The 56,714-nt window shown below is 63.6% G+C and carries 52 protein-coding genes (1 of these 52 running past the window's edge); 20 read left to right on the plus strand and 32 right to left on the minus strand.

The features are described from left to right. Window positions 1-21: 21 nt before the first annotated feature. The 5 genes from Q4G24_RS12640 to Q4G24_RS12660 all read right to left on the minus strand — a co-directional run bounded on the left by Q4G24_RS12640 (window position 22) and on the right by Q4G24_RS12660 (window position 4,371). Window positions 22-1,200: a hypothetical protein gene (locus Q4G24_RS12640; RefSeq protein ID WP_303366900.1), complete on the minus strand. Its 1,179-nt coding sequence runs from the start codon at window positions 1,198-1,200 to the stop codon at window positions 22-24. Window positions 1,201-1,211: 11 nt separating this feature from the next. Next, window positions 1,212-1,385: a hypothetical protein gene (locus Q4G24_RS12645; RefSeq protein ID WP_303366901.1), complete on the minus strand. Its 174-nt coding sequence runs from the start codon at window positions 1,383-1,385 to the stop codon at window positions 1,212-1,214. Next, window positions 1,333-1,953: a hypothetical protein gene (locus Q4G24_RS12650; RefSeq protein ID WP_303366902.1), complete on the minus strand. Its 621-nt coding sequence runs from the start codon at window positions 1,951-1,953 to the stop codon at window positions 1,333-1,335. Before Q4G24_RS12650 ends, Q4G24_RS12645 begins: the two co-directional genes overlap by 53 nt. 241 nt (window positions 1,954-2,194) lie before the next feature. Beyond that, window positions 2,195-2,827, minus strand: coding sequence for a phage virion morphogenesis protein (locus tag Q4G24_RS12655; protein ID WP_303366903.1), 633 nt, complete (start codon window positions 2,825-2,827; stop codon window positions 2,195-2,197). A gap of 110 nt (window positions 2,828-2,937) precedes the next feature. Next, window positions 2,938-4,371, minus strand: coding sequence for a PBECR2 nuclease fold domain-containing protein (locus Q4G24_RS12660; protein WP_303366904.1), 1,434 nt, complete (start codon window positions 4,369-4,371; stop codon window positions 2,938-2,940). A 581-nt stretch (window positions 4,372-4,952) separates the two neighbouring features. Between Q4G24_RS12660 and Q4G24_RS12665 the strand changes: the two genes are divergently transcribed. After that, window positions 4,953-5,783, plus strand: a complete 831-nt coding sequence (locus Q4G24_RS12665; protein WP_303366905.1) for an SDR family oxidoreductase — start codon at window positions 4,953-4,955, stop codon at window positions 5,781-5,783. A gap of 26 nt (window positions 5,784-5,809) precedes the next feature. On the opposite strand, the gene Q4G24_RS12670 is transcribed toward Q4G24_RS12665, so the two are convergent. Further along, the gene (locus Q4G24_RS12670; RefSeq protein WP_303366906.1) at window positions 5,810-7,765 is read right to left on the minus strand and encodes a hypothetical protein; all 1,956 of its coding nucleotides are present in this window, start codon (window positions 7,763-7,765) and stop codon (window positions 5,810-5,812) included. 96 nt (window positions 7,766-7,861) lie between these two features. On the opposite strand from Q4G24_RS12670, the gene tkt reads away from it, so the two are divergent. From tkt to Q4G24_RS12685, 3 genes are all read left to right on the plus strand, one after another. Next, entirely contained in the window at window positions 7,862-9,877 is a 2,016-nt protein-coding gene (gene tkt, locus Q4G24_RS12675) for a transketolase (protein WP_303366907.1), read from the plus strand. Between the two features lie 133 nt (window positions 9,878-10,010). Further along, window positions 10,011-10,931, plus strand: a complete 921-nt coding sequence (locus tag Q4G24_RS12680) for a DMT family transporter (RefSeq protein WP_303366908.1) — start codon at window positions 10,011-10,013, stop codon at window positions 10,929-10,931. Beyond that, window positions 10,928-11,812 carry a lysophospholipid acyltransferase family protein gene (locus tag Q4G24_RS12685; protein WP_303366909.1) on the plus strand — a complete coding sequence of 295 codons (885 nt, stop codon included), beginning with the start codon at window positions 10,928-10,930 and terminating at the stop codon, window positions 11,810-11,812. The genes Q4G24_RS12680 and Q4G24_RS12685 overlap by 4 nt, the downstream gene beginning before the upstream one ends. On the opposite strand, the gene Q4G24_RS12690 is transcribed toward Q4G24_RS12685, so the two are convergent. Together Q4G24_RS12690 and rnd are read right to left on the minus strand one after the other, a co-directional pair. Beyond that, window positions 11,809-12,330 (minus strand): MgtC/SapB family protein, encoded by a 522-nt coding sequence (locus Q4G24_RS12690; protein ID WP_303366910.1) that lies wholly within the window; start codon window positions 12,328-12,330, stop codon window positions 11,809-11,811. The genes Q4G24_RS12685 and Q4G24_RS12690 overlap by 4 nt on opposite strands. Window positions 12,331-12,366: 36 nt before the next feature. Further along, window positions 12,367-13,542: a ribonuclease D gene (gene rnd / locus Q4G24_RS12695; RefSeq protein ID WP_303366911.1), complete on the minus strand. Its 1,176-nt coding sequence runs from the start codon at window positions 13,540-13,542 to the stop codon at window positions 12,367-12,369. A gap of 183 nt (window positions 13,543-13,725) precedes the next feature. Between rnd and Q4G24_RS12700 the strand changes: the two genes are divergently transcribed. Further along, the gene (locus Q4G24_RS12700) at window positions 13,726-15,477 is read left to right on the plus strand and encodes an OmpA family protein (RefSeq protein ID WP_303366912.1); all 1,752 of its coding nucleotides are present in this window, start codon (window positions 13,726-13,728) and stop codon (window positions 15,475-15,477) included. Window positions 15,478-16,095: 618 nt separating this feature from the next. Here the strand turns inward: Q4G24_RS12700 and purU are convergent. The 7 genes from purU to rpiA all read right to left on the minus strand — a co-directional run bounded on the left by purU (window position 16,096) and on the right by rpiA (window position 23,602). Continuing rightward, window positions 16,096-16,980, minus strand: a complete 885-nt coding sequence (gene purU, locus Q4G24_RS12705) for a formyltetrahydrofolate deformylase (RefSeq protein ID WP_303366913.1) — start codon at window positions 16,978-16,980, stop codon at window positions 16,096-16,098. Window position 16,981: 1 nt separating this feature from the next. Next, window positions 16,982-17,305 carry a 2Fe-2S iron-sulfur cluster-binding protein gene (locus Q4G24_RS12710; protein ID WP_303366914.1) on the minus strand — a complete coding sequence of 108 codons (324 nt, stop codon included), beginning with the start codon at window positions 17,303-17,305 and terminating at the stop codon, window positions 16,982-16,984. A 99-nt stretch (window positions 17,306-17,404) separates the two neighbouring features. Next, window positions 17,405-18,778: a DegQ family serine endoprotease gene (locus Q4G24_RS12715; RefSeq protein WP_303366959.1), complete on the minus strand. Its 1,374-nt coding sequence runs from the start codon at window positions 18,776-18,778 to the stop codon at window positions 17,405-17,407. 452 nt (window positions 18,779-19,230) lie between these two features. Further along, window positions 19,231-20,223, minus strand: coding sequence for an SPFH domain-containing protein (locus Q4G24_RS12720; RefSeq protein WP_303366915.1), 993 nt, complete (start codon window positions 20,221-20,223; stop codon window positions 19,231-19,233). Window position 20,224: 1 nt separating this feature from the next. Continuing rightward, window positions 20,225-21,412, minus strand: a complete 1,188-nt coding sequence (gene hflK / locus Q4G24_RS12725; RefSeq protein WP_303366916.1) for an FtsH protease activity modulator HflK — start codon at window positions 21,410-21,412, stop codon at window positions 20,225-20,227. A 97-nt stretch (window positions 21,413-21,509) separates the two neighbouring features. Beyond that, window positions 21,510-22,880, minus strand: coding sequence for a glutathione-disulfide reductase (gorA, locus tag Q4G24_RS12730; RefSeq protein WP_303366917.1), 1,371 nt, complete (start codon window positions 22,878-22,880; stop codon window positions 21,510-21,512). Further along, window positions 22,877-23,602: a ribose-5-phosphate isomerase RpiA gene (rpiA, locus tag Q4G24_RS12735; protein WP_303366918.1), complete on the minus strand. Its 726-nt coding sequence runs from the start codon at window positions 23,600-23,602 to the stop codon at window positions 22,877-22,879. The genes gorA and rpiA overlap by 4 nt, the downstream gene beginning before the upstream one ends. A gap of 174 nt (window positions 23,603-23,776) precedes the next feature. Here rpiA and Q4G24_RS12740 point away from each other — a divergent pair, with 174 nt between their 5' ends. Genes Q4G24_RS12740 through Q4G24_RS12750 form a run of 3 tightly spaced genes read left to right on the plus strand, consistent with a single transcriptional unit; the run spans window position 23,777 to window position 25,876 of the window. After that, complete coding sequence (locus Q4G24_RS12740) at window positions 23,777-24,928, plus strand: bifunctional 2-C-methyl-D-erythritol 4-phosphate cytidylyltransferase/2-C-methyl-D-erythritol 2,4-cyclodiphosphate synthase (RefSeq protein WP_303366919.1); 1,152 nt, start codon at window positions 23,777-23,779, stop codon at window positions 24,926-24,928. Continuing rightward, entirely contained in the window at window positions 24,921-25,412 is a 492-nt protein-coding gene (locus Q4G24_RS12745; RefSeq protein ID WP_303366920.1) for a phosphatidylglycerophosphatase A, read from the plus strand. The genes Q4G24_RS12740 and Q4G24_RS12745 overlap by 8 nt, the downstream gene beginning before the upstream one ends. Then, window positions 25,409-25,876: a CinA family protein gene (locus Q4G24_RS12750; protein ID WP_303366921.1), complete on the plus strand. Its 468-nt coding sequence runs from the start codon at window positions 25,409-25,411 to the stop codon at window positions 25,874-25,876. Before Q4G24_RS12745 ends, Q4G24_RS12750 begins: the two co-directional genes overlap by 4 nt. Here Q4G24_RS12750 and Q4G24_RS12755 read toward each other — a convergent pair. From Q4G24_RS12755 to Q4G24_RS12780, 6 genes are all read right to left on the minus strand, one after another. Further along, window positions 25,868-26,887 (minus strand): low specificity L-threonine aldolase, encoded by a 1,020-nt coding sequence (locus Q4G24_RS12755; protein ID WP_303366922.1) that lies wholly within the window; start codon window positions 26,885-26,887, stop codon window positions 25,868-25,870. The genes Q4G24_RS12750 and Q4G24_RS12755 overlap by 9 nt on opposite strands. Then, on the minus strand, window positions 26,884-27,324 hold the full coding sequence (locus Q4G24_RS12760; protein ID WP_303366923.1) for a YcgN family cysteine cluster protein: 441 nt from the start codon (window positions 27,322-27,324) through the stop codon (window positions 26,884-26,886). The genes Q4G24_RS12755 and Q4G24_RS12760 overlap by 4 nt, the downstream gene beginning before the upstream one ends. After that, complete coding sequence (locus Q4G24_RS12765; RefSeq protein ID WP_303366924.1) at window positions 27,317-28,261, minus strand: bifunctional riboflavin kinase/FAD synthetase; 945 nt, start codon at window positions 28,259-28,261, stop codon at window positions 27,317-27,319. Before Q4G24_RS12765 ends, Q4G24_RS12760 begins: the two co-directional genes overlap by 8 nt. A 35-nt stretch (window positions 28,262-28,296) precedes the next feature. Further along, window positions 28,297-28,740, minus strand: a complete 444-nt coding sequence (locus Q4G24_RS12770; protein ID WP_303366925.1) for a MaoC family dehydratase — start codon at window positions 28,738-28,740, stop codon at window positions 28,297-28,299. Window positions 28,741-28,839: 99 nt separating this feature from the next. Continuing rightward, the gene (locus tag Q4G24_RS12775) at window positions 28,840-29,709 is read right to left on the minus strand and encodes a TIGR01459 family HAD-type hydrolase (protein WP_303366926.1); all 870 of its coding nucleotides are present in this window, start codon (window positions 29,707-29,709) and stop codon (window positions 28,840-28,842) included. A 9-nt stretch (window positions 29,710-29,718) separates the two neighbouring features. Then, complete coding sequence (locus Q4G24_RS12780; RefSeq protein ID WP_303366927.1) at window positions 29,719-30,636, minus strand: manganese-dependent inorganic pyrophosphatase; 918 nt, start codon at window positions 30,634-30,636, stop codon at window positions 29,719-29,721. 181 nt (window positions 30,637-30,817) lie between these two features. On the opposite strand from Q4G24_RS12780, the gene Q4G24_RS12785 reads away from it, so the two are divergent. Next, window positions 30,818-32,140, plus strand: coding sequence for a calcium-binding protein (locus tag Q4G24_RS12785; RefSeq protein WP_303366928.1), 1,323 nt, complete (start codon window positions 30,818-30,820; stop codon window positions 32,138-32,140). A 32-nt stretch (window positions 32,141-32,172) separates the two neighbouring features. Here Q4G24_RS12785 and Q4G24_RS12790 read toward each other — a convergent pair whose 3' ends face one another. Together Q4G24_RS12790 and Q4G24_RS12795 are read right to left on the minus strand one after the other, a co-directional pair. Beyond that, entirely contained in the window at window positions 32,173-32,835 is a 663-nt protein-coding gene (locus Q4G24_RS12790; RefSeq protein WP_303366929.1) for a DUF1345 domain-containing protein, read from the minus strand. Beyond that, window positions 32,825-33,844, minus strand: a complete 1,020-nt coding sequence (locus tag Q4G24_RS12795) for a TraB/GumN family protein (protein ID WP_303366930.1) — start codon at window positions 33,842-33,844, stop codon at window positions 32,825-32,827. Before Q4G24_RS12795 ends, Q4G24_RS12790 begins: the two co-directional genes overlap by 11 nt. Before the next feature lie 180 nt (window positions 33,845-34,024). Here Q4G24_RS12795 and groES point away from each other — a divergent pair, with 180 nt between their 5' ends. The 3 genes from groES (at window position 34,025) to Q4G24_RS12810 (ending at window position 37,545) form a co-directional block, all read left to right on the plus strand. Next, entirely contained in the window at window positions 34,025-34,312 is a 288-nt protein-coding gene (groES, locus tag Q4G24_RS12800; RefSeq protein WP_303366931.1) for a co-chaperone GroES, read from the plus strand. Window positions 34,313-34,344: 32 nt separating this feature from the next. Then, window positions 34,345-35,991 carry a chaperonin GroEL gene (gene groL, locus Q4G24_RS12805; protein WP_303366932.1) on the plus strand — a complete coding sequence of 549 codons (1,647 nt, stop codon included), beginning with the start codon at window positions 34,345-34,347 and terminating at the stop codon, window positions 35,989-35,991. Between the two features lie 117 nt (window positions 35,992-36,108). Further along, window positions 36,109-37,545: a glucose/sorbosone family PQQ-dependent dehydrogenase gene (locus Q4G24_RS12810; RefSeq protein ID WP_303366933.1), complete on the plus strand. Its 1,437-nt coding sequence runs from the start codon at window positions 36,109-36,111 to the stop codon at window positions 37,543-37,545. 300 nt (window positions 37,546-37,845) lie between these two features. Here Q4G24_RS12810 and Q4G24_RS12815 read toward each other — a convergent pair whose 3' ends face one another. The 4 genes from Q4G24_RS12815 to Q4G24_RS12830 form a co-directional block, all read right to left on the minus strand. Continuing rightward, window positions 37,846-39,381 (minus strand): Ppx/GppA family phosphatase, encoded by a 1,536-nt coding sequence (locus Q4G24_RS12815; protein WP_303366934.1) that lies wholly within the window; start codon window positions 39,379-39,381, stop codon window positions 37,846-37,848. Between the two features lie 78 nt (window positions 39,382-39,459). Continuing rightward, window positions 39,460-41,625: an RNA degradosome polyphosphate kinase gene (locus Q4G24_RS12820; protein WP_303366935.1), complete on the minus strand. Its 2,166-nt coding sequence runs from the start codon at window positions 41,623-41,625 to the stop codon at window positions 39,460-39,462. A 30-nt stretch (window positions 41,626-41,655) separates the two neighbouring features. Beyond that, window positions 41,656-42,345 (minus strand): DnaA/Hda family protein, encoded by a 690-nt coding sequence (locus Q4G24_RS12825; protein WP_303366936.1) that lies wholly within the window; start codon window positions 42,343-42,345, stop codon window positions 41,656-41,658. A gap of 9 nt (window positions 42,346-42,354) precedes the next feature. Beyond that, the gene (locus Q4G24_RS12830; protein WP_303366937.1) at window positions 42,355-43,482 is read right to left on the minus strand and encodes an AI-2E family transporter; all 1,128 of its coding nucleotides are present in this window, start codon (window positions 43,480-43,482) and stop codon (window positions 42,355-42,357) included. Between the two features lie 118 nt (window positions 43,483-43,600). Between Q4G24_RS12830 and proS the strand changes: the two genes are divergently transcribed. The 3 genes from proS to Q4G24_RS12845 all read left to right on the plus strand — a co-directional run bounded on the left by proS (window position 43,601) and on the right by Q4G24_RS12845 (window position 47,533). Then, window positions 43,601-44,956, plus strand: coding sequence for a proline--tRNA ligase (gene proS, locus Q4G24_RS12835; protein ID WP_303366960.1), 1,356 nt, complete (start codon window positions 43,601-43,603; stop codon window positions 44,954-44,956). 211 nt (window positions 44,957-45,167) lie between these two features. Continuing rightward, window positions 45,168-47,165: a TonB-dependent receptor gene (locus Q4G24_RS12840; protein ID WP_303366938.1), complete on the plus strand. Its 1,998-nt coding sequence runs from the start codon at window positions 45,168-45,170 to the stop codon at window positions 47,163-47,165. Window positions 47,166-47,176: 11 nt separating this feature from the next. Further along, on the plus strand, window positions 47,177-47,533 hold the full coding sequence (locus Q4G24_RS12845) for a hypothetical protein (protein ID WP_303366939.1): 357 nt from the start codon (window positions 47,177-47,179) through the stop codon (window positions 47,531-47,533). Window positions 47,534-48,184: 651 nt separating this feature from the next. On the opposite strand, the gene aroB is transcribed toward Q4G24_RS12845, so the two are convergent. Both aroB and Q4G24_RS12855 read right to left on the minus strand, forming a co-directional pair. Then, window positions 48,185-49,291 (minus strand): 3-dehydroquinate synthase, encoded by a 1,107-nt coding sequence (gene aroB / locus Q4G24_RS12850; RefSeq protein ID WP_303366940.1) that lies wholly within the window; start codon window positions 49,289-49,291, stop codon window positions 48,185-48,187. Further along, a complete protein-coding gene (locus Q4G24_RS12855; protein WP_303366941.1) occupies window positions 49,288-49,827 on the minus strand; it encodes a shikimate kinase in 540 nt (179 codons plus the stop codon). The genes aroB and Q4G24_RS12855 overlap by 4 nt, the downstream gene beginning before the upstream one ends. A gap of 141 nt (window positions 49,828-49,968) precedes the next feature. On the opposite strand from Q4G24_RS12855, the gene Q4G24_RS12860 reads away from it, so the two are divergent. The 4 genes from Q4G24_RS12860 (at window position 49,969) to Q4G24_RS12875 (ending at window position 54,048) form a co-directional block, all read left to right on the plus strand. After that, a complete protein-coding gene (locus tag Q4G24_RS12860) occupies window positions 49,969-50,190 on the plus strand; it encodes a hypothetical protein (protein WP_303366942.1) in 222 nt (73 codons plus the stop codon). Next, entirely contained in the window at window positions 50,171-51,691 is a 1,521-nt protein-coding gene (locus tag Q4G24_RS12865; RefSeq protein WP_303366943.1) for a hypothetical protein, read from the plus strand. Before Q4G24_RS12860 ends, Q4G24_RS12865 begins: the two co-directional genes overlap by 20 nt. After that, window positions 51,691-52,653, plus strand: a complete 963-nt coding sequence (locus Q4G24_RS12870; RefSeq protein WP_303366944.1) for a tyrosine recombinase — start codon at window positions 51,691-51,693, stop codon at window positions 52,651-52,653. Before Q4G24_RS12865 ends, Q4G24_RS12870 begins: the two co-directional genes overlap by 1 nt. 111 nt (window positions 52,654-52,764) lie before the next feature. After that, window positions 52,765-54,048, plus strand: coding sequence for an HlyC/CorC family transporter (locus tag Q4G24_RS12875; RefSeq protein WP_303366961.1), 1,284 nt, complete (start codon window positions 52,765-52,767; stop codon window positions 54,046-54,048). Between the two features lie 127 nt (window positions 54,049-54,175). Here Q4G24_RS12875 and Q4G24_RS12880 read toward each other — a convergent pair whose 3' ends face one another. The 3 genes from Q4G24_RS12880 to Q4G24_RS12890 form a co-directional block, all read right to left on the minus strand. Next, on the minus strand, window positions 54,176-54,922 hold the full coding sequence (locus Q4G24_RS12880) for an NADPH-dependent F420 reductase (RefSeq protein ID WP_303366945.1): 747 nt from the start codon (window positions 54,920-54,922) through the stop codon (window positions 54,176-54,178). Window positions 54,923-54,933: 11 nt separating this feature from the next. After that, window positions 54,934-55,905 (minus strand): alpha/beta hydrolase fold domain-containing protein, encoded by a 972-nt coding sequence (locus tag Q4G24_RS12885; protein WP_303366946.1) that lies wholly within the window; start codon window positions 55,903-55,905, stop codon window positions 54,934-54,936. Between the two features lie 124 nt (window positions 55,906-56,029). After that, window positions 56,030-56,404: a helix-turn-helix domain-containing protein gene (locus tag Q4G24_RS12890; protein ID WP_303366947.1), complete on the minus strand. Its 375-nt coding sequence runs from the start codon at window positions 56,402-56,404 to the stop codon at window positions 56,030-56,032. A gap of 168 nt (window positions 56,405-56,572) precedes the next feature. On the opposite strand from Q4G24_RS12890, the gene Q4G24_RS12895 reads away from it, so the two are divergent. Further along, window positions 56,573-56,714, plus strand: the beginning of a protein-coding gene (locus Q4G24_RS12895) for an NAD(P)-dependent alcohol dehydrogenase (RefSeq protein ID WP_303366948.1). The gene runs 872 nt beyond the window's last position; only the first 142 of its 1,014 coding nucleotides appear in the window; it begins with the start codon at window positions 56,573-56,575; its stop codon lies beyond the right edge, outside the window.

Here is a 56,714-nt window from a genome sequence, read left to right on the forward strand (position 1 = left end):
CGCGGTTGAGCAGACTCTACATTAAAGTGAGGGATCTTTCGGGGGGCAGGTCAGCTCGATGTGTCGGAGAGATAACGGCCATCTCCGAGATAGGTCCGCGAACATGCCGCCGTCCCGCTGTGCTTCCAGCGCGTGCAGGTCCGAGATCGCCTGATCGCGGGTATAATCCGGGCTGCCCGGTTGCGGGGGGCGCGCAGGCGGTGCATCAGGGCGGTTCTGGCTGCGATGCGCGCGATACTCTTTGCCGAGCTGTTCGGCAGGGGCAATGGCTGGAACAGTATTCGGTTGGGCTACGTTCGCCGCATCTTGGCCTTGGGCGCCAAGCGCAGCCTGCACCTTAGCGGTATGCTTGCGCGCAAAGATAAAGCCGCCCTCGCGCGCATCCCATTTGATCGAAACGCCCGGCACTTCTGGCACGGCGTCCTGATCCAGCCCGCGAATGACCGCTGCCTTCTGGCGGATCGGTTCAATGGTTACTGCTCGATCAGGCTGCCCGGCATCAGTTGCCACAGCCAGATTGCCGCCAGAACCGGGTGTAGTGTCGAGTCCGGTTGCAGGTTCTGCGGGCTGCGAAGCCATTTCAGCGCCGCGCCCGTCTGCTCGCGCGTCAGGATCCCCGCCTGCCTCAACTGATGCGCCGCCATCTCGCCGTGCATCATCCATCCGAAGGGCGGGTTTTCCGGCAGTTTGTGGCGTGGATTGCTCTGCAATGCCTGAACCTGCATCTTCGACCTCCCGGCTGTCAGCCTCAATTAGCGGCGCGGCAATCTCGCGCATCTGTTCACGCATTTCTGTCAGGCGGCGGTTCCAGCCGCTTACCTTCGCCTGCTGCTCGACATATGCGATCCGCTCAAGAGCCTGTTCGGGCGTGATCTGGCTGCGCTGGGTATCGGTGCGCGGCGCTTCTTGCACTCCTTGCATGGCTTTTTCGGCAAGGCCGCCCCGCTCTGGGGTATAGCTTTCGGGGGCATCGGGTGCGCGGCGCGCTTGCACCGCGCTTTGGCGGTCCAGCTTTTCCTGCGCACGGATTTGCCCAACCATATCCCGCGCCCGGTCGAAGTTTTCGGGCGAAAGCGCAACCTCTGCGCCCTCAACACGGAATACCGCCTGGCCGATCATTTCGGCATTGCGATAGCCTCGGGCGTGTTTGGACAAGATCGGGTCAACAACCCCTGCCGTCTGGGTGTTCATAACAGTCATGATTGGTCCCTTCAGCGGATCAGGATGTCGACGAATTCGCCGTCAGCGGCGGCAATCAGGGCGGTGCCGCAGATGTTTTTCGAGGTGGTCAGGGCTTTTTTCACGCCGCCGGTGGCGGCGGTCATGACGGCATCACCCTTGGCGATGACGCCCGAGGCTTTGATGCGGACCCAACCCGTCACCATCATCCAGCCATTCGATTTTCGGGGCGCTGGCCTCTTGGCCGCGGCCCAGCAGCAGATCGGCAAAGCTCGCGATCAGCGTTTGCAGGTCATGGCTCCCGGCCAGCGGCATGGAAAACTCGACCACGCCTTCCTGATCGGCGGCGAAGCTGACGTTCTTCAGGCCGGGGACAGCCGGGGCTGCACCGCCAAGAAAGCCGATATGCTTGGGATACCAGACGCCCGGCACCGGGTTGTTCGGTGCGGTCGGGCTGTGCCACGCCATCGACACCTTGCGATAGCGCCCGGACTGAACAGCCTCGGCAAACTCGGGGGCAATATCCCCCACGGTCGCGCCCATCCGTTCGGACCCGGCATCATAATCGAACTTTTCCGCCCAGCCAAAGGCCGGGGTATCCGCTGAAGGATGGCCCACCACAATCGGGGCGGGCGCGATGGCGGGATCATAGGCATCAGCGGCGGCGCGAAGCTCTGCCGCCGAAAACGTCAGGGGTTTCCCGCCCATCGGGGTAAAGGTGCCGGGGCGGAAAACCTCAATCCGGGCTTTTTTGCTGTTCTGGTTCTTGGTCATCATCAGGTCCAGTTGCGTTCTGGACCCATCAATGCCTGATGATTCGCACCCGCTGACGGGCGGCGACTTCCTATAGCGGCCTCTTTTGCGCTATGCTCTGACCATGGCCTGATTGCGCACCATCAGGCAAGCCCCCACGCACCCCCGCGCCTAACAGGCCCGTAGCGCGTTTTTAACGGTGGGTTAACGGTGGGTTCGCGCCCTCCGGCACCCCATGCCGCCAAACCACCCTAACGCCGCCCTACGGGCCGATTTTCGGGGTGTCATGCTTTGACAGCCAGTCCTTGGCGATTTCATAGATTTCCGCCTCATCTGCCGGGCCGATGCCCAGATAGGGCCGGGCCGGGATCGTGATGCTGCGGGCGGCATATGTGACTTCCTCGGCCCGCTTGTGCTTGTTCTTCTTTTTGACAAAGCGCCCGTTGGTCTTTTGCGACTTGGGGTTGAAGTGGCGATAAATCGTCCGCGTGTATTCGGGAATGTTGATTTCCGCGCCCATCTGATGAACGCGGGCATAGCTTTTGCCGTTATGCCGGGCCGTCGCGCCCCACATCACCTGATCCGGCCCGGCCTGATAGGCGACCGAGGATTTCAGGCCGATGCCCCGGTTCGTGTTCAGGATGGTCATGGGCAGCAGCTTCTGGCGCTCACGCTGGCGGATGCGCTTTTTGGACAGCGCCACCCATTTGGTGCCGTCCGGGGCCGATTCCTTGTCGAAATTGTCCAGTGTTGATTGGCGCATGTGATGACCGACGTTGTCGTAAAACCCGTCTTTCGGCGCGGAAACACGCGACAGCATCGCCCGCAGCTTGGCATCAACCGCTTCCGAATTCAGGGTCAGCGTGAAGGACACGCCGGGAACCTTGGTGGTCATTGCATATTCCCTATCCTTGGCCTATATTGACTGTGCTTGCGTCGTTCCGGTGACTGGACCCCACAGGCGCAGGTGCGGGCGGTCGGATCACCCCGACCGTCCTTTGCATTTCAGCGTGACCAGAGCAGTTTTCCGACACGCAATTCCGCCAGATAGTCAAAATCCATACTGCTATCATCGCCCCGAATTGTTGGCTGAAACGTTGTAACCGGCGTCCAGTGCCGCCGCCCAAGTTCATGCATGCCCATGAACCCCGTATCCCGCATCAGTTCCGCATCTGGCATGAACACCTTCCCGGCCCGGATATACCGTCTGGTGATAAAATGCTGGAAACTGTCGTGCAAAGCGCCATGCCGTGCCCTGACCCCCAGCCAGATTTCGTCCGGGTCCAGCATGGTTTCTGCCATTTGCAGCACATGCCGTTCACGCCCGCGCTTCAGCTTCCATCGTCCGGCCCGGTCGCGCAGCATGTCGTCTGACATGGGCATATAATTTCCAGCCTTATCCTGCCACAAGACGGCCTGCCCGGCCCGACCGTCGAACATTTTCATGAACGCATCGGCATAATATTCCGGCTCACGGCCACCGGGCAGCACCTCGGTCGTGAATGGGCGGCCCCGGCGAATAAGCTCCTCCACCGGGCGGGGACGGTCGATCTGCACGATTTGCGGCATTGCGCCGCCACCAACCGGCGCGATTGGCTCAACGGCTTCTTCTTCCAGAAGCTCGGGCGTCAGCCCCCGCGCCCATTGGTCACCCGGCTGATAGCCCCAGCCATAGCCGACGCCATCGGGATACATGATCTCGGGCTTGCCGCGCCCGGTCGAGGTCGGCACCATCTTGATCTCCGGGGCCTTGTCCGGGCCGGTCTTGCCCAGCCGCAACAGATCCCGTTCGGTCAGGGTCCGCACCCCGCAGGAACAGCGCCAGTCGTTGGGCGGGAAATAGATGTCCCACCACGGGTCGTCATGCATCAGCACCAGACCATCCCATGCCACATGCTGGGGACGCGGGTTCAGAGGCGTTCGGGTTTCACCATGGACATATTGCCAATAGGGCCGCAGCGCCACGACCTCGGGCTGACGCATCTGCTTCAGCCGCCCGGCCATATAGCTGGTGCGCACATTGGTCTGAAAAATCGTGCGGATGCGCCAACCGCGACCCCCGTTATAGGACCAGCCATATTCCTCGACCAGCCGGTCGAACTCCTTGGTGAATGCCCCGATATCCTGCCCCGGCACCGTCTTGGCCAAGGCGTTCTGGAACTCTTGCAGCATGTCCAGATTTTTGGCACCCGCAATCACGAAGGCCCGATCATGATCGCCATACATATGGTCTGTCCAGACCTTGCTTTTCGTGGGCCGCTTTTGCTTCAGAAAGGCGATCTGCTCTTCAAATATAAAGCCGAATGGGTCGGCGGCAAAGCTGGCGCGACCCTCGATTTCGGCAAAGACAGCCTCGCGCCCTTCCAGCGTGGCCAGCTCCAGCGCCAGCCCGATCTGACGGGCCAGCGCATCCGGGGTCCATTTCGCGGCCAGTTCCAACAGGTTGCGCTGTGCGGTCTCAAGGTCGGGCGCATCAATGGCGCGGCGGATTTCCTTCAGACGCCGGGCAAAATACGGCTCCGTCCGTGCGATCAGGGCATCCGTGATCCGGGCGACGGGGCCATCATCATCTGCAAAGCAGCAATGGGGCTGGTGTTTTTTTTTGAGCCGTCATCCGCGAAAGCCGGGCTGCGTTGCGGCGGGCCGGACGGGACGCCGGGGGCGTCCTCGTCTTCACCTGGCACATGCCCATAATCCACGCGGATGCTGGCCAGATGGTCAATAACCGCATCCGACAGGTGAAGGCTGGCAGGTGGTCACGGTGTCCGTCAGCCATCGGCAACGGGCAAGCGGTCGCTCGAAATATTCCAATCTTGCGCGGGGGCTGGTCGGCATCCCTGACCTGCTTGGCGCAGCATGGCTGATCGCACGATCCGGGCGACCGCTCAGGAAATAGGTCGTCAATTCATAACTGGAAAAGATAGACCATATCGCCAATTATCGTCTAATCATCAGAGCCTGTCTGCATTACCTTTCCCGCATATCCCGGCGGCCATATGGCCCCAAATCGGAGAAACAGGATGCAGGACGTTATCACCATCATCGGCGCGGGCGGCATTGGCGAGGCCATCGCGCGGCGGCAGGGCGCGGGCCGGATCGTGCTGCTGGCGGATTTCAACGAGGCCACGCTGAACCGCGCGGCACAAGGGATGCGTGACGCCAGCTATCGGGTCGAAACGCAACTGGTCGATGTCACCGACCCCGCGTCCGTCCGGGCGCTGGCGGATCGGGCAGCAGTTCTGGGCCGGGTGGCGCAGGTGGTCAACACGGCCGGGCTGTCGCCCAACATGGCCCCGCCCGCGCAGGTGATGAAGGTCGATCTTTATGGCTCCGCGGTGGTGTTCGACGCGTTTTATCAGGTGATCGCGCCGGGGGGCGCGGCGCTGCTGGTGTCCAGCATGGCGGGGCATATGATGCCGCCGCTGACCCCGGAACAGGATCACGCGCTGGCCTTTGCCCCGACCGAGGAACTGCTGGATCTGGCGGTGGTGCGCGATGTGCCGAACTCGCTGGTGGGCTATATGGTCGCCAAACGGGCAAACCACCTGCGCGTTCAGGCCGAAGCCGTCCGCTGGGGCGAAAAGGGGGCGCGGGTCAATTCGATCAGCCCCGGCGTGATTATGACGCCGCTTGCGCAGCATGAACTGAACTCAGAGATCGGTGACGGCTATCGCGCGATGGTCGCAGCCTCGCCCTCTGGGCGCATGGCCCCGCCCGAAGAAATCGCCACGGCGGCGGCTTTTCTGCTGGGACCGGATGCGGGCTTCATTACCGGGTCCGACCTGCTGATCGACGGCGGCGTGATTGCCGCGATGCGGGCGGGCAAGCTGCCGGTCCCGGCGGATATGTAAGGGCCGCCCGCAACCGGCCAGCCCTTTCACATATCAGGCGGCAAGCCCCACTGATGACGCTTGCGGGCCATCAGTGGGGCATCGGGCAACAGGGTTTCGGCCTTGCGCAGCGCCCATTTCAGCCGCACCGGCTGGTCGAACTCGACCGCCCGCGCGGCAGCCGACAGGTGCAACAGCGGATTGTCGGGGGCCAGTTCACGGGCGCTGTCCAGCCAGCGGGTGCCGGCGCGGACATTCCCAGCCCGAAAGCAGGCATCGGCCAACCGCTTATGGGTCAGCGCATCATTGGGCCGTTGATCGTCGATCTGATGCAGCACCGCAAAGGCCCGCATCAACCGCCCATGTAACCGCAGGATTGCCCCCAGAAACCCGGCCCGTATCGCCAGATCATCCCCGATCACCGGAATATCGGCCTTATCAACGCTCTGTTGCACCAGATCCCGCGCATCCTGCCCCAGATTACGGATCTTGTTCCACAGATCCGGCCAGTTGCGCAGCGCATAGCGGCGGCTGTCGCTGTCCAGCAGCTCCTCCCAATCGGTCAGCAGCATCCAGACCGGCAGCACCGGCGGCAAAGGCGCACCGCCCTCGACCTGAGGCGGGGTATAGGACTGATCCAGCACCAGCGCGGGCGGCAACATCAAGGCCCGCGCGGCCATGCCCCCCGACAGCATCAGCCTGCGTCCCATATGCGGCAAAATCGGGCTGTCCTGTGACCGCCCCTGGAAAAGCTGGTTCAGAAAATCCGCCTCTGCGGCTGAGGCATCCGCCCCGCCGGGGTCATAGGTCAGCAAGGTCATCACTTGCTCACATTCCACCCGGTCACGATGGCGGATACCATGGGCCGCAATCCCGGCGTGGGCCAGTTCGCGGGCAACCTCGGTCAGCCCACCCCCGACCGCCGCCGTCGCCAGCGCACGGTTCAGGAACGGGTGACGGTTCAGCATATCCGCGCGTTCCCCCTGAAATACCGCCAGCAGTTCCGACACCCGGCCCCGCGTCACGGCCTGAGGCGCAGCAAATTGCACCGATTGCGCCAGATCTCCCTGCACCCCGCTGTCAGGACGGTAAAAGCTGTCCGGCGCAGAAATCACCCGCTCCAGCAGCGCATCATAGGCCGCAGTCCGCACCGCCTCGGGCAGCCCCCCCGGCAGCGGCGCGACATCGGCGCCGCCAATCACCTCGGCTGCGCGGGAAAAGGCCGACAGGCTGGGCGCACCAATCAGCCGACAACCCGCCATCAATAGCAGCTCGATCAGGTCGCGTTCGGCCGTATCAAGACGCGAGAAATCCACCAGATCCCCCACCGGCAAAATCCGGGGGTCGCCCTGCGCCATATGCAAGACCGCCTCGGGCGTGTCAGAAAAGGCAATCACCGGCCCGTCGACCTCGGCCACGAAGGCGCGGAAAAACTCGTCCGGGACGTATTTCGCTGGCCATGAAGTGCGTGACCATGGGTCGCCATCCAGAATATCGCCGCGCCGCACATGAATCGCAAAAGGCCGCCCCGGCCCCCATTTCGCCGCCAGTTGCGCCCGTGCCTGTTCCAGCGGCTTGCGGATTCCGGGGGCGAGTTCCAGCCCCGCGACAAGCGCCGCGATCTGGTCATCAACCTCGGCCCGATCTTCGCCCATCATGCGGCAGATTTCCAAATTGGTATCGACGCTGAACCGCTGCCCCTGATCCAGCATCCGGGCCACGGCTTCATCTCCGGTCGATCCCGCCAGCGCCGGAAACAGCTTGCGTCCCGCCATATCCGGGTGCTGATCCATCACGATCATATGCTGACGCACAAAGCGCGGCGCGAAAAACCGCTCCGGGTCGGTCAATTCGGGATAAGGCCCGTCCGGCTGCGACAGCCAGACCATCCGCCCGGTCACGCCGAACTTTTGCGACAGGCGCTGCACATTCAGCAGATTCACCAGCCGCGCCCCGATGCGGTCCTTGCGAAAACCAAGGAAGATGGGTTGATCCGGCGTCACGACATGCCCTTTCCGCTGATCGGCGGCTTGCAACCGCGCCTGTCGCTGCCTATCACCCCAAGGCAAGAAGGTTCAATCCAGCCGACGAGGAACGCCATGGATATCGCCGCCCGCCGCAAGGCCAACCCTGAACATTGGAATCTGGCCACCGCGATCCGCGTGCTGGCGATGGATGCGGTGCAGGCCGCCAATTCCGGCCACCCCGGTATGCCGATGGGCATGGCCGATGTGGCGACGGTGCTGTTCCGCAATCACCTGAAGTTTGATGCGTCCAGCCCTAACTGGTTCGACCGCGACCGTTTCGTGCTGTCGGCGGGGCATGGCTCAATGCTGATCTATGCGCTGCTGCACCTGTCGGGTTATGATGATATGTCGCTGGACGACATCCGCAACTTCCGCCAATGGGGCGCGAAAACTGCGGGCCACCCGGAATATGGCCATGCCGAAGGGATCGAGACCACCACCGGCCCGCTGGGTCAGGGTATCGCCACCGCCGTGGGCATGGCCATGGCCGAAGAAGCCATGCGGGCGCAATTCGGCACCGACCTGTGCGACCACCGCACTTGGGTGATTGCAGGCGACGGCTGCCTGATGGAAGGCATCAGCCAGGAAGCCATCGCCCTTGCCGGGGCGCAAAAACTGGGCCGGCTGATCGTCTTGTGGGATGACAATGACATCACCATCGACGGCCGCGTGTCGCTGTCGGACAAGACCGACCAGAAGGCCCGGTTCGAGGCATCCGGCTGGCGGGTGCTGTCCTGCGACGGCCACGACGCCGCCGACATCGACCGCGCCCTGACCGCAGCCGCCAAGGATGACGGCCGCCCGGTTCTGGTCGCCTGCAAGACCATCATCGGCTTTGGCTCGCCCAATAAGGCCGACAGCTCGGGCGCGCATGGCAGCCCGCTTGGCGCGGCAGAGATCGAGGCCACCCGCGCCGCCTATGGCTGGACCCACCCGGCCTTCGTGATCCCGGCGGAGATCAAAACCGCATGGGAGCAGATCGGCAGCCGTGGCGCCAGCGCCCGCGCCGATTGGCAGGCCCGCGTGGACGCCCACACCAAACGCGACGAATTCGCCCGCCGCATCTCGGGCGATGTGTCCGACAAGCTGGCCCCGGTGATCGCGGCGTTCAAGGAGCAGGCCGTCGAAGTCAAGCCCAAGGTCGCCACCCGCAAAGCCAGCGAAATGGTGCTGGAGGTGGTCAACCCCGCCCTGCCCGAAACCTTTGGCGGCTCGGCCGACCTGACGGGTTCCAACAACACCAAAACCGGCGATCTGGGGATTTTCGACGCCGAAAACCGCAAGGGCCGCTATGTCCATTACGGTATTCGTGAACATGGCATGGCCGCCGCGATGAACGGCATCTGGCTGCATGGCGGCTTCCGCCCCTATGGCGGCACCTTCATGGCCTTTACCGATTACGCCCGCGGTTCGATGCGTCTGTCGGCGCTGATGGGGCTGCCGGTGGTCTATGTGATGACCCATGATAGCATCGGCCTTGGCGAAGACGGCCCGACGCACCAGCCGGTCGAGCATCTGGCAATCAGCCGCGCCACCCCGAACACGCTGGTGCTGCGCCCCGCCGATGTCGTGGAAACCGCCGAAGCATGGGAAATCGCGCTGTCGCAAGCCTCGACCCCTTCGGTCATGGCGCTGTCGCGGCAGAACCTGCCGGCGCTGCGTATTGAAAACAGCGCCGAGAACCTGTCGGCAAAAGGTGCCTATATCCTGCGCGAAGCCTCGGACAAGGCCGAGGTGATCCTGATGGCCACCGGCTCCGAAGTCGAAATCGCCGTGGCCGCCCGCGATGCGCTGGAAGCCGAAGGCATCCCGACCCGCGTGGTTTCGGTCCCGTCGATGGAACTGTTCCGCGACCAGCCCAAGGATTACCGCAAGAAAGTCCTGCCCAAAGGCCCGGTCCGCATCGCCATCGAGGCCGCAATCCGTATGCCCTGGGACTGGCTGCTGCTGGGTGAACGCGGCAGCGCAAAGACCTCGGATTTCGTGGGCATGTCAGGCTTTGGCGCCTCTGCCCCGGCAGAGCGGCTCTATGCCGAGTTCGGCATCACGGCGGAAGCCGTGGTCGAAAAGGCCAAGGCGCTGCTCTGATGGCTGCCGGGGACGCCTCCGGCGGGGATATTTGGGGACAAAAGATAGGCGGCGCGCAACGTCTGCGGCATCTTTTGTCTGAAAATATCCCCCGCGGAGCGTCCTGCCCCCACCACAAGCGCAGGTCGCGGTAATGCGCGCCCTGCCCCGCGCCTTTGCCCTGATGGGCCGCGAAAAAGATGGCAGCCGCCGGGTCCGTGATTCGCAGGCCACCGGGATCATGCTGCTGTTGCTGGCGATTTTTGTGTTCACCCTGATGGATGCGACGGCCAAGCACCTGTCGGCCCGCTATCCCGCGCCAATGATCGTCTGGATGCGTTTCGTGGTGAACGCGGCGCTGATCCTGCTGGTGCTGGGTCCACGTCTGCGCCACCACATCCGCAGCAGTCAGCCCTTGCTGCAAATCGGGCGCGGGATCACGCAGATTGGTTCGGTCGGGCTGTTCTTTTCCTCGCTGACCTTCATCGGGCTGGCCGAGGCGACCGCGATCATGGACATCAACCCGGTGCTGATCACTCTGGGCGCGGCGGTTTTTCTGGGCGAAAAAATCGGCCTGCGCCGGATCATCGGGATTCTGGTCGCGCTGGCCGGGGCGCTGATTATCATTCGTCCCGGCGCGGGGGTGTTTCATCCGGCCGCCATCCTGCCGCTGATCGGGGCGTTTTCCTATGCCGCCGGGGCCATTATGACCCGGATGGTGCGGGGCGATTCGACGGCGACCTCGATCCTGTGGTCCACCTCGGTTGGCACGGTTCTGTCCAGCATTGCGGTGCCGTTCTTCTGGACGCCCATTGCAGCGGGCGACTGGTGGGCCTTTATCGCCATCGGCCTGCTTGGCTCCGTTGCGCAGGCCCTGCTGATAAAGGCGTTTTCCATGGCCGAGGCGGGGGCCGTCGCACCCTTTGGTTATACCGGGCTGATTTGGGCAGGCTTGTGGGGCTGGTTGTTTTTCGGCACCATCCCCGACGGCTGGACTTTGGCCGGAGCTGCCATCATCGTTGCGGCCGGGATTTACGTCTGGGCGCGCGAAGCCAAAAGCATGAGGTCCGAATGACCCACCCGACCGAGGAAACCCCGCCATTGTCCGACCGTCTGGCCAATGCGGCCTTTCTGGGGGTGATCGGGCTGGCGCGACTGCTGCCCTATCCGCGGCGGATTGCGGCGATGGGCTGGTTGTTTGCGCATGTGCTTGGTCCGGTGGCAGGCTGGCGGCGGCGCATCCGTGACAATCTGGCGCTGGCCCGGCCCGAGCTGTCCGAAGCCGAGATCACCGCCCTGACCCGCGCCGTGCCGAATAATGCCGGACGTTCGCTGGCCGAGATCTATTCCGGGGCCGAGTTCACCGCCCGCATCGCCGCCGCCGACCCGCTGGAAGGCCCCGGCGTCGCGGTGCTGGAACGCGCCGCCGAGGAAGGCCGCCCGGTGATCCTTGCCTGTGCGCATTTCGGCAATTACGACGCCTTCCGTGCCGCCGTAGCTGCACGAGGCTGGCCGGTCGGCGCACTTTACCGACCGATGAATAACGAAGCCTTCAACCGCCACTATATCCCCGCGATCAGCGCCATTGCCGAGCCGCTGTTCCCGCGCGGTCGGGCCGGTTTCGCGGCGATGATCCGGTTTCTGCGCGGCGGCGGGTTTCTGGCGCTTGGCTTTGACCAATACGACCGCAACGGTGCCGAGTTACGCTTTTTCGACCTTCCGTCAAAAACCGTGCTGACCCCGGCCGAACTGGCCTTGCGCTATGATGCGCTGCTGGTGCCGATTGCGGGTATCCGCCAGCCGGATGGGCTGAGCTTTCGCGTCCATGTCGGCGATCCCGTCACCGGCGACGATCCGGCACAGATGATGCAGGCGTTGAACGACGATCTGGAGGCGCTGATCCGCCGTCACATGGACCAGTGGTTCTGGGTTCACCGGCGTTGGAAGAATCTTTAATCCCCGTCCTTTTGCGCAGGTTCATCCTTGGGCAAATCGTCTTGCCCGGTCGAACGGACCAGCACCCGCATCAGCCACAGAACCACCAGCGCCAGCCCGGTGGCCAGTGCCGCCAGTTGCAGGTTCCCGGTGCCACAAGCCAGACCAATGGCGCCAGCCAGCCACATGGAAGCGCCGGTCGTTACCCCGCACACCGACCCGCCAGACATGAAGATTGACCCTGCGGCCAGAAAGGCCACGCCCGAAGTCACAGCCTCGATCAGACGCAGCGGGTCCGAAATCAGCGTCACGCCGGATTCATCCCCCAGATAGGTCAGTTCCAGCGCAGTAATGGTAAACAGCACCGCCGCGAGGGCGATCAGCATATGGGTGCGCAACCCCGCAGCCCGGTGCGAGCTTTCACGCTCCCACCCGATCAGGCCGCCAAACAACAGCGCGGCACACATCCGCACCGCAACAACATCCAGCGGCAGCCCTTTAAGCGGCGCATGTATATCGGCATGAACATCCGCAAACATGCGCCTTAAAGCAGCAAGCCGCCCCCGGTTCCGCGATCAATCCAGCGCCACCACGCGGACCTGCCCGCCTTTGGCTGACAGCGCAATCTTGCCTTCGGCCAGCCGCAGGGCATCATTGCCGAACACCTCGGCCCGCCAGCCCGACAGTGCAGCGACATCGCGCCCGCCGGCTGCAATCGCATCCAGTTCCGCCGCCGAGGCAATCAGTTTGGGCGCGACATTGGCCGCATCCGCCTTGGCCTTCAGCAGCACCCGCAAGAGATCGGCCAGCGCCCCGTCACGCGGCGCACCGGGGTCACTGTCCTCGGCTTTGGGCAGATCGGTGGCCTCCTGCCCGGCCTTGACCGCGCGCAGGATACCCTCTGCAATCTCGCCCTTGCGGGCCTCGCGCAGCAGCAGGCGCGAGCGGCCCAGCTCAGTTTCATTCGTGGGCTTGCTGGAGGCCAGTTCCACCAGCGCATCATCCTTGAACACCCGCGAGCGCGGGACATCACGGCGCTGCGCGTAATCCTCGCGGAACTGTGCCAGCTCCCGCACGATGGCCAGAAAACGCGGCGCGGTGGACCGGGTGCGCACCCGCAGCCAGGCATCCTCGGGACGGGTGATATAGGTTTCAGGGCTTTCCAGCACGGCCATTTCCTCGGCCAGCCAAGCCTCGCGTCCTGATTTGTGCAACTGGTCGCGCAGGTTTTCATAGATCGCCCGCAGATGCGTCACATCGGCCAGCGCATAGGTCAGTTGCGCATCCGACAAAGGCCGGTGCGACCAGTCGGTAAAGCGCGAGGATTTATCCAGCGGTTGCCGCACGATCTTGCGCACCAGCGTTTCATAGCCGACCTGTTCGCCAAAGCCGCAGACCATCGCCGCCACCTGCGTATCGAACAACGGCTGCGGGAAAACCCCGGCGTCGTGAAAGAAAATCTCAAGATCCTGCCGTGCGGCGTGGAACACCTTGACCGTGGCCTGATGGCGAAACAGGTCATAGAGCGGTTCCAGCGACAGATCACCCGCCAGAGGATCGACCAGCACCGCCTCGCCCCCATCCTTTTTCGCGCCGGACGCAGGCGGCAGGGCCATCTGAATCAGGCACAGCTTGGAATAATAGGTGCGTTCGCGCAGAAACTCGGTGTCAATGGTGACATAGGGCTGCGCCTTGGCGCGTTCGCAAAAAGCGGCAAGATCGGCGGTGGTGGTAATCAGATTATGGCTCATTGAGTTCCTTTGGGGCGGGTCATCCGCCGATTCGGGCTTCGCCTTACGCCCCGGAGGGCATTTTTGCCAGAGCCGCGGAAACAACGCCGTGGCGACGTGGGAAATATGCCTCACGCAGATGTTGGGGAACGGGCGGGAGGCTGGCGGGTTGTTTTGCGAACACCGCCCACGAAAGGAGCCGAAATGCGCCCGATCCTGCGATCCACGACCGCCATTGCCGCCAGCATGACCCTGATGCTGCCGCAGCTTGTCAGCGCTGAAACCCTGATCGACCCCGACACCGCCGCCCGGCAGGCCGCCAACCGCGCCACCGCCTATCCCGATCTTCAGCAGTTGCTGGAGGCCGAGCTGGCCGCCGGGCTGACCCCGGATCAGTTGGTTTGCGCCGATGACAGCGCCCGCCCCTGCCCGGATGGGATGGCCTTTCTGACACCCAAGGGGCTGACGGTGAACCTGTCCCGCGACGACCGCATCTATGTGGCGCTGCGGGAAAATCAGGTAAACCAGATGGGAGATGCGGCCCCGCAAGCGGCTGAGGCTGCGCCCGAACCGGCTGCGGAAGCCCCGGCAGCGGAACCCGTTGCGGCAGAGGCCGAGACCAAACCGGCAGAAGCCCCCGCTGCGGCTGCGGAACCCGCCGCAGAACCAGCCGCAGAACCAGCCACGGTGGCCGAGGCTGCCACCGAAACCCCGGCGGAACCTGCGGAAGCCGCCGCCTCTGAGGTCCCGACGGAGGCCCCTGCCGAGACCGCTGCACCTGAAACCGCCTCGGACGCCCTTGCCACCGCGCTGGCCCGTGAGACCGCCGAGGCCACTCCGGCGCCCGAGGTCAACGAGACCCCCGAGGCCGATGCCGTGCTGACCGAGGCCGCCAAAGAGGCCGCCGAGGCCGCGCCCGATGAAACCGCCGCCGCACTGGCTGCGACGGATGCGCCCGCCACCGCCGAAGTGACCGAGGAAACTGTCACCGAGGCTCGCAGCTCTGCCGAGGATTTTACCAGCAATCTGGCCGAGGCATTGCAACAGGCGCAGAACACCGAAGCCACCGCCACACGCAGCGACCGCAACGATGATCTGAAAAAAATCGCGCTGGCCGGGCTGGGGGCGCTGGCGGTCGGCACCATGCTGAACAACCAGCGGCAAGTGGCGCTGAACACCGGCGACCGTGTGATTGTGCAACGCCCCGATGGCAGTCAGGAGGTCGTGCGCGATGATACTATGCTGCTGCGTCAACAGGGTTCGGATGTGAAAACCGAAACCTTCGCGGATGGCTCGACCCGGACCATCGTCACCCGCGCCGATGGCAGCCAGGTGGTGACAATCCGCGACGCCGATCTGCGGGTGCTGCGCCGCTCGCTGGTGGCAACGGATGGCAGCGTGACCTCGCTGATCGACGACACGCAGGCGCAACCGGTCGATCTGGCCAGCCTGCCCCCCGCCGCCCGGCCCGTTCAGGTCAGCGCCACGGATGAGGCCGCCCTGCGCGACGCCCTCCGCCGCGAGGCCGCCGTCAGCCGGACCTTTACGCTGAACCAGATCCGCAACATCCCCGAGGTGCGTGCGCTGGTCGCCCCGGTGGACATCAGTGCCATCACCTTTGAAACCGGATCAGCGGCAATCCAGCCCGATCAGGCCCGCCAGCTTGCCGCGCTGGGTCAGGTGATCGCGGACAGCATCAAGGCCAACCCGCGCGAGATGTTCCTGATCGAAGGTCATACCGACGCCGTTGGCGCGGCCAGCTATAATCTTGCGCTGTCCGATCGCCGTGCGGAATCCGTGGCGCTGGCGCTGACCGAATATTTCGCCGTGCCACCGGAAAATCTGGTGGTGCAGGGCTATGGTGAGCAATTCCTGAAGGTGCGCACCGAGGCATCCGAACGTCAGAACCGCCGCGCCGCCGTGCGCCGGATCACCGATCTTCTGGCCTGGAACTGACCGTGGAACCGGGGGTTTCACACCCCCGGACCCCCGTGGGATATTGGGGTGAAGAAGAAGGCGGCAAAGGGGCAAGCCGCAGGAATGTATGCCGGTTCCCTTTTGCAATACGGATGGGCCGCGCCGAAGAAGGCGCGGTTTATGTTTTGGGCAACTGCCCGTATGAGGTCGAGGTCGCCTGCCGCACGGATCATCTGGATGCGGGATTTTGGTGCCGGGTGGCGGGCGTGTTCGGTAAGGCTTGCCGCGGCAATGATGATCCTTTCAGGGCAGAGGGACATCGCCCTGTTCTGCGCCTGAAGTCGTGATCCAATCCGGGCAAAGGGTATTGACCCGCGCTCTGCCCCGGTCAGCCTATCGGCCTGCAACTGATTTGACCGCCCTAGCAAAGCGACTGCCACGCGCATGGCAGTTCAACCACAAACCGGGATGCAGTGCCATCAGGGTATTCCCTGACGACCTGCAACACGACCGAAGTTCGCTGCGACCCTGACTGTTGCTGAAAGGGCGCGTCGATACGCGTGCGCCTGCATCACCGGGATACGACCGCCCCTGCTGCCGCAATTGTTCTGCAAACAAGGGCATGCCGGCAAATGCGGCCCTTCCGGTGAAGTTTGCTCAGCCCATCCGCTCACTGGCATATTGGCCGGGGCTGGCGGGGAAAACCACGGTGCGGTTGCCGTTCAGGAACACCCGATGGTGGATATGCGCATGGATCGCACGGGCCAGAACCTGCGCCTCGACATCGCGGCCAAGGCTGACATAATCGGCCGGGCTTTGGGCATGGGTCACGCGGGCGGTATCCTGTTCGATGATCGGGCCTTCGTCCAGATCAGCGGTCACATAATGCGCCGTCGCCCCAATCAGCTTGACCCCGCGCTGATAAGCTTGCTTATAGGGGTTCGCCCCTTTGAAAGACGGCAGGAAAGAGTGGTGAATATTGATGATCCGCCCTGACATTTTCTGGCAAAGATCATCTGACAGCACTTGCATGTAGCGTGCCAGAACCACCAGTTCCGCGCCTGAATCGCTGACCACCTGCATCAGTTGCGCCTCTGCCTCGGGCTTGTTGTCGCGCGTCACCTTGATGTGGTGGAAGGGCAGGTCGTGGTTCACCACCAGCTTCTGATAGGTCAGATGGTTGCTGACCACGCCAACAATATCCGTTGCCAAGGCCCCGATCCGCCAACGATACAACAAATCGTTCAGACAATGGCCAAAGTTCGACACCATCAGCAGGGTTTTCATCCGCTTGGCGGCGTCATGCAGCGCCCAATCCATGCCAAAGCTGTCCCCGACCGGCGCCATCGCCGCCCGCAAGCGGTCGCCATCCGCGCCCTGCTCCGAGGTAAAGCTGACGCGCATGAAAAACCGCTGGCTTTCCATATCGTCAAATTGCGCGCTGTCGGTAATGTTGCAGCCATGCTCGGCCAGCAGGCCCGACACCGCCGCAACGATGCCACGGCGGGTTGGACAGGCAATGGTCAGGACGTATTCGGCCATATTAAATCTGCTTTTCCGGCAAGTTCACAACCAGCCCATCCAGCGCCGGCGTCACCTTGATCTGGCAGGTCAGGCGCGAGCGCACCGGGTCCGGCTGATAGGCAAAGTCCAGCATGTCCTCTTCCATAGGGTCTTTGCCGGGCAGGCGGTCAACCCATTCCGGGGCAACATAGACATGGCAGGTCGAGCAGGCGCAGGCACCACCACAATCAGCGTCGATACCGGGAACGCCGTTGTCACGCGCCCCTTCCATCACGGTCATGCCGGGTTTGACCTCGACTTCGTGCCGGGTGCCGTTGTGTTCGATATAGGTAATCTTTGCCATGGCTTGATAATCCTTGCTGTCGCCTGTCGCATCTAGGCGATCATCGCTGCAATGAAAAGACCCGCCACCAAAGCAGCGGGCCGTCGTTGTGAGGGGCGGTTACTCAGCGTCGATGGGCAGCGCCAGAAAACGTGGCTCGCCCCCACGGCGGATCATCAGCAAAACCGACTTGCGGCCCGCATCCCGTGCCGCCGCGATCACATCGCGCAGCTCACTGACCGCCGTCACCGGCTGCTGGTTGACCTCGGTGACAACATCCCCAGCGGTCAGACCGCGCTCAGCCGCGACACCGGCCGCATCCACATCCTGCACCAGAAGCCCGCTGGCATCACGCGGCAGGTTCATCTGTTCGGCCTGATCCGGGGTCAGCGGCGTCAGCATCATGCCAAGCACATCGCTGCCCTGTTCCGGCTGCCCGCCAGTCTGATCCGAAGCGGTCCCCTCGGCTTCTTCGCGGCGACCCAGCTTGATTGACAGGTCTTGCGCCTGCCCCTCACGCATGACCGTCACCGGCACGGCCTGCCCGATCGAAGCGTCGGCCACACGGCGGACCAGCTCACGCGTGTTGGCAACCGGATTGCCGTCAAAGCTGACGATCACATCGCCCGCACGCATCCCGGCATCCTTGGCGGGACCGTCCGGCACATCCGTCACCATCGCGCCAGAGGCATCCGCCAACCCCATCGCATCGGCCATATCCGGGGTCAGGTCCTGAATCTTGACGCCCAGCCAGCCGCGCCGGGTTTCCCCAAACTGCTGCAACTGATCGACAACCTTGCTGACCACATTCGAGGCCATCGAAAAACCGATCCCGATGCTGCCGCCATTGGGCGACAGAATCGCCGTATTCACGCCGATCACCTCGCCATTCAGATCGAACAGCGGCCCGCCCGAATTACCCCGGTTGATCGACGCATCGGTCTGAATAAAATCGTCATAAGTCCCGGTCAACTCACGGTTGCGGGCCGAGACGATCCCGGCGGTTGCCGAGAACCCCTGCCCCAGCGGGTTGCCAAGCGCCAGAACCCAGTCACCCACGCGGGCCTGATCGCTGTCCCCGAACTGCACGAAAGGCAGGTCGCTGGCATCAACCTTCAGCAGCGCAATGTCCGTGTTCGGGTCGGTGCCGATCACCTTGGCCGGGCGTTTGACGCCATCACGGAACTCGGCCTGAATCTCATCGGCGCCGTCGATCACATGGTTGTTGGTGACGATGTAGCCATCCGCCGAAATCACAAAACCCGAGCCAAGCGCGTTCGAGCGTTGCTGCACCATCGGTCCGCCCCGGCCTTGCGGGCCATCCTGCTGCGGCATCCCCGGAAACCCGAAATCGCGGAACAGATCGTTGAACGGGCTGTTCGGCGGCAGGCCGGGGAAGGTGCCACCCGCCGGACGGGATACAACCGAAGTCGTGGTGATATTCACCACCGCCGGGCTGACCTGTTCGACCAGATCGGCGAAACTGTCGGGCATTACCTGCGCCCGCTTTTGCGGCGTATCCGGCGCAGTCAGCGGCGCGTTATCGTTGGAAGGCGCGATTTGCGCCTGTTGCGCGGCAACCGGACCAGCGGCCAGCGCCAGCGCCAGTCCAGAGACCGTCAGCAAGTGGCGGGGGGAAAGAAACGTCATGCGGGTGTCCTTCATATATCGTCGGCATCTGCCCCAAGGCCAAAGGAAAACCCCGGTCCGGGCAAGCGCGTTCACTATGAACCGAATATAGATCAGCGTTGCAAGAAAACCACGCTCTCGGGCAATGAACTGATCGTGACTGGACGCAGTGGCGCAACGATCCCCGTTTCTGCCCTGATATTTCACAAAACTGCCCTTTCGAATCCTTTGTCCTGCCTGTCTGGCACAAAAAGGTTACGAAAACGCAAACGCCCGCCGAAAAATATCGGCGGGCGTTATGGTTTTTCAGGCTGCAATCAGGGTTGCGCGGTGCTGCCCGGCGCGGGGTCCGCAGCAGGCAGCGGCGTGGTGGAACCGGGTGCTGCTGCGCTGCCGTCGCTGGTCGCCGCAGGAACCGCCGGGCGCGGCGCATTGCCCATGCCATCGGCTTGCAGATAGTCGAAGAACTCACCATCCGGGCGCATCACCATCTGCGTGCCATCGCCCTGGAAAGCGCGCTCATAGCTGGTCATCGAGCGGGTAAAGGCAAAGAACTCGGGGTCGCGTCCAAAGGCTTCGGCATAGATCGCGTTGCGGCGGGCATCGGCCTCACCGCGCACGATCTCGGCCTGACGGCGCGCTTCCGAGGTCAGCTCGACCGCAGTCCGGTCGGCGGTCGCGCGGATACGCTGCGCGGCCTCGCCACCACGGGCGATTTCATCGGCGGCTTCGCGTTCCCGCTCGGCCTGCATCCGCTCGTAGGTGCGCTCAAGGTTCTGCTGCGGCAGGTCGGTGCGGGTCAGACGCACGTCGATCACCTCGACCCCAAGATCGGCAGCCTCGGCACGGGCGCGGTCGCGGATGCGGTTCATCAGCGGCGTGCGGTCGTCGGACAGAACGGCGGTCGATGGCACTTCACCCAGCACCGCCCGCGTCGCCGTGCCGACCCGCTGCGTCAGCAACGTGGTCGCCCGCGCGATCCCGCCCGGAGTCGTCGCCCGGCGGAACTGCACCGCATCGGTGATCCGCCAGCGAGCAAAGGCGTCCACCACGATCCGGCGGTCATCCGCAGGCGTAACCTCACCCAGATTGGCGGTCAGGCCAAGGATGCGGTCGTCGTATTTCTCGACCTGATCCAGAAACGGCAGCTTGAAATAGAGACCGGGATTTTCCTGCACGGCCACCACACGGCCCAGCCGCAGGACCAGCGCCTTTTGCCGCTCATCCACAATATAGATCGACAGCATCGCCAAAACGGCAGCGACGAACACCAGCGGCAGCAGAATATAGGTTGCGAAACGATTGCGCATCTTAGTTGCCTCCCGCAGCGTTGCCATTGGTCCCGCCCGAGCGCGAGCGCAGTTGATCCAGCGGCAGATACGGCACGACACCGCCATTATCAGCCCCTGTATCAAGGATCACCTTATCGACGCCCCCAAGGACTTTTTCCATGGTTTCCAGATACATACGCCGTCTCGTAACCTCGGGCGCCTTGACATACTCATCATAGACGCTGTTGAACCGCGCGGCCTCACCCTCGGCGCTGTTGACGGCCTGGGCGCGATACGCCTCGGCCTGTTCGACAAGCTGAGCCGCCTCCCCCCGCGCGCCGGCCAGCACACGGTTGGAATAGGCGTCAGCCTCATTGGTCAGGGTCTCGCGCTGCTGCTGCGCGGCCTGCACGGCGCGGAAGCTGTCGATCACCTCGGACGGCGGGTCGGCGCGGCCAAGGTTGACGTTCAACACCTGAATCCCCGACTGATAGGCATCCAGCGTGGCCTGCACGCTGTCCTGCAACTCATTCTGGATCGCGCCACGGTCACGGTTCAGGATCGGCGCCATCTCGGAACGGGCCACAATGTCGCGCATCGCGGATTCGGCCACGGCGCGGACGGTCTCTGCCGGATCAGCGAGGTTGAACAGATAGTTTTCAATATTCCCGATATTCCAGATGATCTGATATTCCATCTGCACGATGTTCTGGTCACGGGTCAGCATCAGCCCGGTATCCTCGGGACCGGCCCGGCCGGTGCCGATCTCGGTCACGCGCTGCTGCGTCACCTCCTCGACCTCATAGGTCACGAAAGGCCAGGGCGCGAAATGCGGGCCTTCGCCCTTGACGCCGATGGCGCGGCCGAACAGGAACTCGACGCTCTGCTGGTTGGTGGTCAACTGATAATAGCTGGTCCACCCCCAAAGCGCGATGGCACCAAGCGCCACCAGCCCCCATGTGCCGCGCGACATCTGCGGCGCACCGCCGCCGCGCTGCGGGCCACGCGGGCCGCCGCTGCCACCGCGACCGCCCATCAGCACCCGCAGGCGTTCCTGCCCCTTGCGCATCAGATCTTCGATTTCCGGCATTTGCTCGCCGCGCGGTCCTTGCGGGCGGCTGCGGTCATCACCGCCGGGCTGCTGACCCCAGGGGCGATTGCCGCCCTGCTGGTCCTTGCCCTTATCGTCATTGCCGCCGCTGCCACCCCAGGGGCCTTGATTAGCCATGTATCCGTGCCTCTTTGATAAGTCCTGTTGGAAACTGGGCAGGGACGCGCGAAAGTCAAGCCTTTCCGCCGCACTCCGCCCCGTCCTCGCCCGATTGTCAGGCCACCGGGCCAACCCGCCGCGACGGGTTCCGCATCGTCACCAGTTCCTCGGCCAGCGTCGGATGCACCGCACAAGTGGCGTCGAAATCCTCTTTCGTTGCGCCCATGCCAATGGCGATGGCGACCATCTGGATCATCTCGCCCGCCTCGGGGCCAAAGATGTGGCACCCCACAACCTTACGATCCGAGACCCGCACCAGCAGTTTCATCATCACCCGCGCTTCCGACCCGGCAAACATGGTCCGCATCGGACGGAAAACGGCCTCATACACATCGGTATCGCCAGCCTTGGCCGCCTGTTCTTCGGTCAGGCCGATGGTGCCTAACTCGAACGGGCGGGTATAGACGGCGCTGGCAATCAGGCTGTGGTCCATCTTGCGCGGGGTCGCGCCAAAGACCGTATCGGCAAAGGTATGGCCTTCGCGGATCGCCACCGGGGTCAGGTTCACGCGGTTGGTGACATCACCCACCGCATAGATCGAGGGGATATTCGTCTGTGACCATTCGTCCACCACGATTTCCCCGGCGCGACCCAGCGTCACACCGGCGTTTTCCAGCCCCAGCCCCTTGGTATAGGGGCTGCGCCCGGTGGCAAAGAACACCGCGTCATAATCTGCCGAGCCGCCATCCGCATCATGGGCACGGATGCCGTCAGCGGTCTTTTCCAGCCGGACGACGTTGTGATTGCAGCGCAGGTCAACGCCAATTTCCGCAATCTGCGCCGAGACCCGCTCGCGTCCGCCAAGGTCAAAGCCGCGCAGCAGCAAATCGCCGCGATAGGACAGCGTAACCTGACTGCCCAGCCCGTTCAGGATGGTGGCAAACTCACACGCGATGAAACCGCCGCCGACAATCAGCGTGCGGGCCGGAATTGCGTCCAGATCGAACAGATCATCCGAGATCAGCCCCAGCTCCTGCCCCTCGATTCCCGGCAGGCTGGGGCGACCACCAACGGCGATCAGGATATGTTTCGCCGTATGACGGCTGCCATCGGCCAGCGCGACCGTGTGGGCATCCACCACCGTCGCCCGCTGGTGGAACAGCTTGCCGCCCGCGGCTTCGAAATTGCGGGTATAGGCGCTTTCCAGACGGTCCAGCTCGCTATGCAACTTGGCGCGGAAGGTGGGCCAGTCGAACCGCCCGGCATCCGCTGACCAGCCATAGCCGCGGGCTTCTTCGACGGCCTCGGGGGCGCTGCCGGCAAAGATCATCAGTTTTTTCGGCACACAGCCACGAATGACGCAGGTGCCGCCCATGCGGCTTTCTTCGGCCAGCGCAACGCGGGCACCGTGCTGCGCAGCGATCCGGCCCGCACGCACCCCGCCCGAGCCGCCGCCGATCACGAAAAGGTCGAAATCAAAGCTCATGCTGCATCCTCTGCCATAAGTTCACTGACGGAACCGTCCTCATGCCCGATGATCGCCCGCTTGCACAGGCCAAGGAACAGCCCGTTCTCGACCACGCCGGGCAAGGCGTTTAACGCCTGCGCCAGCCGGGCGGGATCGTGGATTTCCTCCAGCGCCAGATCAAGGATCAGGTTGCCTTCGTCCGTCTGGAAGGGCAGGCCATCACGCTTGCGCAGGATCACCGGACGCTGCAGCATATCTTGATGTTCCAAGATGTTACGGATCAAAGTTTGCGTGGTTTCCCATCCAAACGGGATCACCTCGACCGGCAGATGGAACAGGCCCAGACGGTCCACCAGCTTGGATTGATCCGCGATCACCACCATCTGATCCGAGGCGCTGGCAACAATTTTTTCGCGCAGCAATGCACCGCCGCCGCCTTTAATCAGGTTCAGGTCCGGGTCGATCTCATCGGCCCCGTCGATGGTCAGATCCAGCCAGCCGATCTGGTCCAGCTCCTCGACCTGCATCCCAAGGTCGCGGGCCTGTTTCGCCGTCGCCTCTGACGTTGAGGCAAGACGCAGGGTCAGCCCCTCGGCCTCGACCCGCTCGGCCAGCCGCCGCACCAGCCATGCGGCGGTCGAACCGGTCCCAAGGCCAAGCCGCATCCCATCCTGCACCAGCCCCGCAGCGGCCCGCGCCGCTGCATCCTTAGCCATATCCTGAGGCGAAAGCCCGGTCATGTCGCACCCCCTGTCACATGCTCTGCCTGCATATAGACATGACGGGCCGGGAATGACAGGGGGCGCTTCGGGGTGCCTGACACCCAAGGAAGCACCCGGCTGCACCGCCGAATGGATATTTATGGACAAAAGATGGGGCTGGCCTTGGGCACGAGGCTGGCTTAGGCAAGGCGCATGAGTGATCTGGACGATTTTGGCGTGGTCATCACCGCTGCGGGCAAAGGGTTGCGTGCAGGCGGCGCGGTGGCAAAGCAATGGCAGGAACTGGGCGGCCAGCCGGTGTTGGCGCGCACGGTCGCGGCGTTCCGGGGTTTTGGGCATATCATCGTGGTGGTCGCGCCCGAGGATATGGCGCAGGCGGTGACGCTGTTTCAGGGCCGGGTAACGCTGGTCGCGGGTGGCGCAACACGATCAGCCAGCGTCGCCGCGGGCCTGCGGGCGCTGGCCGGGGCGGGTGGCGTCCGTTACGCCCTGATCCATGACGGGGCGCGGCCTTTGGTATCTGCGGCAGTCATCGGCGGTGTAGTGGATGCGCTGCGCGCTGGTGCAATGGCAGCCGCGCCGGGGTTGGCGGTTTCGGATGCGCTGTGGCGTGGAACGGCGCGGGTCGAGGGCTTTGCGGCACGGGACGGTCTGGTGCGGGCACAGACGCCGCAGGGCTTTGATCTGAGCGCGATTCTGGCCGCGCATGAGGCGTTCCCCGATGGTGCCGCCGATGATGTGGAACTGGCCCACCGTGCCGGAATGGTGGTGGAAATCACGCCGGGGTCCGAAGATAATCTGAAAATCACCTGGCCGGGCGATCTGGACCGCGCGGCCCGTATCCTGGAGGGCGCGATGGATATTCGCCTTGGCAATGGGTTCGACGTTCACGCCTTTGGGCCGGGCGATCATGTGGTGCTGTGCGGGATTCAGGTGCCGCATCGGCAGGGGCTGGCCGGTCATTCCGATGCCGATGTCGGGATGCACGCGCTGACCGATGCGATTTATGGTGCGCTGGCCGAAGGTGACATCGGCCGGCATTTCCCGCCCTCGGACATGCAATGGAAGGGTGCGGACAGCGCAGTTTTTCTGGATCATGCGGCAAAACTGGCCGCTGCACGCGGGTTCCGCATCAGCAATGCCGATGTGACGCTGATCTGCGAGCAGCCCAAGGTCGGGCCTCATGCGCTGGATATGGCGGCGCGGCTGGCGGAAATCATGGGGATTGATGCGGGCCGGGTCAGCGTCAAGGCGACGACCTCGGAACGGCTTGGCTTTACCGGGCGCGAGGAGGGCATCGCCGCTCTTGCGACCGTTACCCTGATCGGAGGCGCTCATGGATAAGCTGCTCGCAACATGGTTCGGCGTGGGCTGGCTGCGGCCCGCCTCTGGCACCTGGGGCTCTGCCGTGGCCGTCGCCATGGGTGTGGGCCTGCACATGATCGGGCATTTCTGGCTGTTGCTGGTCTCGACCGTCGCGGTGACGGTGGTGGGGTTTTGGGCGGTGCGTCGCTATACCGAAGGCATGGCCGACAAGGACCGCAGCGAGATCGTGATTGATGAGGTCGCGGGCCAGTGGATCGCGCTGTGCTTTCCGTCCTTTGGCTTTTGGCTGATGGGCCTGCCTGCCGACCGCTTCCCCTATCCCGGCTGGCTGGCGGCATTCCTCTTTTTCCGGCTGTTCGACATCTGGAAACCGTGGCTGGTGGGCCGGGCCGACCGGCGCAAAGATGCGGATGGGGTGATGATCGACGACCTTTGGGCCGGGCTGTTCGCGGGCCTGTCAACGATGGCTGCCGCCGCATTTTCGCATCTGGTGCTGATGTGAGCCTTGCCCCGCAGGTTCTGGAGGCCGCCCGCGCCCGTGGGGTGATGCTGGCGACGGCTGAAAGCTGCACCGGCGGGCTGATCGCCGGGGCGCTGACCGAGGTGCCGGGATCGTCCGATGTGATGGACCGGGGCTTTGTCACCTATTCCAACGCCGCCAAGGTCGAAATGCTGGGCATCCGCCCCGAAACCCTGACCGCCCATGGTGCTGTCAGCGAGGAAATCGCCGCAGAGATGGCCGGGGGCGCGCTGGCCCGGTCGCAAGCAGGATTCGCGGTGGCCGTAACAGGCATCGCCGGGCCGGGCGGGTCGGAACACAAACCCGAAGGCCGGGTCTGTTTCGGCCTTGCCAGCCCCACCGGGGTGCAAACAGAAACCGTCGAGTTCGGTGCCATCGGCCGGGCGCAGGTCCGCGCCGCCACGGTCGAACATGCCCTGCACCTGCTGCTGGCGGCGCTAGGCTAAGGCGTCCAGCAGGGCCGTAACCTCATCCTCGGTTGTGGCCCATGATGTCACCAGCCGGATGGTGCCATATTCGGCATTATCCCCCGGCGCGGGCCAATCAGCCGCCCGCAGCCCTTTGGCCCGCAAGGCACGGATCCTCAGGCGCGGCAGACGCAGGAACACTTCATTCGCCTCGACCGGGACGACCAGTTCGCCCGCTTTGGCCAGCCGCGCCGCCATGGCATTGGCATGGCCTGCCAGCCGCAGCCACAGATCATCATTCAGCCAGGCCAACGCCTGCGCCGCCAGAAAGCGGTGCTTGGACCACAGATGCCCTGCCCGCATCCGGCGAAAATCAAGGCCCTGCGCATGGTCGGGGTTGAAAAAGATCAGGGCTTCCAGCGCCATGCAACCGTTCTTGGTGCCGCCAAGACAGACCGCGTCCACGCCCGCCCGCCAGGTCATATCCGCCGGGCTGGCCCCGGTGGCCGCCAGCGCATTGGCCAACCGGGCGCCATCCATATGCACCCGCAGCCCGGCTTCGCGGGCAATGGCGGTCAGCGCCGCAACCTGCGCAGGCGTATAGACACCGCCCCATTCGGTTGCGTTGGTCAGCGACAGCACCGCGTTCAGCCCGTCATGCGCATCACCCTGCGGATAATCCGCCAGCCGCGCCCGCAAACCCTCTGGTGTGATCCGCCCGGCAGCCCCCGCAATCAGCGCCAGTTGTGCGCCGCCGGTAAAGAACCCCGGCGCACCAGCCTCGCTGGTCTCGATATGGGCACTTTCATGGCAGAAAATCCGCCCGTAAGGCGGGCAAAGCTGACCCAGCGCCAGCCCGTTCGCCCCAGTGCCGGTGCCGATCAGCACCACCCGCGCATCGGGCGCCTGAAACAACTCACGCAGCCGGTCCTCGGCCCGTTCGGTCAGCGGGTCGCCGCCATAGGACGGCAGATGCCCGCCATTCGCCGCCAGCATCGCCGCCATGATGTCGGGATGCACGCCGCTGGCATTATCAGACGCAAAGTTCATCGCTGGTCCTCGATCAGATAATCCTGCCAGTCTTCCTCGGGGATTTCGGCCTCGGACACCACACGCCCCGCCATCGACGCCCCCGCGCGATGGATGCTGTCAGGATCGCCGGTCAGCAGGTGGTGCCATTCTGGCAGCGGCCGCCCCGCTGCCCGCAGCCGATAGGCGCAGGTGCGGGGCAGCCAATAGCTGATTTCCGCCAGTTTCGCCGGGGTCAGGGTGATACATTCCGGCACATAGCGGTGCCGGTCGGCATAGGACGAACAGCGGCAGGTCGCCCCGTCCAGCAGGCGGCAGGCCACGCGGGTAAAGGCCAGCTCTCCGGTGTCCTCGAACTCCAGCTTGTTCAGGCAGCATTTGCCGCAGCCATCACACAGCGCCTCCCATTCCTCGCGGGTCAGCTTGTGCAGCGGCAGGGTCCAGAACTGGTCACGCATCCGGGTCGCCAAGCACGGCACGGGCCTCTGCGCTGTCACGGTCCATTTGCGCAATCAGCGCGGGCAGGCCGTCAAAACGCGCCTCGGGGCGCAGATACTCGACCAGAGCGACCGAAAGGTGCTGGCCGTAAAGATCACCGTTGAAATCAAAGATATGCGTCTCAAGATTCGGTGCATTCTCGCCAAACATCGGGCGCACGCCAAGACTGGCGACGCCGCGATAGGTGCCAACATCGGGGCCGGTCAGCACATCGACCAGCACCGCATAAACACCCAATTTCGGCAAGGTCAGCCCGTCCAGCCCCATATTCGCGGTCGGATAGCCAAGGCCCCGGCCACGCTTTTTGCCATGCAGCACCTCACCCTCGATCCGGTGCCAGTGACCAAGCATCCGTTCGGCATCGCGAGGCCGCCCCTCGGCCAGCGCGGCACGGATCGCGGTCGAGCTGAACTCGATCTCACCCTGACCGAGCAGCGGCAGCACCGTCACATCAAAGCCAAGCGTCGCGCCAAGGCTTTGCAGCATCGCCGCATCACCCGCGCGGACCTTGCCGAAACGGAAATCCGCGCCGACCGCGACATGGGCCACGCCAAGCCCGTCGCGCAGAACCTCATGCGCGAAAGCCTCGGGCGTCAACCCGGCCAGCGCCGCGGTAAAGGGCAGCTCGTAAAGCTGATCGACACCAAGCCGCGCAAGGCGGTTCGCACGCGCCTCGGGGTTCATCAGGCGGAAGGGCGGCGGGGTTTCCCCCCTGAGGCGGGCGAAATAGTCACGCGGATGAGGTTCAAACGTCACCACCCCAAGCGGCAGCCCGTCCTGGCGGGCCGCGTCGATCACCGCGCGATGGCCACGGTGAACACCGTCGAAATTGCCCATCGCAACGCTCGCACCGCGCGCGTCCAGGGGCAGCCCCTGCCAATGATGATGGATCTGCACCGCTGCGCCCCCCTGCCGGGGCCGCGCCCGGTCGGTCAGTCAAACTTGCGGCTTGGCGCCAGAACGACGGCCTCGCCTTTCAGAACGACCGTATCCCCCACAAGACAGCGGGTTGCAAGCGTCACGCGGCGCTTGGGATGGTCGATGGCATCGACCTTGACCTCGGCCCGGACGGTATCTCCGGGGCGGACCGGGGCCATGAACTTGAGCGTCTGCCCCAGATAGACGGTGCCATGGCCGGGCAGTTGTTCCCCGATCACCGCCGAAATCAGCCCGGCGGTCAGCATCCCATGCGCGATACGCCCTTGAAACATGGTATCCTGCGCATAGGCTTCATCCAGATGCACCGGGTTATGGTCGGTCGAGACCTCGGCAAACAGCTCGATGTCGCGGTCCGTCACCTGCTTGGTCAGGTGCCGGGTCATGCCAATTTCCAGATCTTCGATCACGATTGTTCCGCGCGGAAAATTGTCCAGCATCATTGCACCCTCTCCCCTGCCATGCTGCATAGCAGCAAGACAGAGGCCGGGCAAGAAAATAACCGGACAATTTACAAAACGGTCATATTGTTGCGCACATCAGCGCAGGCGGCCCATCACCCAGGTTGGGTTCAACTGATGAATCCGCAGGAACTCGGCCAGTTTGACCTCGGAAGGGTTTTCAACATCCGCCCCCATCTGCGCGGCGGCCAGACCGCCGGTGATGAACAACGAATCAATCCCTTCGGATGCGGCACCGGCCACATCCGTATTGATCCCGTCGCCAATAGCCAGAATCCGCGCCCCTTCCGGCGCGTCGATGCGGCGGCGGGCAAGGTCATAGATCGGCGGGTGCGGCTTGCCGAAATACAGCGAGGTGCCGCCAATATCCTCATAGAGTGCAGCCAGCGCCCCGGCGCAATAGATCCGATGTTCGCCCATATCCACGACAATATCGGGGTTCGCGCAGAGCAGCTTCATCCCGCGTTCGCGGGCCAGCATCAGCCGGGCGCGGTAATCGTCGGGGGTCTCGGTATCCTCATGGAAGGGGCCGGTGCAGATGATGCCCTCGGCCTCCTCGAAACTGACCCGCTCAATATCGGCCTGCCCCTGCCATTCGGCGGGAATATCGGTGAAAAAGCCGTCGTCCTTTTCCGGGCCAAGGTGCCAGACACGGCGACCGACGGCACCCGCAAACATCGCATCCTGCGCCGCGTCGCCGGAACTGACCACCGCATCCCACGCATCGCGCGGCACGCCCATACGGTCCAGCGATTCGATCACAAAACGCGAGGGCCGCGGCGCATTGGTCAGCAACACCACCTGCCCGCCCCCCTGCCGAAAGCCTTGCAGCGCGGCGACGGCGGCAGGGTAAGGCTGCCGGCCATTGTGCAGGCAGCCCCAGAGGTCACAAAACAGGATGTCATAATCCGGCCCGATCTCGGCCAGGTTTCCGATGATGCGGGCCATCTTTTGTCCTTACACAGCCAGTTGCGGAATGATCTGCTTTTTCCGGCTGACGATCCCCGGCAGCACCACGGTATCACCCGTCACCGGCACGCCAAAGGACTTGGTTGCCACACCCGCAACCCAGGTATTCGGCACCAGCAGGGTGGCTTCTTCTTTCAGGATGTCCACGATGAACAGCAGAACCTCATCCGCGCCATCGGCGGCGGCGACGGCGGGCATAGCGGCCAGCAGCGAATCCTTGCGGTCCAGCAGAACCTGCGGCGCGGTGGTTTCCAGAACCGAGATGCGCAGTTGCTTGCCGCCCAGCTCGTATTCCTTGCTGTCCATGCGCAGCAGCGCATCATCGGCAAAGGCCGAAACATCGGATTTCGCGGCGAACATTTCAGCCGCATAGGCCGGGATCGAAACCCCAAGATCCGCCGCCAGCTTTTCCGCCACGGCACGGTCATGCGGGGTGGTGGTCGGGCTGCGGAACTCCAGCGTGTCGGACAGGATGCAGGTCAGGATCGCGCCCTTGATCGCCTTGGGTGCCCGGTCCAGATCCGCGCCGATCAGGTCATGCAGGATGGTCGCGGTGCAAGCCAGCGGACGAATGGTAATATTGATCGGCTGGCGGGTCTTGATGCCACCGGCCAGCATGTGATGGTCGATGATCTCAATGACCTCTGCCTCATTGATCGAGGCGGGCAGCTCGCCGGGGTTGTTGGTGTCCACGATCACGACCTGATCGCCTGCGGCCACGTCGGTGATGATCTCGGGCTTGTCCAGCCCCCAATGCGCCAGCATCCAGTTGGCTTCGGTGTTCGGCTCGCCCAGCAGAACCGCTTTGGCGGGCTGCTTGCGCACCTCGGACAGATACCAGGCCCAGATAATGGGCGAGCCGGTCGAGTCCGTGTCGGGGGATTTATGGCCAAAAACCTGGATCATGGGAGGCACCTTTGCGCAAAAGAGACGATTTGCGCCGCATCTAGCGCGGATGCGGGCAAAAGTCCACCGCAGAGGCGTGCGCAGAGAGATGTGAATACAGACCATCGTTTCGCTTGACAGACAGGCGGGTCACGGCTCCTAACTGATTGAAGCAAAACATCCCACAATCAGGAAACACGATATGGCAAAGGCTGACATCAACACCCCCGGCGCGCTCTTTCTGCGCGAAGGCGACGAATGGGTCGTCAGGACATCCGTCCAGATGACCACAAGCCCGGACGATCAGATCCCGAGAACACTTGAGCCACTTTCGGTCAGCTATAATCTTGAATACGGCACCAGCGGCCAGAAAGAAATCGGGATGGGCTGGCAAACCAGCACCAAGATCGAACAATGGCAGTATGTAATTTTTACTTTAACCTATGCAGATGAAATCACGTTATACGCCGTTGATGACGGTATTCTGGAGGATACCGAAATCGCTTGGTTTACCGTATCCCTGCGCAAAGATCACACTTTCAACGATGGCAATGTCGATAAGCGCATCGAGGTTCATATTCTTGACAGCAGCAATAACAAGACAATCGGAACCGAGGGCAATGACACTCTGAACGGCACCGCCGGGGATGATGTCCTGAGGGGCGGCGCGGGTGATGATCGTTATTATGTCAGCCTTGGCGATCGGATCATTGAAAATGCGAATGAAGGGATCGACACGGCTTTCAGTAATTACGACTGGACGCTGGAACGCAATGTCGAAAATCTGGTTCTGGTCGGCAGCGATGATCTGAAGGGCACTGGCAATGCCCTGAATAACGAAATAACCGGAAACGCCGGAAACAACTTGCTGAATGGTTTTACCGGTGCCGACACCATGGCAGGGGGTGCAGGCAATGACACCTATGTTGTCGATAATACCGGCGACCGTGTTATCGAGCTTGCGGGCGAAGGGATCGACACGGTTCGGGACTCGATTGATTATCGCCTGACCCAGAATGTCGAAAACCTGATCCTGACCGGCACGGCAACGGTCGGCACCGGCAACAGCTATGACAACCGGCTGAATGGAAATGCAGCGGATAATATCCTGTCGGGGCTGGTTGGGAATGATACGATCCACGGCGGCGCGGGCAACGACAGCCTGACCGGCGGTGCCGGGGCGGATCGGCTGACCGGCGGCGCGGGCGCTGATGTGTTCATTTTCGAAAAGCTCAGCGATTCCGGCGTGACTGCCACCACACGCGACACGATCCGCGATTTCAACCGGGCAGAGGGCGATAAAATCGACCTGTCACAACTGGATGCGGACAGCCTGACCGATGGAGTTCAGGCGTTTAGCTTTATCGGCAGCGATGATTTTTCGGGAACGGCGGGCGAATTGCGCTTTACCCAAGGCCGGACCATCACCGTTGTCGAAGCCGATGTGGACGGCGACGGCGTGGTTGACTTCTCGGTTCAGGTGAACGGCAGCCTGACCCTGATCGAAACCGATTTCCTGCTGTAATCCCGAACGGCCTGCCCCCCAAGGGCAGGCCCCTACCCCGCCAGCGCCCCGGCGGCGGATACCGCCAGCGCCACCAGCACGGTATTATAGAAAAACGCCAGCACCGAATGGATCAGCGTCACCCGACGCAGGCGCGTGCTATTCACGGTAACATCCGCAGTTTGCGCGGTCATGCCGATGGTAAAGCTGTAATACAGAAAATCCCATATCCCCGGCTGCAACCCGGCCTGCTGGAAATCCAGCCCGCGCGCAGGTTCATCGCCTTCGCCGCGCCCATACCAGATGCTTGCGTAATGCAGCGCCATCACCGTATGCAGCATCGCCCAGCCCAAAGGCACCGAAGCCAGCGCCAGCCAAGGCCGAAGCCACAGCCCCGGATGCGGGTCGGTGATCGTTGAAATGATGGCAAAAACGCTGGTCCCAATCGCGCCAAGCGCCAGCAGGATGATGACGGCAATGCCCTCGTCCTGATCCTGCGCGCTACGGCGCAGGACGGCAGGGCTTTCGCGGCGCATCAGCAGGGCGGCAGCGGCCAGAAAACTGGCAAAGAACAGATCCGCCCCGATCAGCAGCCGGTCGGTCAGCGGCCAGAACGGCGTCAGCGCAATGGCCACCAGCCCGACGCCCAAAGCGCCAAGGAAACGGACATGGCGCAGCACATCGCGCCACCACGGCTTGTCCAGATCAGCGGGCAAGTTCGCTGACCACCCAGCCATTTTCCGCCAGAAGGTTCAGCACCCCGCCTTCCCCCGGCAAGTGCAGCGCACCAAAGGCGGCGAAAACCGGCTTGCCGCGCGTAGCCGCGTCAGCAGCGGCAGCCTCCAGCGGGGCGATCCATGACGCGTTGCGGCGGTCGATCAGCCGGTCCTGCGCCAGCGCGATCTGTTCGTCCGCCTGTTCGCGGGTCAGGCTGTCGTCTTCGTAGGCCATGTCCAGCCCGTATTGCCAGATCAGCCAAGTGTCGCCGTTGAAATAGGAATTGCCCAGCGTCACCCCGTAATCATCGGCATCTTTGGCCGTGACCATCGCCATTTGCAGCATGTCCTGTTCCTGCTCGGTCGTCATGCCGTCAAAAATGCTGAACAGGGTATTCCACGGCTCCAGCGAATGAACCGGCAGGTCGATGGCCCTGGCGCTGGCCTCGATCAGCCCGTCCAGCCCCTTATCCGCACCTTCGGCCTGAATCTGCTGCATCGCGCAGGGCGAGACCCCCAGCATGACCGACACATACCACGGTCGCATTTTCGAGATCAGGAACGGCGGCATCCCGCGCTCACTCATCGCTTGCGACAGATCGGCCCACAGCGGCGCAGGCAGCCGTTCCGGCAGCGTCGGGCCGTCCATCTCCATTATCAGCGCCGGGTTTCGGGCCATTTCCGTCTGCAACTGCGCCTGCGCATCCGTATTCGCCTCGACATAGACGGCATCGGCCCGCTCGATCTCGGGCAACAGCCGGTCCAGAAGGGCCTGATGGCGCGGGTCGGGAAAATGGTAGGTGCCGGCCATGACGATGCGGGCATCGCCCTTTTCCGCCTGCCAGATCAGCCCGCGATGAAACGGCACCTGCGCCGTGCGGGCGTGCAGATCGGCCCGCGCCTCGGGCGGCATGGCGGCAATCAGGTCGGTGCCATGGCAAACCGTCTGCGCCTGCGCAGGCAGCACCCCGGCAAGAGCAAAAGCAAAGGCTGAAATCAGGCGCTTCATTGGCATATCCCCGGCTGGTCCGCCCGCAGCCTGCCACAGCCCGCCGCCATAATCCAGCGGGTGAAAAATCCCCTGCCGGGCGTTGACAGCCCCTTATGCGCCGCCTATCTCAGCGGCATTGGCACTCACCTGACCCGAGTGCCAACAGACACTGCAACCTGAAACACCGGAGTGTTCACAATGGCATTCAAACCGCTGCACGACCGCGTTCTGGTCCGTCGCGTCGAATCCGACGAAAAGACCAAGGGCGGCCTGATTATCCCCGATTCCGCCAAGGAAAAGCCCGCTGAAGGCGAAGTCATCGCCGTTGGCGAAGGCGCCCGCAAGGATTCGGGCGAGCTGATCGCCCCCGCCGTCAAAGCAGGCGACCGGGTGCTGTTCGGCAAATGGTCCGGCACCGAAGTCACTGTTGATGGCGAAGAACTGCTCATCATGAAGGAAAGCGACATCATGGGCATTCTGGCCTGATCGCGTCCAAGACTTAATTTCAGGAGATTCAAATGGCTGGTAAAGAAGTCAAATTCGGGACTGACGCCCGCGACCGGATGCTGAAAGGCGTCAACATTCTTGCGGATGCGGTGAAAGTCACCCTCGGCCCGAAAGGCCGCAACGTCGTGATCGACAAATCCTTCGGCGCCCCGCGCATCACCAAGGACGGTGTGTCGGTTGCCAAGGAAATCGAGCTGACCGACAAGTTCGAAAACATGGGCGCGCAGATGGTCCGCGAAGTTGCCTCGCGCACCAATGACGAGGCTGGCGACGGCACCACCACCGCCACCGTGCTGGCTCAGGCCATCATCAAAGAAGGTCTGAAATCGGTTGCCGCCGGTCTGAACCCGATGGACCTCAAGCGCGGCATCGACCTGGCCACCGCCAAGGTCGTGGACGCGATCAAATCGGCCTCGCGCCCGGTCAACGACAGCGACGAAGTTGCGCAGGTCGGCACCATCTCGGCGAACGGCGAAGCCTCGATCGGCCGCCAGATCGCTGACGCCATGCAGAAAGTCGGCAACGAGGGTGTCATCACCGTCGAAGAAAACAAAGGCATGGAAACCGAAGTCGAAGTCGTCGAAGGGATGCAGTTCGACCGCGGCTACCTGTCGCCTTACTTCGTCACCAACCCGGACAAGATGATTGCCGAGCTGGAAGACGCCTATATCCTGCTGCACGAGAAGAAACTGTCCTCACTGCAACCGATGGTGCCGCTGCTGGAAGCCGTGATCCAGTCGGGCAAGCCGCTGCTGATTATCGCTGAGGATGTCGAGGGCGAGGCTCTGGCCACGCTGGTCGTCAACAAGCTGCGCGGCGGTCTGAAAATCGCTGCCGTCAAAGCCCCCGGCTTTGGTGATCGCCGCAAGGCCATGCTGCAAGACATCGCCATCCTCACCGGCGGTCAGGTCATCAGCGAAGACCTCGGCATGAAGCTGGAAAGCGTCACTGTTGACATGCTTGGCACCGCCAAGAAAATCTCGATCAACAAGGACAACACCACCATCGTGGACGGTGCTGGCGAGAAAGCCGAGATCGAAGCCCGCGTGGCCCAGATCCGTCAGCAGATCGAGGAAACCACCAGCGACTACGACAAGGAAAAGCTGCAAGAGCGCGTGGCCAAACTGGCTGGCGGTGTTGCCGTGATCCGCGTCGGCGGCATGACCGAAGTCGAAGTGAAAGAGCGTAAAGACCGCGTGGACGACGCACTGAACGCGACCCGTGCAGCCGTTCAGGAAGGCGTTGTCGTCGGCGGCGGCGTTGCTCTGGTTCAGGGCGGCAAGGCTCTGGAAGGTCTGACCGGCCAGAACAGCGACCAGGATGCGGGCATCGCCATCGTGCGCCGCGCGCTTGAGGCTCCGATGCGCCAGATCGCGGAAAACGCGGGTGTTGACGGTGCGGTTGTTGCGGGCAAAGTCCGCGAATCGACCGACAAGGCGTTCGGCTTCAACGCGCAGACCGAAGAATATGGCGACATGTTCAAGTTTGGCGTCATCGACCCGGCCAAAGTCGTGCGCACCGCGCTGGAAGACGCAGCCTCGGTTGCTGGTCTGCTGATCACCACCGAAGCCATGATCGCTGAAAAGCCGGAACCCAAGGGTGCCGCTGGCGGTATGCCCGACATGGGCGGCATGGGTGGCATGGGCGGCATGATGTAATCAGCCTTACCTTTGGCACAGGAAAACCCGCCCCTTCCGGGCGGGTTTTTCATTTCTACGGAACCCGATGCGTCACGGGTGGTTAGTCCTGACATTCCCCTTTCAAGGATCAGACTGATGCAAACCAGAATCTCGATGCTGGCCCTGACCGCCGCAATCACCCTTGCCCTGCCGGTCAGCGCACAGATGGCCCCCGACAGTGTGCAGGCTGGTGACGAGGCGGGCTTCACCATGACCTCGCTGGCCGAGGGGCTGGACAACCCGTTCGAGATCACGCTTGGCCCCAATGGCTGGCTCTGGGTGACCGAACGCACCGGCAAGCGTATCACCCGCGTGAATACGGCTGACGGCACGGTGACACCGGTTCTGACGATCGAAGATGCCGTCGCGGGCGAGGATTACGGTCAGGCCGGTGTGCTTGGGCTGGCGCTGCACCCGGATTTCGGCAAAGGGACGGATCAGGTTTTCGTCGCCTACAGCTATAACGACCCGACCCGCACCGATCTGACGGTGCCGGAGGCCGACGACCCGTTCCGGCACGTATTCCTGAAAATCGCCCGCTATGACTGGGATGGGACCACGCTATCAAACCCGCAAATCCTGATCGACGGCCTGCCCGCCAACAGCGACCACGTTGCCGGACGGCTGAAGTTCGGCCCGCAGGGCAAGCTGTTCCTGACCCTTGGCGATCAGGGCCACAACCAGCTTGCCATGGCCTGCCGCAAGAACGAGGCGCAGCGCCTGCCCTCGGCCTCGGAAATCGCGGTCGCGGATTACGCGGCCTATGTCGGCAAAACCCTGCGCCTGAATGCCGATGGCTCGATCCCCGAGGACAACCCCACGCTGGGCGGCGTGCAAAGCCATGTCTATACCTACGGCCACCGCAACCCGCAGGGCATTGATTTCGCCCCCGACGGCCGCATCTATTCGTCAGAGCAAGGCCCGAAAACCGATGACGAGCTGAACCTGCTGCGCGCAGGCGGCAATTACGGCTGGCCCGATGTGGCGGGCTTGCAGGACGACAAGGCCTATGTCTGGGCAAGCTGGGCCAATGCCAGCACCCCCTGCGCGGATCTGACCTTCTCGGATCTGGAAATCCCTGATGCGGTGCCGCAGGTCGCGGAAACGGCTTTCCCGACCCCGGAAAATTATCACGATCCGATTGCGACCATGTTTACTGTGGGCAATGATTACAACTTCTCGAACCCCGATTGCGGCGGCATGGATTACATCTGCTGGCCGACCATCGCCCCGGCATCGGTGCAGGTCTATGCCGGTGATGCGATCCCGCAATTCGCAAACAGCCTGCTGATCCCGGCGCTGAAGCGCGGCTCGCTTTATGTGATCCCGCTGGATGGCAACGGCGGCGTAACCGAGCCGTTCCACCGCTATTTCCACAGCGACAACCGCCTGCGCGATACCGAGATTTCGCCCGATGGAAAGACCATCTGGATTGCCACCGACAGTCAGGGCAATTTCGAAGCCACCGATGGCACGGTCAAGAATACCCCTGCCAATCCGGGCGCAATCCTGACCTATACTTACGGCCAGTAACGGCACCCGATAATGATGCGGCCCCGGAAGCTCGGGGCCGTTAGCGGTTTCTTAGCCTTTTTGCGTCATGCTGACCCCGAATCATATGGGGCGGGCATGATACTGCTGCTGATCTTGCTGATGACGGGGCTATTATGGGCCAACGGGTGTGGCCTCTGCGCCCTTGCGCGGGGGTTTCACACCCCCGCACCCCCGTGGGATATTTGGATGAAGAAGAAGCCCAGTCTTTTGTCCAGAAATATCCCGGGGGAATCGCGCAGTCATACGCGATGGGGGCAGCGCCCCCGCAAAGCCAGCCCGTCAGCTTATCGTGCCTTCGACACCCATCGCCTTGCACAAGGACTGGAACCGTGCCTCCGTCACCTCGCCGGACAAGGCCCGCCCGGTTTTGGTCAGGACCAGCTCAAGCGTCTTTTTCTTAGGCGCGTATTTCAGCTCTCCCGCCTCGGACGGGTCTTTGATCGAGAACATCGCCCCAAAGCGCATGGCCTTGCCCAACACTTCGGCCTCTTGCAATTCGGCCTCGCTCAGCAAAGCGAACAGCGGCGCCATCGGCGAATCCGTGCGGCTGTTGCGATAGCGGTGCAGCAGGGCGACGCCCAGAAAGATGCGCTCAGGATGGCTCAGCGCCGCCATATTGGCGCGGGTGACATTATCGAAACAGACCTCGGCCCGGTAATCGGGATGCGCACGCCACGCCGTATCATGCAGCAGACAGGCGGCTTTCAGCAAACGATGGCGTTCCGAGGTCATCTCGGGGAACAACGGCAGCAGAAATTGATACAACTTCTTGCCAAAGCCCGGCATCCGCGACATCTGGCGTTCCGAAAACCGCGCCGCTTCGATCAGCGGGTCGCGGTGGCGCAGTTCGTCGGGCATCTGTTCGTAAAGCAGCCCCTCGCGGATACCATAGGACGACACCGCCAGTTCCCTGGGTGCGAAACTCTCCACCAATTGCCGCAGCACTTGCGCCGCCAGCGGCACCAGTTCGATACGCGAGGACGAAATCCCGACCTGCTTGCGCAACTCGCTCATATCGTTTTTGGCGATCCAGTCGGTCGTCTCCAGCACCGCCTGCGGGTCCATGCGGTATTCATGCAGCACCGTCATGGGATAGGCGCGGCGTTCCATATCCAGCCGCGCAATCGCCCGCCACGAGCCACCGACCAGATAGATACGGTCGTGATCCTTGCCAATCTCATCCACCAGGTCGGCCATGACCTTCTTGATATATTTGCGGATTCCGCTGTCGCCGCCCTTGACCTGCTGAAGCCGGAACGGACCAAGCTGGCTGGTCACGCGCTTGCCGACCTTGCCATCGGCCACCACGGCCAGCTCCATCGAGTTGCCGCCAATGTCGCAAACCAGCCCTTTGGCATCGGGCCAGCCCAACAACACACCCTGCGCCGACAGCCGGGCTTCCTCGGGACCGTCGATCACCAGCAGCTTCAGCCCGGTTTCCTTTTCCACCCGCTTGCGCCACTCCGGGCCATCCTCGGCCTCGCGCACGGCGGCGGTGGCCACGCAGGTCAGCGGCTTGATATTCATTCCTTCGGCCAGCGCGGCAAAGCGTTTCAGCGCCGCCAGACCGCGCACCGCACCTTCGGGGTTCAGCCTGCCGGTCGTCACCAGCCCGGCACCCAGCCCCGCCATGACCTTTTCGTTAAAGAAATAGGCCGGGCTGCGGGCGGCACCGTCGAACACCACCATACGGATACTGTTCGACCCCACATCAACCACGCCCACACGGGACAGCGCACGGGCAGAGGCGCTTTCGAACAGCGACTTTCCAAAAGGCTCGACGCTTTTCCCGGTTGCAGTCAGGATTCCGTTCATCTTCGGGTTTCCGTTTCTGGCTTGCCGTCATGTCCGCATGGCACACAAACCCGTGAAGGGTCAATGCGCCTGAACCGTTTACTCTGGCGTATGGGTCAGGGCCGGCACATCTGCCGCACCTGCGCTGCCGCGACCGGACAGCGACGGGTTTTCCATGAAGAAGCGGTGACAATTGAACAGATCATCCCGCCCGGCCGGCAGATAGCGGACATAGCGCCCGTCCGGCTGCAACAGCCAGCTTTGCGCCTCGTCAGCCATATTGGCGGCCATGATCTGACTGGTGATCTGCGCCTTGACGGTCTCGTTCAGACATTCGATCAGGGTTTCGACCCGCCGGTTCAGGTTGCGCCCCATCCAGTCGGCCGAGCTGATGAACACCCGCGCCTTGCCAGAGGGCAGCGCATGGCCGTTACCAAAGCAGACGATGCGGGAATGTTCCAAAAACCGCCCGACGATAGATTTCACACGAATATTATCGGACAGACCCTTGATTCCCGGTCGCAATCCACAAATCCCGCGAATGACCAGTTCGATCCGAACCCCGGCCTGCGAAGCCTCATAAAGCGCCTCGATCACCTCAGCGTCGATCAGGCTGTTCATTTTGGCCCAGATATGGCCGGGGCGGCCCTGCTGCGCCAGCATCGCCTCGCGCCGGATCATGTCCAGCAGGCGCGGCTTCAGCCCGTCGGGCGAGATCGAGAGATTCTCCAGCCCCTCGGGCTGCACATAGCCCGACAGATAGTTGAACACCTTGCTTGCATCGCGGCCCAGCGCCGGATCGCAGGTGAACAGCGACAGGTCGGTATAAATCCGCGCGGTGATCGGGTGATAGTTGCCGGTGCCGAAATGGCTGTACGTCACCAGCCGGTCGCCCTCGCGCCGGACCACGCTGCTGATCTTGGCATGGGTCTTGTAATTCACGAACCCATAGACGACATGCGCCCCGGCCCGCTCCAACCGCCGCGATTGGCGGATATTGGCGGCCTCGTCAAAGCGGGCTTTCAGCTCGACCAGCGCGGTCACGGATTTCCCGGCCTCGGCAGCCTCGCACAAGGCTTCGACGATCGGGCTGTCGCGGCTGGTGCGGTAAAGCGTCTGCTTGATCGCCAGCACATTCGGATCACGCGCCGCTTGCTGGATAAAGCGCACCACCATGTCAAAGGTCTCATAAGGGTGATGCAGCAGCATATCTTTTTGCTGAATCGCCGCGAACATATCGCCGTCATGGTCCTGCACCCGTTCCGGCACCCGCGGGCTGAAGGAAGGCCATTGCAGGTCGCGGCGGCTGTCCAGCACCAGTTCTTTCAGATCGGCAACGCCCAGCAGGCCCTTGACCTCGACCACTTCATCGGGATCGACATGCAACTCGTCCATAATCAGGCGACGCAGCGCCGAAGGCGCTCCTGCGGTGATTTTCAGCCGGATCACGCTGCCCCGACGGCGACGTTTCAACGCGGTCTCAAACTCCCGCACAAGGTCTTCGGCCTCCTCCTCGACCTCCAGATCGCTGTCACGCAGCACCCGAAAGGCACAATGGCCGGTCATCCGGTAATGCGGGAACAGCGTGTCCAGATTCATCAGCAGCAGGTCTTCCAGCGGCAGGAACCGCTGCCCGCCCGGCAAAGCGATAAAGCGCGGCAATTGCGCCGGAATCGGCAACAATGCCTTGATCCGGCGTTCGTCACTGTCGCGGATCACCTCCAGCGCCAGCGAAAAGCCGGTGTTCGGGATAAAGGGGAACGGGTGCGCCGGGTCGATGGCCAGGGGCGACAGCACCGGCAGCACCTGGTCAAAGAAATGCCGGCGCAGAAAGGCGGCCTCATCCGCAGAGACCTGATCGCGGGTCAGGATGGCGATGCCCTCAGCGTTCATCTCGGCGCAAAGGCGGTTCCAGACGGTTTGCTGCGCGCTCATCAGGCGGCGGGCATCGGCGTTAATCAGGGTCAGTTGTTCGGCCGCGCTCAGACCGTCATCGGATGGGGTGGTGTTGTTTTCCCGCACCAATTCCCGCAGCCCGGCGACGCGGACAGTGTAGAACTCGTCCAGATTGGTGGCGCTGATCGACAGAAACCGCAGCCGTTCCAGCAGCGGCACACGCGGGTTGCGGGCCTCGTCCAGCACCCGCCAGTTAAAGGACAGCCAGGACAGTTCCCGATTGAAAAACCGCGCCGGACCTTCGGGCGTGCCTTCGGGCAGGTCCACGGGGCTGGGAAAGGCGGTTTTCAGGAAATCGGCTTGGGTCATGGTCACTGTCTTTGGTTAAAGGGACGCCGCTTATGCCTCATCAATGGCCAACCTGTCCAGCACTTCGGCAGCCAAAGCGCGGGTCAGCGGGCGCCGGTCCGACAGCGCCTGCGCATCCATCGCCGCGACCAGCCGCCGGGCAAGGCCAAGGTCACGGTCCATGCGCAGCGCCAGCCAGCCAATGACGGCGGGCGGCACCGCAATCTGGCGATCCGCGAACAGCTTGACCAGCACCGCCTGCAACAGCGCCGGATCGGGCGGGCCAAGCCTGACCTGCGTCACCGCATCCATACGCGAGCGCAGATCGGGCAGCGCCAGCCCCCAGTCGCGGGGGGCGCTGCGCGCCGTCAAAAGCAGCAGCGCCCCCCGCGCCGGAGCCAGGTTCCACAGGTGAAACAACGCCTGCTCGGCCCCCGCAGCACCACCTGCGCGATGCGCGTCCTCGACCACCAATGCACCGCCTTCTGGCAACAGGGCCTCGGCAGCATCAGGGTGCAGATTGCGGGCGTTAACACGGGTTGCACCATGTTCCGCTGCCCAAAAGGCCGCCAGATGCGACTTGCCCGCGCCTGCTGGCCCGATCAGCAGCATCCGCCCCTGCGGCCAGGCTTGCGGGCTGTCCAGCATCGCCAGCACCGCCGCGTTCGCATCCGTCACCAGAAAATCCGCCCGCGTCAGCGCAGGCGGAACCGTCAGGTCAAAGGTCAGTTGCCGTGCCAATGTGCCGCCTTACGCCTGCTCTTGTGCCTTATCCCGCGCGACCTTCTGCGCCGATTGCAGGGCGCTGTCCTGATCCTGTGCATTGAACGCGCGGCCCTGATAGAGCTTGCTTTCCGTATAGCGCCGGGTCGCAAAGCGGACCAGCACCCCCAGCGCAGCCGCCATCGGCACCGCAACCAACATTCCGGCGAAACCGAACAGCGCCCCGAAAACAGACAACGCCATCAGCAACCAGATCGGGTGCAGCCCGACATAGCTGCCGACCAGACGCGGGGTCAGAAAATTGCCCTCCAGCACCTGCCCGATGACAAAGATCGTGATGACCACGCCAATCCAGAACGGATCACCCCAGAAATGGAACAGCGCCAGACCGATGGCCAGCGCCCCACCGACGATGGCCCCGACATAGGGGATAAAGCTGATCGCCCCGGTAATCACCCCGACGATCAGGCCAAAGGGCAGCCCCACCGCCATCAGCGTCACCGAATAATAGGTCGCCAGAATCGAGATCACGATGGCTTCGCCGCGCAGGAAACCGGCCAGCGCCTGATCGACCTCTCCGGCCAGTGTGCGGATGGTGTTGGCGTGGTCACGCGGCAACAGCGCGTCAATCCGCATCACCAGCTTGTCCCAGTCCAGCAGGAGGTAAAAGGCCGCGACCGGGACAATGACCATGAACAGCACCGCGCTGATGACGCCGCCCACCGATTGCATGACCGAGGTCAGCAATTCGCCACCGCGCGACTGGATGGTTTCACCGATACTGCCGATGGCCGAACGGACCGGGCTGCCCTCGACCAGCAAATCAGGGAATTGCTGCGAAAGGAAGGCCTGAAGCTGGCGGAACATATCCGGCGCGGCAGCGATCAACTGGCTGGCCTGCGACACCAGCAAAGGCACCAGCACCAGCAACAACGCGACCAGCACCAACGCGGCAACCAGCGTAATCAGCGTCACCGCCCATGTCCGCGACAGGCCCTTACGCTCCAGCCAGTCGGCAATCGGGTCCAGCAGATAGGCCACCGCCGCCGCCACGATAAAAGGCAGCAGCGTGTTGCCCAACTTCCACATCACCAGCCCGAACACCGCTGCGGCGACGGACCACCAGATCACCTGTTGCCGAACCGGCAGCGCCATATTCTGTCCCCCTGTTGGTTCCCGCGTGATGACCGTCTGCGCGGCTACCTTCAAGCAAAATCTTGCGGGCGGCGCGGCGATACCCTATCCCGAACGCGCCGATATATCAGAGGTTCCGATGCGCCTGTCCCGCTATTTCCTGCCCGTCCTGAAAGAAGACCCGAAAGAGGCGCAGATCGCCAGCCACCGGCTGATGCTGCGCGCGGGCATGATAAAGCAGCAATCTGCGGGGATTTATTCCTGGCTGCCGCTTGGCCTGAAAGTGCTGCGCCGGATCGAACAGATCGTGCATGAGGAGCAGGCCCGCGCCGGTCACATTCCGGTGCTGATGCCGACGATCCAATCTGCCGATCTGTGGCGGGAATCGGGGCGCTATGATGATTACGGTCAGGAAATGCTGCGCATCACCGACCGTCACGACCGCGAGATGCTTTACGGCCCCACCAATGAAGAAGTCATCACCGACATCTTCCGCGCCCATGTGAACAGCTATAAAGACCTGCCGCTGACGCTGTATCAGATCCAGTGGAAGTTCCGCGATGAGATCCGCCCCCGCTTCGGCGTCATGCGGGGCCGCGAGTTTCTGATGAAGGATGGCTATAACTTCGACCTGACCAAAGAGGATGCGCTGCACGCCTATAACCGGCATCTGGTCAGCTATCTGCGGACCTATGAACGCATGGGCCTGCAAGCCATCCCGATGCGGGCGGATGGCGGCCCCATCGGTGGCGACTATACGCATGAGTTTCTGGTGCTGGCCGAAACCGGCGAATCCGAGGTGTTCTATGACGCCGAGATCACCGACCTGACCTTCGGCAACCGCCAGATCGACTATGACGACGTAGCACAATGTCAGGCGATCATGGAGGAGTTCACCAGCCGCTATGCCCGCACCGACGAAACCCATGACGAGGCGATCTTTAACGAGATCCCCGAGGCGCGGCGGCGTTCCGCCCGCGGCATCGAGGTCGGGCAGATCTTCTATTTCGGCACCAAATATTCCGAGGCCATGGGTGCCACCGTCGTCGGTCCCGATGGCGCCCGCGTCCCGGTCGAAATGGGCAGCCACGGCATCGGCGTCAGCCGCCTGCTGGGTGCCATCATCGAGGCCAATCACGACGACAAAGGCATCATCTGGCCCGAAGGCGTGACCCCGTTCCATGTCGGCATCGTCAATCTGAAACAAGGCGACGCCAGCACCGATTCGGCTTGCGAGGCGCTTTATACCGAATTGAAATCCCACGGTCTGGACCCGCTCTATGACGACCGCGACGAGCGCGCCGGGGCCAAGTTTGCCACCATGGACCTGATCGGCCTGCCCTGGCGCATCACTGTCGGCCCGCGCGGTCTGGCGGCCAACAAGGTCGAGCTGACCAACCGCCGCAACGGCGAGGTGCTGGAACTGTCCCCCGCCGAGGCTGTCGCCCGTCTGGCCGAAACCTATCAGCCGGTGAAAGACGCCGCTTATCGCTAAGCCCTTGGGCGGCTGCATAAACTCAAGGCGCGGGTCGCATCAGCCCGCGCTTTTTCATACGCCGCAGCCCCCATCGGGGCCACAGCCACCGCTGGCCTGTGCAATCCCACAACAGCAGTTCCGGCTTGCGCCGAAACGCCGCATCGTAATATTTGACAAATTACATCAGGATTTGCTCTGATCCTTGCCACGCCATGACGAAAGGATACCCATGCCCCGCCTTCTGCCCCTGCTGCTGACTTCGGCCCTTGTTCCGGCACTGCCTGCCTTGGCGCAGGATGATCCGGTGGTTCTGGACCCGGTGGTGATCTATGCCACCGGCCTGCCGACCGAGATCATGCGCAATCCGGCCTCGATCACGGTCATTCAGGGCGACGACCTGCCCGCCGCACCCGTCAGCATCGCCACGCTGATGCGCGATGTTCCGGGCGTGCAGATCACCGAGGAAGGCATGGAGCGCGTCGGCATCCGGGGCGAGACCGGCCGCCGCGTCGCCATCCTCATCGACGGGCAAAAGCTGACCGACCACACCATGTATGGCCAGCCGGTGATGGTTGACCCCACCACGGTCGAGCGGGTCGAAATCGTGCGCGGCTCGTCCTCGGTCGCCTCGGGCAGCCGGGCGATTGGCGGGGTCATCAACATCATCACCAAAACCGGCACCGACCGCCCCTTTGCGCTGACCACGCAAGCGGGCTGGTTTTCGGCCAGTGGCGGCTATCGCGCCTCGGCCAGTGCTGCGGGGACAGTGCAGGCCGGCACCGGGGAACTGGATTACCGCCTCAGCTATGGCCGCATGGATCAGGGCGACCGCAAGACGCCCGACGGGCGGCTGGCCAATTCCGACATGCAGGACCGTAACCTGTCGGGGCATCTGGGCTATCGCATGGGCGACCATTATTTCGGGCTGAAGGCGCAGCAATTCGACCTGTCGGGCAATGTCTGGACCGGCATCCCCGACTTTGACATCAGCCTGCCGCACCGCGATCTGCGCAAGGTTTCGGCCTTTTACGAAGGCACCAACCTGACCCCATGGCTGGAGCGGCTGACCTTTGACATCTATCGCCAGACCATCGACCGCACCTTCCTGAATGACGTGACCGTCAGCCGGGGGCCGGGTGTGGTGGTGAATGTGAACTCGACCTCTGAGGACCGGCAAGAGACCAAAGGCGCGAACCTGCGGGCCGAGATGCGCTTTACAGACAACAGCCGCACCTTGGCCGGGCTGGAATATGAGGACGACTCACTTGTGACCGACAAAACCACGGTCACAACCGCTTTTGGCCGCCCCACCACCGACCTGCGCCATGACAGCGCCCGTATCCGCACGTTCTCGGCCTTTGCGCAGCATGAAATCGACCTGACCGACCAACTGACGGCCACCTTTGGCACCCGTTGGTATGACGTAAAGGCTGACCACCGCGCATCTGTCGCCAACGGTGTGGCAAACCCGGTCACTTCGAACAGCGACAGCCTTGCGCTGGCCTCTGCCGGACTGGTCTGGATGCCGGATGACGGGCTGGCGCTGCGGGCCAATATCTCGCAGGGTTACACCTATCCGACACTGGGCCAATTGTTCCTGTCCACCACGGCGGGCGGGGTGATCCAGAACGGCAACCCCGATCTGAAACCCGAACGTGCCACCAGTTTCGAGCTTGGCGCAAGGCTGGATCGTGGCCCGTGGCAGGTCGATGCGACGCTGTTCCATACCCGGTCGCAGGATTACATCGCACTGATCTACAGCGGCACCATCGGCACCTATCAGAACGTCGAGAAGGCCCGGACATGGGGTCTGGAACTGGCCGCCGAATATGACAGCGACATATGGGGGCTGCGGCCGCACGCCGCGCTGACGCTGATGGACCGCCAGCTGCATTTCGCCAATGGTTACAGCACCGGCGACAGCGGCACCCCGGCCCTTGCCGGCACCATCGGGCTGCGCAAGGACTGGCAGCACCAGCAGTTCAGCGGCAGTTTCGACCTGTTCCTGCGTGGCGAAAGCGCGGTCACGATGCGCGACAACAGCGGCACCGAGACCGATGGCGCTGCGGGCTATGCCACGCTGAATCTGCGCAGCAGCGTCGAACTGGCCCCCGGCACCACCCTTCTGGCCGAATTCAGCAACCTGACCAACCGCAGCTATACGCCCTATGGCCAGATGCCAGGGGCGGAACGCGCGGTCAACCTGTTCCTGACGAAATCGTTTTAAGGGGAGGCACCATGCTGAAACCCGCGCTTGTGATCCTGACGCTGATGGGGGATGGCGGCACCCGTATCACCCTGAGCGCGGCGGACAGTCCAGAGGAATGTGAGGCCCGGCGCGAGGTGCTGACACAGGTGTTGACCCATGCCGGGCAAGCGCCCCTGCTGGCAATTTGCGGGGAAACCGCGCTGCGGCTGTCGCCCTTTGTGCATGGTGTCCCCGAGCAGGCAGAGGTCAACCGCTATCGCCTGACGATGCAAGGTGGCGGCTTTATCGTCGAACCCTTGGGCGATGCGCCCTGCCTTGATGCGCGCGATGCCGAACCTGCGATCTGGTGCGCACGTTCAGCGCAAATAGTGCTGCCGGATGAATAGGCTGGCGCGGCCTCTGATGGCCCTGATGCCGCTGAGCGGGCTGCCCTCTCTGATCTGGCTGCGCAGCTCTTGGCCGCGTCTGTCCGATCCACGCAGCCTCGGCCTGCACCAAGGCTGCTGATCCGCAACCGGCGCTTTTCCTGCTGCCTGCCGTCCTGCTGGGTGGCGCTATGGCTGCCTGACGGGGTTGGTTGCTGAAATGCCGGGATGATGTGCTGGCTGGGCGGGGTTCGCCTTGCTGGCCGTCGCGCGGATCAAATGCGCGACTTCAACGGGAGGAATAGCACAAAACTCTCGAAGCGCAAGAAACAATCAACAAAATCATATAGTTGATTATTTTGATGCGTTAATATTCCGCACAAAAATCAACAGCCTGCGGCGTTCTGCCCGTTTGCACCCGGTTCACATATCCGCCCCATTTATATCGAAAGCTGATAAGATCATACGCGATTGCGCAACTTTCGACAAATATCGACACCGCCGCCTAGCTGCACCATATTTCGTTTGCACAGGCCCCCGATGTCCGCTTTCCCCGCCCATCCAGCGCATTGGGCAGCGGTTTTTGCCATGTATTCCTGCATCCTCGTCTGATCGCCACCACCACGACCGACGCCCTGACTGCGTGGATCGTCGCGCATCCGGCGAACGCGCTCAGGCCAAACTGTCCGTCAGCACATCGCGCAGCATCGCGGCAGGCACGTCATCGGTGACGAACGCCTGCCCGATGCTCCGTGCCAGAATGAACCGCAGCCGCCCGTCCAGCACCTTTTTATCCTGCCCCATCAGCGCGATCAGCGCATCCGCATCCGGCAGGCCCGGCACCTGCGACAGCCGCGTGGGCAGGCCCATCGCATCCAGATGCGCAGCCACACGGGACGGGGCTTCCTGGCTGCACAACCCCAACCGGGCCGACAGGTCAAAGGCCAGCACACAGCCAAGCGCAACGCCTTCGCCATGCAGCAACCGCGCCCCGTCATAGCCGGTAGCAGATTCCAGCGCGTGACCAAAGGTGTGGCCAAGGTTCAGCAAGGCACGGTCGCCCTGCTCGGTCTCATCCCGTTCAACGATGCGGGCCTTCATGGCGATGGAATGGGCCACAGCGCGACGGCGCAAGCCTTCGTCCTGCGCCAGCAGGGGCGCGTTCGCCTCCAGCCAGCCAAAGAAATCCGCATCCCCCAGCAGGCCGTATTTGGCAACCTCGCCATAACCGGCACGGAAATCGCGCGGCGTCAGGGTGGTCAGCACGCTGGTGTCGGCCAGCACCAGCGCGGGCTGATGAAAAGCCCCGATCAGGTTCTTGCCATGCGGGCTGTTGATGCCGGTCTTGCCGCCAACGCTGCTGTCCACCTGCGCAAGCAGGCTGGTCGGCACCTGCACGAACCGCACCCCACGGCGCAGGATCGCCGCCGCAAAGCCTGCCAGATCCCCGATCACCCCGCCGCCGAAAGCAACGATCAGATCCCGCCGCTCGACCTTTTGTTCCAGCAGCCACTCGACCGAGCGGGTCAGATGCGGCCAGCTTTTGGTGGCCTCGCCCGCAGGCAAGGTCAGGGCGGCACTGTCCAGCCCGGCAGCCGCCAGCCCGTCGCGCAGCGCATCCAGATGCAGCCCGGCCACCGTCTCATCGGTCAGGATCGCCACCCGCCGCCGCTGGCCAAGCGCCGCCAGATGCGCCCCCGCCTGCCCGATCAGCCCCGGCCCGATCAGCACATCATAGGCACGATCGCCAAGAGCAACATGGACGGTTTCGTGGCTCATTCCGCATCCTCCAGAAAAGCGGGGCGCTGGCTGCGCAGCGCCTCGATCACGCGGGCGGTCGTGGCTTCGACACTATCGCGCGGCCCGCTGCGCACGGTCAGGTCGGCGCGAGCATAGACCGGGTTGCGCTGCGCCAGCAGCCGCTCCAACGTACCGCGCGGATCGTCGGTCAGCAGCAAAGGCCGCCCTGCCCGCGCCCGTACCCGGTCCCACAGCGTTTCGGCATCGACATCCAGCCACAGCGCCAGCCCATGTTCGCGGATCACCGCCCGGTTCTCGGCCCGCATCCATGCGCCCCCGCCGGTCGAAACCACCCTTGGCCCCCGCGACAAGATCCGCGCCAGCACCTGCGATTCGCGGGCGCGGAAGAAATCCTCACCATCGCGGGCGAAAATCTCGGGGATGGTCATGGCCGCGGCGCGCTCGATCTCGGTGTCAGCATCGACATGCGGCACGGAAAGCCGACGTGCCAGCTCGGCCCCTATGGCGGATTTTCCCGCCCCCATCATGCCAATCAGAACCAGATTATCGCGCATTGCCTGCCTTTATTCCCCCGTCCGGCCGCCTTTTGCCGAAAACGAAGGCCGATGAACAGCTTTGATGGCGTGATCTTTTCAAAAATGCCATATATAAAACTGGGGATTCCGGCCCAAGATCGGGCGAAAAAGGGCAGATTGATGCGGTTGATAAAGATTTTGCTGGCGCTTGTGGTTCTGGCGGCACTGGGGCTGACGGGTTACGCTTATTTTGGTGACATGGAATCGCGCCCCCGCGAAATGCGGGTGCCGGTGCCTCTGGATCTTGGCGCGATCCCGGATGCGCCCGCCGCTGACACCCCTGCACCAGCCGTCCCTGCCCCCGCAACCGAGCAACCCGCTGATGCGACGAATCTGGACTGATACGGCCAGCGGCCTGCTGGCGCTGATCGCCGGGCTGGGGTTTGTTGCCCCCGCAGTCAGCCAGTCGTTGCGGGCCGAGCCGCCGCTGGCGGCATCCGACTGGCTGTCCGGCAGTTTGCAGCCCCCCCGGCAGGCCGAAGGGTTGCGCCGCGGGGGAGGCGCGACACCCGCCCCCAACCCCGCCCCGCGCCCCCGACAGGTCGCTGAAAGCGCCGATACCGGGACCGTGGCCGTCACCCGGCTTGGTCCCGGCAACCCGGACGGCAAGGGCACCATCCCGCCGCGCAAACTGGGCTTGCCGGATGATCTGTGGTCCGGCACCCCTGCCCCCGATCTGGCGCGGATGCTGGCCGAGACCCGGCCGGATCTGCCTGTCCTGCGCGACCTGCTGCGGCGGCTGATGCTGGCACAGTTCCGTGCTCCGCCGCTGGCCGGTGGTGTCGAAGGCGGCTGGCATCTGGCCCGCGTGGACCGGCTGCTGGACATGGCGGCGCTGGACGACGCCCATGCGCTGATCGAGGTCGCGGGCCTGTCAGACGCCGAACGCTTCCGCCGCCATTTTGACATCGACCTGATCGAAGGCAAGGAAGCCCACGCCTGCACCACCATGACCGAAACCCCCGGCATCGCCCCCAGTTATGAGGCGCGGATTTTCTGCCTTGCCGCAAGCGGCGACTGGCCTGCGGCGGCAACGGTGTTCTATGCCGCCGATGCACTGGCGCTGATCCGCCCCGAGGATGCACCGCTGCTGGCGCATTTCCTTGACGACAGCCTTGTGGATACCAGCATCACGCTTGAACCGCCGGCCCGGATCACGCCGCTGACCTTCCGACTGTTCGAAGCCATCGGCCAGCCCTTGCCGACCACGGGCCTGCCGCTGCCGCTGGCCCGCGCCGATCTGCGCATGAATGGCGGTTGGAAGGCACGGCTGGACGCGGCAGAGCGGCTGGCGCGGGCCGGGGTGATCGACCCCGCCCTGTTGCACGCAATTTATACCGAGCAGCGCCCGGCGGCCTCTGGCGGATCATGGGATCGGGCGGCTGCCGTGCAGGCGCTGGACGCGGCGCTGATCTCGGACGACCGCGCCGCCGTCGGCGTGGCGCTGGATGCAGCCTTTGCCGCCTTTACCGACACCGACATGGGCGCGGTGCTGGCGGCAATTTATGCGCCGGATCAGTCGCACCCGCTGCCCGACGCGCTGCCGGATGGGCCGGGTGCGCAGGCGCTGGCGCTGTTGCAAGGGTTCCAGGGCAGCCGCAACCCCGACCTGCCGCCGGTGCTGGCCGACGGGCTGACCGCTGAGGCCGCCCTTCCTGACCCGGCACAACGCGGCGCGGCGCTGCTGACGGCGATTTCCGATACCGACGCCGGGCTGGTGGGCGACCTGCCCCGCGCTGCCCGCGGGCTGGCCGTGCTGCGCGCCCTTGGGCTGGAGGCAGAGGCCCGGCAAGCCGCCGCGCAAATCGCGCTCTGGCCCGCGCTGAACCGGGGCAACCGCTGATGCCCGACCATCCCGCACCCCAGCCTGCCCCGTCCGAATTACGCCAGATCGCCGCCTTTCTGGATGCGCAGGCCGCCGTGGCCGGGGCGGCGCAAAACACCTTGCTGGCCTATGGCCGCGACCTGCGCGACCTGCTGGAGTGGCTGACCCCGCGCCCGCTGGCCGGGCTGACCCGCAACCAGATCGAGGATTACCTGACCCATTGCGACGCGCAGGGCCTTGCGCGGGCGACACGGGCGCGGCGGCTGGCCTCGATCCGGCAATTCACGCGCTTTGCGCAGGAAGAAGGCTGGCGCGAGGACGACCCCGCCTGCCGCATCCCCGGCCCCGGCAAGGCACAGCGCCTGCCCAAGACCCTGACCCGCGAACAGGTCGCGGCGCTGATCGCCGCCCTGCCCCATTGCGGCCGGACCGAGACCGACCGGCTGCGCAACCGCGCCGCGCTGGAGCTGCTTTACGCCACCGGGCTGCGCGTCACCGAACTGGTGACGCTGCCCGCCGCCGCCTGCCGGGGCAATCCGCAACTGCTGCTGGTCAAGGGTAAGGGCGGCAAGGAACGCATGGTGCCACTGTCCGGCCCTGCCCGCACGGCACTGGCCGCATGGCTGGCGCATCGTGACGCCGCCCCCGAGGACAGCCCGCTGGGACGCCTGCTGGCAAAGAACGGGCGCTGGCTGTTTCCCTCATCCGGGGCAGCGGGCTATCTGACGCGGCAGGGGTTTTCGTTGATCCTCAAGGATCTGGCACTGGCCGCCGGGCTGAACCCGGCACATGTCACCCCGCATATCCTGCGTCACGCCTTTGCCACGCATCTGCTGGAAGGCGGTGCCGATCTGCGGGCGATCCAGACCTTGCTGGGGCATAGCGACCTTGGCACAACCGAAATCTATACGCATGTGCTGGATGCGCGGATGCGCGATCTGGTGCTGAACCACCACCCCCTTGCGCGCGTCAAAGGCTGACGTGCGCCAACAACCCCGGACGGGAACCAGATGATTGCCTTGCTGACTGCCGCCGCAGCCCAAACCGCACCCGCCACAGCCGAGACCTCGGACGGGAACACGCTTTGGGCCATGGGCATCGCCATTCTGATCTGTCTGATCATGTCGGCGTTTTTTTCGGCATCCGAGACTGCGCTGACCGCCGCCAGCCGCCCGAAACTGCGATCCCGCGCCGACAAGGGTGACAGCGGCGCAATTGCGGCGCTGGACATCACCCGCGACACCGACCGCCTGATCGGCGCAATCCTGTTGGGCAATAACGTCGTCAACATCCTTGCCGCCGCACTGGCAACCACGCTGTTCACCGGCCTGTTCGGCACCAGCGGCGTGGCCATTGCCACCTTTGTCACCACGGTTCTGGTGCTGATCTTTTCCGAGGTCATGCCGAAATCCTATGCCATTGGAAACCCCGAGAATCTTGCCGCCACCGTCGCCCGCCCGATCCGGGCCATCATCCGGGTTCTGACTCCGATCGTGGTGGTGGTTCAGGTCATCGTGCGCGGTCTTCTGGGGCTGTTTGGCCTGCGCAATGCTCAGGACGGCAATCTGTTTTCCGTGCAAGAGGAAATCGCCGGTGCGCTGGCCATCGGCCACAGCGCCGGGGCGGTGCAGAAAGAGGACCGCGACCGCCTGCTTGGGGCGCTGGACCTTGGCGAGCGCACCGTGGACGAGATCATGCTGCACCGCTCGCAAATCGAGATGATCGACGCCAGCCTGCCCGCTGCCGAGATCCTCGACGCGGTGTTGAGCAGCCCCCATACGCGCCTGCCGCTGTTTCGGGACGAGCGCGAAAACGTCATTGGCGTGATCCATGCCAAAGACCTGCTGCGCTCGATCAACCGGGTGGTGCGCGAAGGCGGCGGTGCCGATGCGCTGCGCGATTTCGACGTGATGGGCGTAGCGATGCAGCCCTATTTCGTCCCCGAAACCACCGCTTTGGACGAACAGATGCGCGAGTTCCTGAAACGGCGCACGCATTTCGCGCTGGTGGTGGACGAATATGGCAGCCTGCGCGGGCTGATTACGCTGGAAGACATTCTGGAAGAAATCGTCGGAGAAATCGCGGACGAACACGACACCGGCAACGAACCCGGCCTGACCCCCACCGCCTCGGGCGATTATATCGTGGACGGGGCCATGACCATCCGCGACCTGAACCGCGCGCTGGACTGGAACCTGCCCGACGACGAGGCCAACACCATTGCCGGGCTGGTCATCCACATGGCCCAGTCAATCCCCGCACAAGGACAGGTGTTCAGCTTTGAAGGCTTCCGCTTCGAGGTCGTCACCCGCCGCGAAAACCGCATCACCCGCCTTCGCATCCGCCCGTTGATGCAACAACCGGAGGCAGACTGAGCGGGGGAATGAGGGCGAAAGGCGGCGGGGACAGACCTGCGACCGGCCTACCCTCAGCTTTCACCATCTGGCACTGACCGACAAACCGGCATTGCCGGCCAGTATTTTCGGGCAGGCCCGCTTGGGATCACCGCCCGGCATTCACCCGCCGGTTCAGGCGGACCAGATCTTCGTGCGTGGCGTTTTGGGGCAACGCAGCCATGTCGTCCATCAGGCGGGCGCGGATTTTTGGGGCCTCACCCGGCTGGGCCGCGGCCAGCGCATCGCGCGCCTCACCGGCGGTCCAGTCGCAGCAATAGACCGGGGTCGAGGGCTGTTGCCGCCACGATTCCGACAGCGGCCCGGCATCTACGGGGTCAAAGCCGATCTCATCGACCAGACCCGCGAGCAGCGCCTTGGCCGCCGCGTCATCCCCGGCAATCGTCACCGCCAGCCGGTCAGGCACACCCGAAGGCCGCGACAGATTTTTCAGCGAGGGCGCAAGGATCATGTTGAACGCCTTGATAACGGGGCGGCCGATCTGTTCGGCCACCCATTCGCTTTCGACCTGCCCGGCCTCGACCGCCGGGATCGGATCATGCAGAATGCCCGGATAGTAATTGCTGGTATCCACCACCGGCACCCCGGCGGGCAGGTCGTCGAACAGCCCTGCGGGCAGCTTGGCCATGGCGACAAAGGGAATCGCCAGGATCACGCAATCCGCGCCCTGAACCGCGCCTTTCTGGTCCGTGGGCGTGGCCCCGATCTCTTGTGCCAGATCGCGCACGGCATCCGCCCCGCGCGAATTGGCGATGCGGACATCATGTCCCGCCGCCGCCAGTTTGCGCGCCAATGTGCCGCCGATATTGCCCGTGCCGATAACACCAATCTTCATGGCTTGTCCTTTCATGCCGCAGCCACGCCAAAGGCGCGTTTCCAGGCCGCGATGTCGGTGTCGTTGATTGTGTCAATCAGCGGTCCCTTGGTGCCGATCTGCCCACCATGCGGCAGGCCGGGAGAGATATGCAGCTCGGTCGCCACGCCAGCCTGCATCAGCCGCTGTGCAAAGGCAATGCTTTCGCCCGTGAACAGGTCAATCGACCCGCAACTGATAAAGGTGGACGGCAAACCCGACAAATCAGCCATCCGCGCCGGCGCGGCATAGGGGGACACGTCCTCCCCGCCCGGCACGGTCCCAAGCCGCGCCTGCCAGCCAAAGGCATTGTTCTGCCGCGACCAGCCATATTCGCCATTATAGGGCCAGTTGTCGGGGTCCGTTCCGGTGCGGTCATCCAGCATCGGCTGGATCAGATGCAGATGCGCCAGCGGGATTGCGTCCCGGTCCCGCGCCCAAAGCGCCAGCCCCGCCGCCAGCCCGCCCCCGGCGCTGGTCCCCAACAGGCCAATCCGCTGTGGGTCGATGTTCAGCGCCTGCGCCTGCCCGATCAGCCATTTCAGCGCGGCATAGGCGTCCTCAAGCCCGCCGGGAAAGCGGGTCCCGGGCGAAAGCCGATAATCGACCATGACCAGAACCGCACCCAGTTCGCGTGCCAGCGGGCCATAAATGCCAAGGCTTTGTTCAGGCTTGCCCGCCACATGGCCACCCAGATGGGTCTCCAGAATGGCCGGACGGGGCGCGGTTCCACCCTGAGGCTCCAGCACAAGGACACGCACATCGGGATCGCCCGGCGCGCCGGGGATAAACCGCTCGCTCAGGGTCTGGCCGGAGAGGTCAAGGTGATCCAGCCCCAGAAGCTGCGCCATCCCGGCGTCGGCTTCTGCGCGAAAGGCGGGCAGACCTTCGGTCGTCAGGTCAACGGGCGGCATCGCCTCAAAGATCGGCGCGACCTCGGGGGCCAGAAGATGACGGGATGTCATGTCGGTTTCCTTTCGTCCCAGAACGCAGGTGTTCAGAAATAATCAGGCTGCCCGCTGGCGCCGGACAGACCGCCAAGCGCACCGATCCTGCTGTGCGCGAAACTGGCAGCACCCATGACCAGCATCACCCCTCCTGCGGCCCGCCGTCCTGCGCCTCGCACTTCCGGAACGCCCAATCCATCAGCGCCTCGATGGATGGGCCAAGTGCGCGGCCAAGATCGGTCAGCGCATATTCCACCTTAGGCGGAACCTGCGGATAGACCGTCCGGGTGATGATTCCGTCTTTTTCCAGATCCTTGAGTTGCTGGATCAGCATTTTCTGGTTCACGCCCACCACCCGCTTTTCCAGTTCCGAAAAGCGAACCGGCACCTGCGCCGCGAAAAGCTGGACGATGATGACGATTTTCCACTTTCCTTCCAGCACACGAAGGGTCTCGCATGTCGCAGTCGCCCAGATCTGGTGCTGTTTTGGATCGTCGCTCTGCCAGTCTGGTTTCACGGCTATACCTTTTCGTCTGTTACCCACCAAAAGGTGGGTTCTTGCGATAGTATCTAGCTACTCATAAATCCGGGTCCAGTAAATAGCCGGTGAGAACGCTGCCGGGCCAATCAACACATTGGTCTGGAACAGGCCGTAAGCCGCCGTAACCAAAGGGAAACTGAGACAATGAAAGCGATACGCTGGACGACCGGAGACAAGCCGGGGCTGGAGCTGCACAATGAGCCGACACCGACGCCCGGTCCCCATGAGGTCGTGGTCAAGGTTCACGCCGCATCGCTGAACTTTCGTGATCAGGCGATCCTTGATG

It is taken from the genome of Paracoccus sp. (in: a-proteobacteria) (genome assembly GCF_030538695.1).
In the GTDB taxonomy this organism is placed as follows: Bacteria; Pseudomonadota; Alphaproteobacteria; order Rhodobacterales; family Rhodobacteraceae; genus Paracoccus.

What these genes read in the sequence shown, in the direction of transcription:
- Q4G24_RS12640 (WP_303366900.1), bottom strand. Translation starts at nt 1,200, where the DNA reads ATGACTGTTATGAACACCCAGACGGCAGGGGTTGTTGACCCGATCTTG.
- Q4G24_RS12645 (WP_303366901.1), bottom strand. Translation starts at nt 1,385, where the DNA reads ATGGTGACGGGTTGGGTCCGCATCAAAGCCTCGGGCGTCATCGCCAAG.
- Q4G24_RS12650 (WP_303366902.1), bottom strand. Translation starts at nt 1,953, where the DNA reads ATGACCAAGAACCAGAACAGCAAAAAAGCCCGGATTGAGGTTTTCCGC.
- Q4G24_RS12655 (WP_303366903.1), bottom strand. Translation starts at nt 2,827, where the DNA reads ATGACCACCAAGGTTCCCGGCGTGTCCTTCACGCTGACCCTGAATTCG.
- Q4G24_RS12665 (WP_303366905.1), top strand. Translation starts at nt 4,953, where the DNA reads ATGCAGGACGTTATCACCATCATCGGCGCGGGCGGCATTGGCGAGGCC.
- tkt (WP_303366907.1), top strand. Translation starts at nt 7,862, where the DNA reads ATGGATATCGCCGCCCGCCGCAAGGCCAACCCTGAACATTGGAATCTG.
- Q4G24_RS12680 (WP_303366908.1), top strand. Translation starts at nt 10,011, where the DNA reads ATGCGCGCCCTGCCCCGCGCCTTTGCCCTGATGGGCCGCGAAAAAGAT.
- Q4G24_RS12685 (WP_303366909.1), top strand. Translation starts at nt 10,928, where the DNA reads ATGACCCACCCGACCGAGGAAACCCCGCCATTGTCCGACCGTCTGGCC.
- Q4G24_RS12690 (WP_303366910.1), bottom strand. Translation starts at nt 12,330, where the DNA reads ATGTTTGCGGATGTTCATGCCGATATACATGCGCCGCTTAAAGGGCTG.
- rnd (WP_303366911.1), bottom strand. Translation starts at nt 13,542, where the DNA reads ATGAGCCATAATCTGATTACCACCACCGCCGATCTTGCCGCTTTTTGC.
- Q4G24_RS12700 (WP_303366912.1), top strand. Translation starts at nt 13,726, where the DNA reads ATGCGCCCGATCCTGCGATCCACGACCGCCATTGCCGCCAGCATGACC.
- purU (WP_303366913.1), bottom strand. Translation starts at nt 16,980, where the DNA reads ATGGCCGAATACGTCCTGACCATTGCCTGTCCAACCCGCCGTGGCATC.
- Q4G24_RS12710 (WP_303366914.1), bottom strand. Translation starts at nt 17,305, where the DNA reads ATGGCAAAGATTACCTATATCGAACACAACGGCACCCGGCACGAAGTC.
- Q4G24_RS12715 (WP_303366959.1), bottom strand. Translation starts at nt 18,778, where the DNA reads ATGCCCGACAGTTTCGCCGATCTGGTCGAACAGGTCAGCCCGGCGGTG.
- Q4G24_RS12720 (WP_303366915.1), bottom strand. Translation starts at nt 20,223, where the DNA reads ATGCGCAATCGTTTCGCAACCTATATTCTGCTGCCGCTGGTGTTCGTC.
- hflK (WP_303366916.1), bottom strand. Translation starts at nt 21,412, where the DNA reads ATGGCTAATCAAGGCCCCTGGGGTGGCAGCGGCGGCAATGACGATAAG.
- gorA (WP_303366917.1), bottom strand. Translation starts at nt 22,880, where the DNA reads ATGAGCTTTGATTTCGACCTTTTCGTGATCGGCGGCGGCTCGGGCGGG.
- rpiA (WP_303366918.1), bottom strand. Translation starts at nt 23,602, where the DNA reads ATGACCGGGCTTTCGCCTCAGGATATGGCTAAGGATGCAGCGGCGCGG.
- Q4G24_RS12740 (WP_303366919.1), top strand. Translation starts at nt 23,777, where the DNA reads ATGAGTGATCTGGACGATTTTGGCGTGGTCATCACCGCTGCGGGCAAA.
- Q4G24_RS12745 (WP_303366920.1), top strand. Translation starts at nt 24,921, where the DNA reads ATGGATAAGCTGCTCGCAACATGGTTCGGCGTGGGCTGGCTGCGGCCC.
- Q4G24_RS12755 (WP_303366922.1), bottom strand. Translation starts at nt 26,887, where the DNA reads ATGAACTTTGCGTCTGATAATGCCAGCGGCGTGCATCCCGACATCATG.
- Q4G24_RS12760 (WP_303366923.1), bottom strand. Translation starts at nt 27,324, where the DNA reads ATGCGTGACCAGTTCTGGACCCTGCCGCTGCACAAGCTGACCCGCGAG.
- Q4G24_RS12770 (WP_303366925.1), bottom strand. Translation starts at nt 28,740, where the DNA reads ATGCTGGACAATTTTCCGCGCGGAACAATCGTGATCGAAGATCTGGAA.
- Q4G24_RS12775 (WP_303366926.1), bottom strand. Translation starts at nt 29,709, where the DNA reads ATGGCCCGCATCATCGGAAACCTGGCCGAGATCGGGCCGGATTATGAC.
- Q4G24_RS12780 (WP_303366927.1), bottom strand. Translation starts at nt 30,636, where the DNA reads ATGATCCAGGTTTTTGGCCATAAATCCCCCGACACGGACTCGACCGGC.
- Q4G24_RS12785 (WP_303366928.1), top strand. Translation starts at nt 30,818, where the DNA reads ATGGCAAAGGCTGACATCAACACCCCCGGCGCGCTCTTTCTGCGCGAA.
- Q4G24_RS12795 (WP_303366930.1), bottom strand. Translation starts at nt 33,844, where the DNA reads ATGAAGCGCCTGATTTCAGCCTTTGCTTTTGCTCTTGCCGGGGTGCTG.
- groES (WP_303366931.1), top strand. Translation starts at nt 34,025, where the DNA reads ATGGCATTCAAACCGCTGCACGACCGCGTTCTGGTCCGTCGCGTCGAA.
- groL (WP_303366932.1), top strand. Translation starts at nt 34,345, where the DNA reads ATGGCTGGTAAAGAAGTCAAATTCGGGACTGACGCCCGCGACCGGATG.
- Q4G24_RS12810 (WP_303366933.1), top strand. Translation starts at nt 36,109, where the DNA reads ATGCAAACCAGAATCTCGATGCTGGCCCTGACCGCCGCAATCACCCTT.
- Q4G24_RS12815 (WP_303366934.1), bottom strand. Translation starts at nt 39,381, where the DNA reads ATGAACGGAATCCTGACTGCAACCGGGAAAAGCGTCGAGCCTTTTGGA.
- Q4G24_RS12820 (WP_303366935.1), bottom strand. Translation starts at nt 41,625, where the DNA reads ATGACCCAAGCCGATTTCCTGAAAACCGCCTTTCCCAGCCCCGTGGAC.
- Q4G24_RS12830 (WP_303366937.1), bottom strand. Translation starts at nt 43,482, where the DNA reads ATGGCGCTGCCGGTTCGGCAACAGGTGATCTGGTGGTCCGTCGCCGCA.
- proS (WP_303366960.1), top strand. Translation starts at nt 43,601, where the DNA reads ATGCGCCTGTCCCGCTATTTCCTGCCCGTCCTGAAAGAAGACCCGAAA.
- Q4G24_RS12840 (WP_303366938.1), top strand. Translation starts at nt 45,168, where the DNA reads ATGCCCCGCCTTCTGCCCCTGCTGCTGACTTCGGCCCTTGTTCCGGCA.
- Q4G24_RS12845 (WP_303366939.1), top strand. Translation starts at nt 47,177, where the DNA reads ATGCTGAAACCCGCGCTTGTGATCCTGACGCTGATGGGGGATGGCGGC.
- aroB (WP_303366940.1), bottom strand. Translation starts at nt 49,291, where the DNA reads ATGAGCCACGAAACCGTCCATGTTGCTCTTGGCGATCGTGCCTATGAT.
- Q4G24_RS12855 (WP_303366941.1), bottom strand. Translation starts at nt 49,827, where the DNA reads ATGCGCGATAATCTGGTTCTGATTGGCATGATGGGGGCGGGAAAATCC.
- Q4G24_RS12860 (WP_303366942.1), top strand. Translation starts at nt 49,969, where the DNA reads ATGCGGTTGATAAAGATTTTGCTGGCGCTTGTGGTTCTGGCGGCACTG.
- Q4G24_RS12865 (WP_303366943.1), top strand. Translation starts at nt 50,171, where the DNA reads ATGCGACGAATCTGGACTGATACGGCCAGCGGCCTGCTGGCGCTGATC.
- Q4G24_RS12870 (WP_303366944.1), top strand. Translation starts at nt 51,691, where the DNA reads ATGCCCGACCATCCCGCACCCCAGCCTGCCCCGTCCGAATTACGCCAG.
- Q4G24_RS12875 (WP_303366961.1), top strand. Translation starts at nt 52,765, where the DNA reads ATGGGCATCGCCATTCTGATCTGTCTGATCATGTCGGCGTTTTTTTCG.
- Q4G24_RS12880 (WP_303366945.1), bottom strand. Translation starts at nt 54,922, where the DNA reads ATGAAGATTGGTGTTATCGGCACGGGCAATATCGGCGGCACATTGGCG.
- Q4G24_RS12885 (WP_303366946.1), bottom strand. Translation starts at nt 55,905, where the DNA reads ATGACATCCCGTCATCTTCTGGCCCCCGAGGTCGCGCCGATCTTTGAG.